General features: G+C 64.5%; 50 protein-coding genes, 1 pseudogene and 1 riboswitch (1 of these 52 cut by a window edge). Of the genes and pseudogenes, 24 read left to right on the top strand and 27 right to left on the bottom strand.

Annotated features, from left to right (window positions below; genetic code table 11):
* The 9 genes from hslU to gshB form a co-directional block, all read right to left on the bottom strand.
* Positions 1-366 carry the start of an ATP-dependent protease ATPase subunit HslU gene (gene hslU / locus M2D63_RS19405; protein WP_285864613.1) on the bottom strand. The gene continues 972 nt to the left of window position 1, outside the view, so only the first 366 of its 1,338 coding nucleotides appear in the window; the start codon lies at positions 364-366; the stop codon falls past the left edge of the window.
* A gap of 77 nt (positions 367-443) precedes the next feature.
* Positions 444-974: an ATP-dependent protease subunit HslV gene (gene hslV / locus M2D63_RS19400; protein ID WP_038615396.1), complete on the bottom strand. Its 531-nt coding sequence runs from the start codon at positions 972-974 to the stop codon at positions 444-446.
* Between the two features lie 166 nt (positions 975-1,140).
* Positions 1,141-2,412, bottom strand: coding sequence for a dihydroorotase (locus tag M2D63_RS19395; RefSeq protein WP_285864612.1), 1,272 nt, complete (start codon positions 2,410-2,412; stop codon positions 1,141-1,143).
* Entirely contained in the window at positions 2,409-3,413 is a 1,005-nt protein-coding gene (locus M2D63_RS19390; protein WP_285864611.1) for an aspartate carbamoyltransferase catalytic subunit, read from the bottom strand. Before M2D63_RS19390 ends, M2D63_RS19395 begins: the two co-directional genes overlap by 4 nt.
* A gap of 12 nt (positions 3,414-3,425) precedes the next feature.
* On the bottom strand, positions 3,426-3,938 hold the full coding sequence (gene pyrR / locus M2D63_RS19385) for a bifunctional pyr operon transcriptional regulator/uracil phosphoribosyltransferase PyrR (protein ID WP_285864610.1): 513 nt from the start codon (positions 3,936-3,938) through the stop codon (positions 3,426-3,428).
* 60 nt (positions 3,939-3,998) lie between these two features.
* Positions 3,999-4,433 (bottom strand): Holliday junction resolvase RuvX, encoded by a 435-nt coding sequence (ruvX, locus tag M2D63_RS19380; RefSeq protein WP_285864609.1) that lies wholly within the window; start codon positions 4,431-4,433, stop codon positions 3,999-4,001.
* Positions 4,433-5,002 carry a YqgE/AlgH family protein gene (locus tag M2D63_RS19375; protein WP_285864608.1) on the bottom strand — a complete coding sequence of 190 codons (570 nt, stop codon included), beginning with the start codon at positions 5,000-5,002 and terminating at the stop codon, positions 4,433-4,435. The genes ruvX and M2D63_RS19375 overlap by 1 nt, the downstream gene beginning before the upstream one ends.
* 129 nt (positions 5,003-5,131) lie before the next feature.
* The gene (locus tag M2D63_RS19370) at positions 5,132-6,037 is read right to left on the bottom strand and encodes an energy transducer TonB (protein WP_285864607.1); all 906 of its coding nucleotides are present in this window, start codon (positions 6,035-6,037) and stop codon (positions 5,132-5,134) included.
* Between the two features lie 108 nt (positions 6,038-6,145).
* A complete protein-coding gene (gene gshB, locus M2D63_RS19365) occupies positions 6,146-7,099 on the bottom strand; it encodes a glutathione synthase (protein WP_285864606.1) in 954 nt (317 codons plus the stop codon).
* Between the two features lie 226 nt (positions 7,100-7,325).
* On the opposite strand from gshB, the gene pilG reads away from it, so the two are divergent.
* Genes pilG through M2D63_RS19330 form a run of 7 tightly spaced genes read left to right on the top strand, consistent with a single transcriptional unit; the run spans position 7,326 to position 17,265 of the window.
* Positions 7,326-7,736: a twitching motility response regulator PilG gene (pilG, locus tag M2D63_RS19360; protein WP_285864605.1), complete on the top strand. Its 411-nt coding sequence runs from the start codon at positions 7,326-7,328 to the stop codon at positions 7,734-7,736.
* A 44-nt stretch (positions 7,737-7,780) separates the two neighbouring features.
* On the top strand, positions 7,781-8,146 hold the full coding sequence (pilH, locus tag M2D63_RS19355) for a twitching motility response regulator PilH (protein ID WP_285864604.1): 366 nt from the start codon (positions 7,781-7,783) through the stop codon (positions 8,144-8,146).
* The gene (locus M2D63_RS19350; protein ID WP_285864603.1) at positions 8,143-8,697 is read left to right on the top strand and encodes a chemotaxis protein CheW; all 555 of its coding nucleotides are present in this window, start codon (positions 8,143-8,145) and stop codon (positions 8,695-8,697) included. Before pilH ends, M2D63_RS19350 begins: the two co-directional genes overlap by 4 nt.
* Positions 8,698-8,712: 15 nt before the next feature.
* The gene (locus tag M2D63_RS19345) at positions 8,713-10,758 is read left to right on the top strand and encodes a methyl-accepting chemotaxis protein (protein ID WP_285864602.1); all 2,046 of its coding nucleotides are present in this window, start codon (positions 8,713-8,715) and stop codon (positions 10,756-10,758) included.
* Positions 10,759-10,792: 34 nt separating this feature from the next.
* The gene (locus M2D63_RS19340) at positions 10,793-16,132 is read left to right on the top strand and encodes an Hpt domain-containing protein (RefSeq protein WP_285864601.1); all 5,340 of its coding nucleotides are present in this window, start codon (positions 10,793-10,795) and stop codon (positions 16,130-16,132) included.
* Complete coding sequence (locus tag M2D63_RS19335) at positions 16,125-16,592, top strand: chemotaxis protein CheW (RefSeq protein ID WP_285864600.1); 468 nt, start codon at positions 16,125-16,127, stop codon at positions 16,590-16,592. The genes M2D63_RS19340 and M2D63_RS19335 overlap by 8 nt, the downstream gene beginning before the upstream one ends.
* Positions 16,593-16,647: 55 nt before the next feature.
* Positions 16,648-17,265: a hemolysin III family protein gene (locus tag M2D63_RS19330; RefSeq protein ID WP_285864599.1), complete on the top strand. Its 618-nt coding sequence runs from the start codon at positions 16,648-16,650 to the stop codon at positions 17,263-17,265.
* Here M2D63_RS19330 and M2D63_RS19325 read toward each other — a convergent pair.
* On the bottom strand, positions 17,262-17,981 hold the full coding sequence (locus M2D63_RS19325; protein ID WP_285864598.1) for a 16S rRNA (uracil(1498)-N(3))-methyltransferase: 720 nt from the start codon (positions 17,979-17,981) through the stop codon (positions 17,262-17,264). The genes M2D63_RS19330 and M2D63_RS19325 overlap by 4 nt on opposite strands.
* A gap of 99 nt (positions 17,982-18,080) precedes the next feature.
* Positions 18,081-19,487, bottom strand: a complete 1,407-nt coding sequence (locus tag M2D63_RS19320) for an adenosylmethionine--8-amino-7-oxononanoate transaminase (RefSeq protein ID WP_285864597.1) — start codon at positions 19,485-19,487, stop codon at positions 18,081-18,083.
* 189 nt (positions 19,488-19,676) lie between these two features.
* Here M2D63_RS19320 and M2D63_RS19315 point away from each other — a divergent pair, with 189 nt between their 5' ends.
* From M2D63_RS19315 to M2D63_RS19305, 3 genes are all read left to right on the top strand, one after another.
* The gene (locus M2D63_RS19315) at positions 19,677-21,506 is read left to right on the top strand and encodes a flavin monoamine oxidase family protein (protein ID WP_285864596.1); all 1,830 of its coding nucleotides are present in this window, start codon (positions 19,677-19,679) and stop codon (positions 21,504-21,506) included.
* A 211-nt stretch (positions 21,507-21,717) separates the two neighbouring features.
* Entirely contained in the window at positions 21,718-22,269 is a 552-nt protein-coding gene (locus tag M2D63_RS19310) for a cytochrome b (RefSeq protein ID WP_285864595.1), read from the top strand.
* 33 nt (positions 22,270-22,302) lie between these two features.
* Positions 22,303-22,881, top strand: coding sequence for a YceI family protein (locus M2D63_RS19305; RefSeq protein WP_285864594.1), 579 nt, complete (start codon positions 22,303-22,305; stop codon positions 22,879-22,881).
* A 62-nt stretch (positions 22,882-22,943) separates the two neighbouring features.
* Here M2D63_RS19305 and M2D63_RS19300 read toward each other — a convergent pair whose 3' ends face one another.
* The 5 genes from M2D63_RS19300 to ahcY all read right to left on the bottom strand — a co-directional run bounded on the left by M2D63_RS19300 (position 22,944) and on the right by ahcY (position 29,438).
* Positions 22,944-24,824, bottom strand: coding sequence for a DEAD/DEAH box helicase (locus tag M2D63_RS19300; protein ID WP_285864593.1), 1,881 nt, complete (start codon positions 24,822-24,824; stop codon positions 22,944-22,946).
* A 223-nt stretch (positions 24,825-25,047) separates the two neighbouring features.
* A complete protein-coding gene (locus M2D63_RS19295) occupies positions 25,048-25,833 on the bottom strand; it encodes an ABC transporter substrate-binding protein (protein ID WP_285864592.1) in 786 nt (261 codons plus the stop codon).
* Between the two features lie 65 nt (positions 25,834-25,898).
* Positions 25,899-26,981 (bottom strand): hypothetical protein, encoded by a 1,083-nt coding sequence (locus tag M2D63_RS19290; protein ID WP_285864591.1) that lies wholly within the window; start codon positions 26,979-26,981, stop codon positions 25,899-25,901.
* A gap of 105 nt (positions 26,982-27,086) precedes the next feature.
* Positions 27,087-27,932: a methylenetetrahydrofolate reductase [NAD(P)H] gene (gene metF, locus M2D63_RS19285; protein ID WP_285864590.1), complete on the bottom strand. Its 846-nt coding sequence runs from the start codon at positions 27,930-27,932 to the stop codon at positions 27,087-27,089.
* A gap of 96 nt (positions 27,933-28,028) precedes the next feature.
* On the bottom strand, positions 28,029-29,438 hold the full coding sequence (gene ahcY, locus M2D63_RS19280) for an adenosylhomocysteinase (protein ID WP_285864589.1): 1,410 nt from the start codon (positions 29,436-29,438) through the stop codon (positions 28,029-28,031).
* Positions 29,439-29,459: 21 nt separating this feature from the next.
* Positions 29,460-29,564: riboswitch (S-adenosyl-L-homocysteine riboswitch) on the bottom strand.
* A 183-nt stretch (positions 29,565-29,747) separates the two neighbouring features.
* Between ahcY and M2D63_RS19275 the strand changes: the two genes are divergently transcribed.
* Entirely contained in the window at positions 29,748-30,146 is a 399-nt protein-coding gene (locus tag M2D63_RS19275) for an acyl-CoA thioesterase (protein ID WP_285864588.1), read from the top strand.
* Between the two features lie 65 nt (positions 30,147-30,211).
* Here M2D63_RS19275 and M2D63_RS19270 read toward each other — a convergent pair whose 3' ends face one another.
* Positions 30,212-31,447 carry a sodium:proton antiporter gene (locus M2D63_RS19270; RefSeq protein WP_285864587.1) on the bottom strand — a complete coding sequence of 412 codons (1,236 nt, stop codon included), beginning with the start codon at positions 31,445-31,447 and terminating at the stop codon, positions 30,212-30,214.
* A 202-nt stretch (positions 31,448-31,649) separates the two neighbouring features.
* Between M2D63_RS19270 and M2D63_RS19265 the strand changes: the two genes are divergently transcribed.
* Together M2D63_RS19265 and M2D63_RS19260 are read left to right on the top strand one after the other, a co-directional pair.
* On the top strand, positions 31,650-32,483 hold the full coding sequence (locus tag M2D63_RS19265; protein WP_285864586.1) for an EamA family transporter: 834 nt from the start codon (positions 31,650-31,652) through the stop codon (positions 32,481-32,483).
* Positions 32,484-32,508: 25 nt separating this feature from the next.
* Complete coding sequence (locus M2D63_RS19260; protein WP_285864585.1) at positions 32,509-32,895, top strand: MAPEG family protein; 387 nt, start codon at positions 32,509-32,511, stop codon at positions 32,893-32,895.
* Positions 32,896-32,902: 7 nt separating this feature from the next.
* On the opposite strand, the gene M2D63_RS19255 is transcribed toward M2D63_RS19260, so the two are convergent.
* Positions 32,903-34,054, bottom strand: a complete 1,152-nt coding sequence (locus tag M2D63_RS19255; protein WP_285864584.1) for a murein transglycosylase A — start codon at positions 34,052-34,054, stop codon at positions 32,903-32,905.
* 115 nt (positions 34,055-34,169) lie between these two features.
* On the opposite strand from M2D63_RS19255, the gene M2D63_RS19250 reads away from it, so the two are divergent.
* A complete protein-coding gene (locus tag M2D63_RS19250; RefSeq protein WP_285864633.1) occupies positions 34,170-34,619 on the top strand; it encodes a cytochrome c in 450 nt (149 codons plus the stop codon).
* 98 nt (positions 34,620-34,717) lie between these two features.
* On the opposite strand, the gene M2D63_RS19245 is transcribed toward M2D63_RS19250, so the two are convergent.
* From M2D63_RS19245 to M2D63_RS19230, 4 genes are all read right to left on the bottom strand, one after another.
* Entirely contained in the window at positions 34,718-35,113 is a 396-nt protein-coding gene (locus tag M2D63_RS19245; protein WP_285864583.1) for a DUF1090 domain-containing protein, read from the bottom strand.
* Positions 35,114-35,171: 58 nt separating this feature from the next.
* The gene (gene ligB / locus M2D63_RS19240; RefSeq protein WP_285864582.1) at positions 35,172-36,851 is read right to left on the bottom strand and encodes an NAD-dependent DNA ligase LigB; all 1,680 of its coding nucleotides are present in this window, start codon (positions 36,849-36,851) and stop codon (positions 35,172-35,174) included.
* 161 nt (positions 36,852-37,012) lie between these two features.
* Positions 37,013-38,203 (bottom strand): methionine adenosyltransferase, encoded by a 1,191-nt coding sequence (gene metK, locus M2D63_RS19235; protein ID WP_285864581.1) that lies wholly within the window; start codon positions 38,201-38,203, stop codon positions 37,013-37,015.
* 19 nt (positions 38,204-38,222) lie between these two features.
* The gene (locus tag M2D63_RS19230; protein WP_285864580.1) at positions 38,223-39,218 is read right to left on the bottom strand and encodes a metalloregulator ArsR/SmtB family transcription factor; all 996 of its coding nucleotides are present in this window, start codon (positions 39,216-39,218) and stop codon (positions 38,223-38,225) included.
* 261 nt (positions 39,219-39,479) lie between these two features.
* Here M2D63_RS19230 and tkt point away from each other — a divergent pair, with 261 nt between their 5' ends.
* From tkt to M2D63_RS19185, 9 genes are all read left to right on the top strand, one after another.
* Positions 39,480-41,477 carry a transketolase gene (gene tkt, locus M2D63_RS19225; RefSeq protein ID WP_285864579.1) on the top strand — a complete coding sequence of 666 codons (1,998 nt, stop codon included), beginning with the start codon at positions 39,480-39,482 and terminating at the stop codon, positions 41,475-41,477.
* Positions 41,478-41,612: 135 nt separating this feature from the next.
* Positions 41,613-42,680 carry an erythrose-4-phosphate dehydrogenase gene (gene epd, locus M2D63_RS19220; protein WP_285864578.1) on the top strand — a complete coding sequence of 356 codons (1,068 nt, stop codon included), beginning with the start codon at positions 41,613-41,615 and terminating at the stop codon, positions 42,678-42,680.
* A gap of 12 nt (positions 42,681-42,692) precedes the next feature.
* Entirely contained in the window at positions 42,693-43,856 is a 1,164-nt protein-coding gene (locus M2D63_RS19215; protein WP_285864577.1) for a phosphoglycerate kinase, read from the top strand.
* Positions 43,857-43,886: 30 nt separating this feature from the next.
* Positions 43,887-44,105: a hypothetical protein gene (locus M2D63_RS19210; protein WP_285864576.1), complete on the top strand. Its 219-nt coding sequence runs from the start codon at positions 43,887-43,889 to the stop codon at positions 44,103-44,105.
* 51 nt (positions 44,106-44,156) lie between these two features.
* The gene (locus tag M2D63_RS19205; protein ID WP_285864575.1) at positions 44,157-44,489 is read left to right on the top strand and encodes an MliC family protein; all 333 of its coding nucleotides are present in this window, start codon (positions 44,157-44,159) and stop codon (positions 44,487-44,489) included.
* 100 nt (positions 44,490-44,589) lie between these two features.
* Complete coding sequence (gene fba / locus M2D63_RS19200; RefSeq protein ID WP_285864574.1) at positions 44,590-45,654, top strand: class II fructose-bisphosphate aldolase; 1,065 nt, start codon at positions 44,590-44,592, stop codon at positions 45,652-45,654.
* Between the two features lie 216 nt (positions 45,655-45,870).
* A complete protein-coding gene (locus M2D63_RS19195; RefSeq protein WP_285864573.1) occupies positions 45,871-47,991 on the top strand; it encodes a bifunctional diguanylate cyclase/phosphodiesterase in 2,121 nt (706 codons plus the stop codon).
* 38 nt (positions 47,992-48,029) lie between these two features.
* Positions 48,030-48,530, top strand: coding sequence for a YgjP-like metallopeptidase domain-containing protein (locus tag M2D63_RS19190; RefSeq protein WP_285864572.1), 501 nt, complete (start codon positions 48,030-48,032; stop codon positions 48,528-48,530).
* Positions 48,531-48,547: 17 nt separating this feature from the next.
* Positions 48,548-48,844 carry a winged helix-turn-helix domain-containing protein gene (locus M2D63_RS19185; RefSeq protein WP_285864571.1) on the top strand — a complete coding sequence of 99 codons (297 nt, stop codon included), beginning with the start codon at positions 48,548-48,550 and terminating at the stop codon, positions 48,842-48,844.
* Between the two features lie 49 nt (positions 48,845-48,893).
* On the opposite strand, the gene M2D63_RS19180 is transcribed toward M2D63_RS19185, so the two are convergent.
* The gene (locus M2D63_RS19180) at positions 48,894-49,346 is read right to left on the bottom strand and encodes a GNAT family N-acetyltransferase (protein WP_285864570.1); all 453 of its coding nucleotides are present in this window, start codon (positions 49,344-49,346) and stop codon (positions 48,894-48,896) included.
* 241 nt (positions 49,347-49,587) lie between these two features.
* On the opposite strand from M2D63_RS19180, the gene M2D63_RS19175 reads away from it, so the two are divergent.
* Positions 49,588-50,325 carry an ABC transporter substrate-binding protein gene (locus tag M2D63_RS19175; protein WP_285864569.1) on the top strand — a complete coding sequence of 246 codons (738 nt, stop codon included), beginning with the start codon at positions 49,588-49,590 and terminating at the stop codon, positions 50,323-50,325.
* Here M2D63_RS19175 and yccS read toward each other — a convergent pair whose 3' ends face one another.
* The 4 genes and pseudogenes from yccS to mdtD all read right to left on the bottom strand — a co-directional run bounded on the left by yccS (position 50,326) and on the right by mdtD (position 56,921).
* Positions 50,326-52,506 (bottom strand): YccS family putative transporter, encoded by a 2,181-nt coding sequence (yccS, locus tag M2D63_RS19170; protein ID WP_285864568.1) that lies wholly within the window; start codon positions 52,504-52,506, stop codon positions 50,326-50,328. It abuts the gene before it with no gap.
* A gap of 117 nt (positions 52,507-52,623) precedes the next feature.
* Positions 52,624-53,805, bottom strand: coding sequence for an NAD(P)/FAD-dependent oxidoreductase (locus M2D63_RS19165; protein WP_285864567.1), 1,182 nt, complete (start codon positions 53,803-53,805; stop codon positions 52,624-52,626).
* Positions 53,806-53,915: 110 nt separating this feature from the next.
* Positions 53,916-55,250: pseudogene (gene dbpA / locus M2D63_RS19160) on the bottom strand (ATP-dependent RNA helicase DbpA); the annotation flags it as partial.
* A gap of 105 nt (positions 55,251-55,355) precedes the next feature.
* A complete protein-coding gene (mdtD, locus tag M2D63_RS19155) occupies positions 55,356-56,921 on the bottom strand; it encodes a multidrug transporter subunit MdtD (RefSeq protein WP_405310642.1) in 1,566 nt (521 codons plus the stop codon).
* Positions 56,922-56,929 lie beyond the last annotated feature (8 nt).

The following is a 56,929-nucleotide window of genomic DNA, read 5'->3' as shown; positions in this document are numbered from 1 at the left end:
GGCGCGGTGGCGAACGCGGATGATCTCCTGCTCGCGCAGCATCTTGATCGCGGCATCGGCGAGGTCGCGGATGATCGACTCGACGTCACGGCCGACATAGCCGACTTCGGTGAACTTGGTCGCTTCGACCTTGATGAACGGGGCATTGGCCAGCTTGGCCAGGCGCCGGGCGATTTCGGTCTTGCCCACGCCAGTGGGGCCGATCATCAGGATGTTCTTGGGCGTGACTTCAACGCGCAGCTCGGCAGGCAGCTGCATGCGCCGCCAGCGGTTGCGCAGGGCAATGGCGACGGCGCGCTTGGCGTCGTCCTGGCCAATGATGTGGCGGTTGAGTTCGTGGACGATCTCGCGGGGGGTCATGGACATGGTAATGATGGTCCTTGGGCTCGATAAGTCAGCGTGGAAAAGCCCGGCCGCCGGGGCCGGGCGCCAGAACAGCTGAATTACTCGGCCAGGTCCTGCTCCTCGATGGTCAGGTGGTGGTTGGTGAACACGCAGATGTCACCGGCGATATTCAGGGCGGTTTCGGCGATTTCACGGGCCGAGAGATCGGTCTTCTGCAGCAGGGCGCGCGCAGCGGCCTGGGCGTAGGCGCCACCGGAACCCATGGCGATCAGGCCGTCTTCGGGTTCGACCACGTCACCGTTGCCGGTGATGATCAGCGAAGCGTCCTTGTTGGCCACGGCCAGCATGGCTTCCAGGCGGCTCAGGGAACGGTCGGTACGCCATTCCTTGGCCAGCTCGACGGCGGCGCGGATCAGGTGGCCCTGGTGCTTTTCCAGCTGGCCTTCAAAGCGTTCGAACAGGGTGAATGCGTCGGCGGTGGCACCGGCGAAGCCGGCGATGACCTGGCCGTGGTACAGGCGGCGGACCTTCTTGGCGTTGCCTTTCATCACGGTGTTGCCCAGGGAAACCTGGCCGTCGCCGCCCATGACGACTTTGCCGTGGCGGCGAACTGAAACGATGGTGGTCAAGGGGAGAGTCTCCACGCAGCGGGGCGAAAGTGCCTGATGCAGACTCATATGGGGGTGCAGGGAAGGATTTCAACCTTGCAGGATGAGTGGTAAGTGTTCAGGGCGTCATCGCGGGGCAAGCCCGCTCCTACAGCCTGTAGGAGCGGGCTTGCCCCGCGATTGACCGTCAGCCTTCGTGGCTGATATGCCCGTCCACCAGGGTGTAGCGCACCGCGCCCGGCAGGCAATGGCCGATGAACGGGCAGTTGTCGCCCTTGGAACGCCAGGTTTCGCCCGCCACGGTCGAAGCCTTGGCATCGAACAGCACCAGGTCTGCCGCGCCGCCCACCTGCAGCGTACCCGCCGGCAAGCGCATGGCTGCCGCCGGGCCTGCAGACAAACGTTGCAACAAAGTCGGCAGGTCGAGCAGGCCGTCCTCGACCAGGGTCATGGCCAGCGGCAGCAGCAGTTCGACGCTGCTGATACCCGGTTCGGTGGCGCCGAACGGTGCCAGCTTGGCATCCCGCTCGTGAGGCTGGTGGTGGCTGGAGATCGCCTGGATCACCCCGGACTTCACTGCCTCGCGCAGGCCGTCACGGTCGGCGCGGGTGCGCAGTGGCGGCTGGACGTGGTAGAGGCTTGAGAAGTCGCGCAGGGCCTCGTCGGTGAGGATCAACTGGTACAGGGCGACGTCGGCGGTGACCGGCAGGCCCAGTTGCTGGGCCTGGGCGATCAGGCGGGCGCCGCGGGCGCTGGTCAGCTGGCTGAAGTGCGCACGCACGCCGGTCTGTTCCACCAGCAGCAGGTTGCGCGCCAGGGCCACGGTCTCGGCGGTTTCCGGAATGCCCGGCAGGCCAAGGAAGCTGGCCATGGCGCCTTCGTGGGCCAGGCCGCCCTGGGCCAGGTCGCGGTCCTGGGAGTGGAACACCACGGTCAGGTCGAAGGTGGCCGCATACTCCAGGGCGCGGGCCAGGGTGCGGTTGTTGCTGAAGCTGTTCAAACCGTTGCCGAACGCCACGCAGCCGGCATCGCGCAGGGCAATGAGTTCTGCAAGCTGCTCGCCTTCCAGGCCCTTGCTCAGGGCGCCGATCGGGAACACCTTGCTGTGACCGGCTTCGCGGGCGCGGTCGAGGATCAGTTCGGCCACCGCCGAGGTGTCCAGCACCGGCTTGGTCTGCGGTGGGCAGCACAGGCTGGTGACGCCACCGGCTGCGGCAGCGCGGGTTTCGCTGGCGATGCTGCCCTTGCGGCTGTAGCCAGGTTCGCGCAGGGCGACGTTGAGGTCGACCAGGCCGGGGGCGGCGATCAGGCCCTGGGCGTCGATGCTGCGCGCCGCTGTGAAGCCGGCAGGCGCAGCGCCGATGGCAACGATCTTGCCGGCATCGATGTGCAGGTCGGCGGTCTGGTCCAGGCCGCTCTGGGGATCAATGACCCGGGCGCCAAGAATACTGAGGGTCACTGGGCGTTCTCCTGCTCGAATTGACGTTGGGCGGTCTGGCCGCTCATGGCCATGGACAGCACCGCCATGCGCACGGCGATGCCGTAGGTGACTTGGTTGAGGATCACCGATTGGGCGCCGTCGGCCACCGCCGATTCGATCTCCACGCCGCGGTTGATCGGCCCCGGGTGCATGACGATGGCATCGGGCTTGGCCCCGGCCAGGCGTGCGGTGGTCAGGCCGAACAGGCGGTAGAACTCACCTTCGCTGGGCAGCAGGCCACCGGCCATGCGCTCACGCTGCAGGCGCAGCATGATCACCACGTCAACGTCTTTCAGGCCCTGTTCCAGGTCGGTGTAGACCTTGACGCCATATTGCTCGATACCGATCGGCAGCAGGGTTTTCGGGGCGATCACACGGATGTCCGGGCAGCCCAGGGTTTTCAGAGCGAGCATGTTCGAGCGCGCTACCCGCGAGTGCAGGATGTCGCCGACGATGGCCACCGAGAGGTTCTCGAAACCGCCTTTGTGCCGACGGATGGTGAGCATGTCGAGCATGCCCTGGGTCGGGTGGGCGTGGCGGCCGTCGCCGCCGTTGATGATCGCCACCTCCGGGCTGACGTGCTCGGCGATGAAGTGCGCGGCACCGGAGTCGGCATGGCGCACGACGAACATGTCGGCGGCCATGGCCTCGAGGTTGCGCAGGGTGTCGAACAGGGTTTCGCCCTTGCTGGTCGAGGAGGTCGACACGTTCAGGGTGATCACGTCGGCCGACAGCCGCTGGGCGGCCAGTTCGAAGGTGGTGCGGGTACGGGTGGAGTTCTCGAAGAACACGTTGCACACGGTCTTGCCGCGCAGCAACGGGACTTTCTTCACGGCCCGGGCGCCGACTTCAAGGAAGGAGTCAGCGGTGTCGAGGATTTCGGTCAGCAGTTCGCGGGGCAAACCGTCGAGCGAGAGAAAATGGCGCAGCTGGCCCTGATCATTGAGCTGCAGCGGGCGCTTGGCGTCGATTGGCGTCATCGCGAGGGACTCTTAAAGGGCGGAAGCGAGGTCCTGGCGCTCGAGGGCGAGCGGGGCGGGTCCGGTCAATTTTACCCGTTCATGGGCGGCCAGCGACAGGGTTGCACCGACCACATTCGGGCGGATCGGCAATTCGCCGGCATCCAGGTCCAGCAGGCAGACCAGGGTGACACTGGCCGGGCGGCCATAATCGAACAGTTCGTTGAGGGCGGCGCGGATGGTCCGACCGCTCATCAGCACGTCGTCGACCAGTACCAGATGCTGGCCTTCGATCTCGAACGGCAAGGCCGAGGGGCGCACTTGCGGGTGCAGGCCGTTCTGGCTGAAGTCGTCACGGTAGAACGACACATCGAGGGTGCCCAGGGCGCTGTCGTTGCCCAGTTCCTCGAGCAGGGCCTGGGCGACCCAGACGCCTCCGGTGCGGATGCCGATGAAGCGTGGCTCGCTGATGTTGCGCCGGGCCAGATGGGCACGAAGGTCGACGGCCATCTGCCGGATCAGTTCGGCGGGATTGGGTAGGCTCATGCTTGCTCCTCAAGAGGCCGGGGGCGTGGCGCTGGCCCGGCTTGAATCCGATGATCGGGATCAGGACTGCCCGGTATTGGCCTCCAGCCAGCCCTGCAGCAGCAGGGCGGCGGCAATGGCATCCACCGGGTTGTCGCGGTAACTGCCGCGCTGGCCGCCACGGGCCATGCGTTCGCCCTTGGCTTCGAAGGTGGTCAGGCGTTCGTCGTGGGTATGCACGGGCAGGTTGAAGCGGCCGTTCAGGCGCCGGGCGAATTTCTCGGCGCGGGCACTCATTTCGCTGGGCGTGCCGTCCATGTTCAACGGCAGGCCGACGACAATGGCATCGGGTTGCCATTCCTTGATCAGTTTTTCCACCTGGGTCCAGTCCGGTACGCCGTTCTGGGCCTTGAGGGTGCACAGTTCGCGGGCCTGGCCGGTGATCACCTGGCCGACGGCAACGCCGATCTGCTTGCTGCCGTAGTCAAAGCCCAGCAGTAGTCGCAACTCGGCCATCAGGCGTGCCCCGCCTGGCTGGTGAGCAGGCTCAGGTTGATGCCCAGGCTCTTGGCGGCGGCGCCAAGGCGCTGCTCGCAGGCCATGCCGAAGATGATCTCGGAGTCGAACGGGCAGTTCAGCCAGGCGTTGTCGGCCAGCTCCGCCTCCAGTTGCCCGGCCTCCCAGCCGGCGTAGCCGAGGGTGATCAGGCTGTGCTCGGGTCCGTTGCCGTCGGCGATAGCAAATAGCACGTCCTGCGAGGTGGACAGCGACAGGCCCTCGAGCTCGACAGTGGCCTGAAAGCTCTTTTCGCTGCTGTGCAGGACGAAGCCGCGGTCGGTCTGCACCGGGCCGCCCATGTAGATCGGCACCTGGATGCTACTGGCCGACGGTTCGACGTTGGGCCGCAACTGTTCGAGGATATCGGCCAGGTTCAGGTCCTGGGGTCGATTGACCACCAGCCCCATCGCCCCATTGGCGTTATGCTCGACGATGTAGGTCAAGGAGTGCGCGAAGTTCGGGTCGGCCATGTGCGGCATGGCGATCAGGAACTGATGCTTGAGGTAACTCGGGCTGAGGTTTTTCATGCTTGTTAGTGTGGCGTTGGGGCGCCGTACTGACAAGCCTGATGCACGCTTACTTTGTAGGAGCGGGCTTGTCCCGCGATTGCGTGCCGGATGACACACCGCATCGCGGGGCAAGCCCGCTCCCACGGGTCAGTTGCTCGACAGGCGGTCGCCGCGGGCGAAGCGCCAGGTGCGGATGATTTCCAGCCGGTCGATGTCTGCCAGGTCGCCGGTGAACGGCGCAAAGGGCGCAGCCAGGCGCACGATGCGCTGGGCCGCCTGGTCCAGCAGCGGCTGGCCGGAGGACTCCAATACCAGCACTTCGTACAGCGAGCCGTCGCTGTTGATCGACACCATCAGTCGCAGGCTGCCGTAGATCTGCTGGCGCCGGGCTTCATCGGGGTAGTTGAGGTTACCGATGCGCTCGACCTTCTTGCGCCACTCATCCTTGTACCAGGCACCCTTGTCGCGCATGGTCGAGGCGGCGTTGAGGCGGTGGATGCGCGGGCGCTTGGCGTACAGTTGCTGCTCGTGGGACAGTTCAGCCTCGAGGCTGGCGATCTGGCTGGACAGCTGCGAGCTGTCGAAATCCGGGGTGGCCGCCTTGGGTTTGGGCTGCGGCTTGACTTCCTTGGGCCGGGTTTCGACTTTTTGCGCCTTGGGCGCCTGGGTGGTGACCACGGCCTTGGGCTGGACCGGTGGTGGCGGAACATCCGGCCTGGCCGCCGGTGGCGGGGTCACCTTGTTGATCTTGCTGTCCTGGAAGGGCGCCACTTCGGTGGTTTTCGGCACCGCCTTCTTCTCCAGGGTGCCGCTGCCCTGCTGGTTGTCCTGGGCCAGGAAGTCAGCCTTCTGCGGCGCCTTCTCGCTCTTGAATGTGGCCAGGGTGATTTCCATGGTGCGGCGGATTTCTTCCGGCTTGGCCATGGTGAAACCCACGCCGAGGATCAGCGCCAGGTGCACCAGGGCAGCCAGGAACAGGGTAAAGCCGAGGCGGTCCGCCGGGCGAACGCGCGGTGGGGCAAAGTCGGCGGGAATGTCAGCAGGCAGCGTCATCGGGTATCCAGCAGCCGCAGGACCGGAACAAACCGGCAGGGCAGGGCGCTTGTGGTCGAAATCGACCGGCATGATACCCCACTCTGCACGGTTGCTTCGCGTCGGCTGTCAGCGGGCCTTGAGCTTGCGATCAATGGCATCCATCAACTGCACGCCGATGCGGGTGCCGAAGGCGTTGTCGATTTCGCGGATACAGGTCGGGCTGGTGACGTTGATTTCGGTCAGGTGCTCGCCGATCACGTCCAGGCCGACGAACAGCAGGCCTTTTTCGCGCAGGGTCGGGCCGACCTGCTCGGCGATCCAGCGGTCACGGTCGGTCAGCGGCCGCGCTTCGCCACGACCGCCGGCGGCCAGGTTGCCACGGGTCTCGCCGCTGGCCGGGATGCGTGCCAGGCAATAGGGCACCGGCTCGCCGTCGATCATCAGGATGCGCTTGTCGCCGTCCTTGATCGCCGGCAGGTAGGCCTGCGCCATGATCTGCTGGGTGCCGTGGCCGGTCAGGGTCTCGAGGATCACCGAGAGGTTCGGGTCGCCCGGACGGTGACGGAAGATCGACGCGCCGCCCATGCCGTCCAGCGGCTTGAGGATCACATCGCCATGCTGGGCAGCGAAGTCGCGCAGGATATCGGCGCGGCGGCTGACCAGGGTGGCTGGCGTGCACTGCGGGAACAGGGTGGCGAACAGCTTTTCGTTGCAGTCGCGCAGGCTCTGCGGGCGGTTGACCACCAGCACGCCGGCTGCTTCGGCCTGCTCCAGCAGGTAGGTGCTGTAGACGAACTCCATGTCGAAGGGCGGATCCTTGCGCATCAGGATCACGTCCAGGTCGCTCAGGGCGTTGTCCTGCTCGGCTTCCAGCTCGAACCAGTGCTCGGGGTCGGCGAACACCTTCAGCGGGCGCATCCGCGCCCGGGCAACACCGGCGCCCTGGTACAGGTCTTGCTGCTCCATGTAGAACAGCGACCAGCCGCGCTCCTGGGCGGCGAGCAGCATGGCCAGCGAGCTGTCCTTCTTGTAGGAGATGCGCGCAATGGGGTCCATGACAATCCCGAGGCGAACGCTCATGGGCTATATCCTCTGAAGCGGCACTGTGCCGCGTTGGCTCAAAAAAAGTGGCGTCAGGGTGGCGCTCGCGGCGCTGGCGGTCAAGGGGCAAACGCATGTGCGGCGGCATCGCGCCGGGCCGTGGCGCGGGCCGATGGAATGCACCCCCAGAGTGTGCTAAAAAGGCCTGGCACGTGGCCTGCACGGCCTTTCCAGGCGACGCTAGAGCAGCAAGGGTAGAGCAATTATGGAACAGCCCGGCGCGGCACTGAAGGTGATGGTGATCGATGACTCCAAGACGATTCGCCGTACTGCCCAGATGTTGCTCAGCGAAGCAGGTTGCGACGTCATCACGGCCACCGACGGCTTCGATGCCCTGGCCAAGATCGTCGACCTCAAGCCGCAGATCATCTTCGTCGACGTGTTGATGCCGCGTCTGGACGGCTACCAGACCTGCGCCCTGATCAAACACAACAGCGCCTTCAAGGATACGCCGGTGATTCTCCTGTCGTCCCGTGACGGCCTGTTCGACAAGGCCAGGGGCCGGGTCGTCGGCTCCGACCAATTTTTGACCAAGCCTTTCAGCAAGGAAGAACTGCTGGACGCGATCAGGGCCCATGTGCCCGGGTTCGCCGCAGAAGAACAACCCGCACCCTGACGCCGCCCGGTGGCGCTGCGTCCATTGCCTTGATGGGGAACAGCATGGCCCGAGTTCTGATCGTCGATGATTCGCCGACCGAAATGTACAAACTGACCGGAATGCTCGAAAAGCACGGGCACCAGGTGCTCAAGGCTGAGAACGGCGCCGATGGCGTGGCCCTGGCGCGCCAGGAGTTGCCCGACGCGGTGCTGATGGACATCGTCATGCCCGGCATGAACGGCTTCCAGGCCACCCGGCAACTGAGCAAGGACGCGCAGACGGCGCATATTCCGGTGATCATCGTCACCACCAAGGACCAGGAAACCGACAAGGTCTGGGGCACCCGCCAGGGCGCCAGGGACTACCTGACCAAGCCGGTGGACGAGGACACCCTGATCCACAAGCTCAACGACGTGCTCAAGGCTTGACGACCCGACCCATGGGCGAGTCGCTGACGGCCTTCGAACTGCTGCTGGACATCGACCAGCGCTGCCGCCTGCTGGCGGCCGACCTGCCGCTGCAGGAGAGCCGCCTGCAGAGCTGGAGCGGTATCGGCTTTCGCATCGCCGAGCAGTGGTTCGTCGCGCCCATGGGCGAGATCGCCGAGGTCCTGCATGAGCCCCGCTTGAGCCGGATCCCCGGGGTCAAGCCCTGGGTCAGTGGGGTGGCCAACCTGCGGGGGCGACTGCTGCCGGTGATGGACCTGCGCGGCTTCCTCGGCCTGGGCCTGTCGGCGCCGCACAAGCAGCGCCGGGTGCTGGTGCTGGACCATGAGGAGCTGTTTGCCGGGCTGCTGGTGGACGAAGTGCTGGGTTTGCAGCATTTCCCGCTGCACAGCCTCGACCTGTCGCCGCCGACGCCCTTGCTCAGCGGTGCGGCGCCCTTTGTCCAGGGGCACTTCCAGCGGCAACGCTGCTGGGCCATCTTCAGCCCGCTGGCCCTGGCCCAGGCGCCGGGTTTTCTCGACGTGGCGCTGTAAAGGAATGCCGGATTCGTGACCAAGACCAAGACGACTACTTCGCCCCAAGGCTCGCGCAGCAGCGCCCGGATCGCGGCGCTGTTCGTCGTGCTGATCCTGTCGATCATCCTGCTGTTCGCCAACTTCGCCTACCTCAACACCCAGGCCAACTACGACAAGCAGTACATCGGCCATGCCGGTGAACTGCGGGTGCTGTCCCAGCGCATCGCCAAGAACGCCACCGAGGCGGCGGCGGGCAAGGCGCGGGCATTCCGCCTGCTCAGCGAGGCGCGCAACGACTTCGAGCAGCGCTGGGGCTACCTGAAGAAGGGTGATGCGGCCACCGGGCTGCCGGCCGCGCCCGTGGCGGTACGCAATGAAATGGATGCGGTGCTGCGCGACTGGGAAGGCCTGCGCAAGAACACCGATACCATCCTGGCCAGCGAGCAGACCGTGCTGTCGCTGCACCAGGTCGCGGCCACCCTGGCCGAGACTGTGCCGCAATTGCAGGTCGAGTATGAAAAAGTCGTCGAGATCCTCCTGCAGAGCGGTGCGCCCGCCAACCAGGTGGCGGTTGCCCAGCGCCAGTCCTTGCTGGCCGAACGCATCCTCGGTTCGGTCAACACGGTGCTGGCCGGTGACGACACCTCGGTGCAGGCGGCCGACGCCTTCGGTCGCGACGCCAGTCGTTTCGGCCAGGTGCTCGACGCCATGCTGGGGGGCAACCCGACCATCCAGGTCACCCGGGTCCAGGACCCCGACGCCCGGGCGCGGCTGGCGGAAATCTCCGAGCTATTCCAGTTCGTCGCCGGCTCCGTGGATGAAATCCTCGAGACCTCGCCGGAGCTGTTCCGGGTGCGCGAAGCGGCCGGGAGCATTTTCAACCAGTCGCAAACCCTGCTCGACGAGGCCTCGCGCCTGGCCAACGGTTTCGAGAACCTCGCCACCGGGCGCACCCTGGATACCGTCGGCGGCTACGTGCTGGGCCTGCTGGCGCTGGCTTCGATCATCCTGATCGGCATGGTGATGGTCCGTGAGACCCACCGGCAACTGCGCGAAACCGCCGAGAAGAACGAACGCAACCAGCAGGCGATCATGCGCCTGCTCGACGAGATCGAAGACCTGGCCGACGGCGACCTGACCGTGACGGTGTCGGTCACCGAAGATTTCACCGGCGCCATCGCAGACTCGATCAACTACTCCATCGACCAGTTGCGCGACCTGGTGGCCACCATCAACCTCAGCGCCGAGGCGGTGGCCAGTGCCGTGCAGGACACCCAGAACACCGCGCACCAGCTGGCCAAGGCCTCGGAGCACCAGGCCGAGCAGATCAGCGAGGCCTCGGTGGCGGTGGGCGACATGGCCGAGTCCATCGACCGGGTGTCCACCCACGCCTACGAGTCGGCCAAGGTGGCCGAGCGCTCTGTTCTGATTGCCAACAAGGGCAACGAGGTGGTGCACAACACCATCCATGGCATGGACAACATTCGCGAGCAGATCCAGGACACGGCCAAGCGGATCAAGCGCCTTGGCGAGTCCTCCCAGGAAATCGGCGATATCGTCAGCCTGATCGACGACATTGCCGACCAGACCAACATCCTCGCCCTCAACGCGGCGATCCAGGCGTCGCTGGCCGGTGAGGCCGGGCGCGGTTTTGCCGTGGTCGCCGACGAAGTGCAGCGCCTGGCCGAGCGTTCGTCCTCGGCCACCCGCCAGATCGAAGCGCTGGTACGCACCATCCAGGCCGACACCAACGAAGCGGTGATCTCCATGGAGCAGACCACCGCCGAGGTGGTACGCGGCGCGCGCCTGGCCCAGGATGCCGGGGTGGCCCTGGCGGAAATCGAGGGAGTATCGCAAACCCTCGCCGAGCTGATCCACAGCATCTCCGACGCCGCCCAGCTGCAGACCTCTTCGGCCGGGCAGATCTCGCATACCATGGCGGTGATCCAGCAGATCACCTCGCAGACCTCCGCCGGCTCCAGCGCGACGGCCGAAAGCATCGGCAACCTGGCGCAGATGGCCAGCGAAATGCGTCGCTCGGTGTCCGGATTCACCTTGCCACCGACGCCACCGCGATGAGTGCGGGCAGGTGAGCATGGCAATGGGAGCAGATATGGCTGAGCGGCATGACACGGTGGCCCTGACCTGGGTCAAGGCCGCCATCGGCGACTGCCTGGCCCAGGCACGCCTGGCGCTGGAGCAGTTCAGCGGCGAACCGGCCGATGAAACGGTCCTGGCCGGTTTCGTCGACAACCTGCATCAGGTCCGCGGCTGCCTGGTGATGCTGGAGCTCAGTGGCGCGGCGTTGCTGGCCGAAGAGCTGGAGCTGCTGGGCCAGGCCCTGTGTGAACGGCGCGTCGGCCAGCGTGGCGAGGCCCTGGGGGCCTTGTTCCGTGGCCTCGAACAATTGCCCTTGTACCTGGAGCGGCTGCGCAGTGCGCGGCGCGACCTGCCGCTGGTGGTGCTGCCGGTGCTCAACCAGTTGCGTGCCGAGCGCGGTGCCGAGCCCTTAGGGCAAGGCAGCCTGCTGAGTACGACGCCGGCGGCGGCCGAAGAACTGGCCAATCTCGACCTCTCCCTGGGCTCGTTGCGTGAGCGCCTGCAGGCGGGTTCGGACCGGGACGCCCTGCGTTCGGTAGTGGCGGCGCTGTGCGAAGACCTGATGCGGGTCAAGGAGCGCCTGGACCTGTTCGTGCGCAGCGACCGCCAGCGCCTGGACGACCTGCAGCCCTTGCTGTCGCCGCTGCGCCAGATCGCCGATACCCTGGCGGTACTGGGCTTTGGCCAGCCACGGCGGGTGATCATCGACCAGGTACTGGTGTTGCAGAGCCTGGCCCAGGGCCAGCGGGCGCCGGATGATGCGGTGTTGATGGATATCGCCGGGGCGCTGTTGTATGTCGAGGCGACCCTGGCCGGCATGGTCGGTCCGCTGGAGCACCTGCCCAGCCAGAGTGCACTGCCGGGGACCGATCTGGCCGAGATTCGCCAGTTGGTCCTGGACGAGGCGCATTCGGTGTTGCAGCAGGTCAAGGACCTGATCGGCGACTGCCTCGATGCCGGCTGGCAACCCCAGCGCCTGCAACCGGTGCCCGGCTTGCTGCAACAGATTCGCGGGGCCCTGGCGATGCTCATGCTGCCGCGGGCATCGGCACTGGTCGGTCGCTGCGGTGACTATGCTCAGGCCCATTTGCTGGTCGATGCGCAACCGCAGGCGCAGCCCCTGGCAGACCTGGCGGATGCCCTGAGCGCGTGTGAATGTTACCTGCAGTGGCTGATCGCCGATCCCCAGGCCAGCCCTTGGCACTTTCTCGATGCCGCCCAGCGCAGCCTGGCCGCCTTGGGCTACGCGCCCGAGCCCGAGCCTGAGCCCGAGCCGGCAGTGGTCGAGGTGCCGGCAGCGGTGGAGGCGCCGGCAGCGATGGAAGAGGAGCCGCCAGTCGATGACGAACTGCGTGAGGTGTTTCTGGAAGAGGCCGATGAGCTGCTGCCCCAGTTGAACGAGCACTGGGCGCGCTGGCAGGCCGATGCGGACGACCGCGACGCGCTGGTGGAGCTGCGCCGCGGCCTGCACACCCTCAAGGGCAGCGGGCGGATGGTCCGCGCCCAGGGGCTGGCGGAGCTGGCCTGGGCGGTCGAGCACCTGCTCAACCGGATTCTTGAAGGCCGCGTGACGCTTGGCGCCGAGCCCCTGCACAGCCTGCAGCAGGCTCTGGGGCTGATCCCCGGGTTGCTGGTGTCCTTTGCCGACGGCCAGGCGCAGGGCGGCAAGGAGGTCGAGCAACTGGCGCTGCACCTGCATGCGCTGGCGATGAACGAACCCGGTTCCGCGGCGGCGGCCGGCGAGGCTATCGATCCACAGTTGCTGGAGATCTTCCGCAACGAGGCCGAGGGCCACCTGGCCAGCCTCGACAGCTTCCTGCAGGCCAGCGACCAGCAATTGCCGCTGCCGGTCAGCGACAGCCTGCAGCGCGCCCTGCATACCCTCAAGGGCAGTGCCGCCATGGCCGGAGTCGCCCCGATTGCCGAGCTGGCTGGCGCGCTCGACCTGCTGGCACGGGAATACAAGGCCCATCAGCTGACCTTCGACCTCGACGAAATCTACCTGCTGGAAAGTGCTGAACCGCTGCTGCGGCGCGGGCTTGATCAACTGAGCAGCACACCACTGGCTCCCATCGGCGGCGCCACGGTTTTGATCGAAGACATTCTCCAAGTGGTCGACGCGCGCTTGCAGGCCCTGTTGCAGGCGCCCAGCGAGGCCGGACGGATCAAGCGTGATCCGCAACTGATTGCCAGCTTCCTGGCCCAGGGCATGGACATCCTGCTCGATGCCGAGTCGTTGTTGCTGCGCTGGCAGGAGCATCCGGGCGCGCGCCAGGAGCTCACCGCGCTGCTCGACGAACTGACCACCCTGGGCCAGAGCGCTCACCTGGCCGACCTCTGGCAGGTGGACGAACTCTGCGAGGCGCTGCTGGACCTGTATGGCGCCGTGGAGGAGAGCAGCCTGGCGGTGAGTGCGCGTTTCTTCGAAGAGGCCCAACACGCCCATGAAGCCTTGATCGACATGCTCGACCAGATCGCCGCCGGGCAGGAAGTAGACCCGCGTCCCGAGCGCCTGGAGGCCTTGCGAGACCTGCTCGATCAGGCCCTGGCCCCGGAGGCCACGGGCCTTGTCAGTGTGCGTGATGGCCGCGCGCAGGTGGCCGAGCTGGGCGAGGCGACGGCAGCCCTGGCGGCTGAGCCGATGCTGGTCGAGCTGTTCCTGGAAGAAGCCAGCGATGTGCTGGAAAGCGCCGACCAGTCCCTGGCCCGCTGGCTGGCCGATGCGGACAACGCCTCGGCGCTGTCGTCGCTGCAAGGTGACCTGCAGACCCTCAAGGGCGGGGCGCAAATGGCAGCCATCGGTGCGGTCGAGGTGCTGTCCCGGGAACTGGAGCTGGTGTACGAGGGGCTGGTCGATCGCCGCTTCAGCCCAAGCGCCGAGCTGGCCACGTTGCTGAAACGCGGCCACGTCGGGCTGGCCCAGGCGTTCGACCAGCTTCGCCAGGGGCAGGCGCCCGCGTCCGCGGTCGACTTGCTGGCCGCGCTGCGCGAGTTCCGCCATGGCGCACCGCCGGCCGTGGCGACGGACAAGCCCGCCGACCCGGTGCAGGAGGCCGGCGACAAGGAGTTGCTGGAGATCTTCCTCGAAGAAAGCTCCGATATCGTCGAAAGCTCCGGCGCCGCCCTGTTGCGCTGGCAGGCCGAGCCGCGCAATAGCGTCGAGGTGGAGAACCTGCTGCGCGACCTGCACACCCTCAAGGGTGGCGCGCGCATGGTCGAGATCGCGCCGATCGGCGACCTGGCCCACGAACTGGAATTCCTTTACGAGCTGCTGGCCGCCGGGCAGTTGCAGCCCAGCACGGCGCTGTTCAGCCTGTTGCAGAACTGCCATGACCGCCTGGCCCACATGCTCGATGCCGTGCGCCTGCAGCAGCCGCTACACGCGGCCACGGCGCTGATCGACTACATCCGCAATTTCAGCAGTGCTGCCCTGGCCGATACCGCCGCCCACCAGTCCCACCCCGACACCGCGCCGCTGGAAGCCCCGGCGGCCACTCCCGAGCGCGGGCCGGCGGACATGGTCAAGGTGACCTCGGAGCTGCTCGACGACCTGGGCAACCTGGCGGGCGAGCATTCGATCATTCGCGGGCGAATCGAGCAGCAAGTCAACGATGCCCAGGTGGCCCTGAACGAGATGGAAACCACCCTGGAGCGCATGCGCGATCAATTGCGCCGCCTCGACACCGAGACCCAGGGGCGCATCCTCAGTCGCCAGCAGGCCGATGGCGACAACCACGCCTACGACGACTTCGACCCGCTGGAAATGGACCGCCATTCACAGTTGCAACAGCTGTCGCGGGCGCTGTTCGAGTCGGCCTCCGACCTGCTCGACCTCAAGGAAACCCTGGCCGTTCGCGCCCAGGATGCACAGAGCCTGTTGCAGCAGCAGGCACGGGTCAACAGCGAGCTGCAGGAAGGCCTGATGCGGACCCGCATGGTGCCGTTCGAGCGCCTGGTGCCGCGACTGCAACGGGTCGTCCGGCAAGTGGCCAGCGAGCTGGGCAAGCAGGTCGAACTGGTAGTCGGCAATGCCGAGGGCGAGATGGACCGCAGCGTGCTGGAGCGCATGGTGGCGCCGCTGGAGCACATGTTGCGCAACGCCGTCGACCATGGCCTGGAGCCCCGCGAGGTACGCCTGGCAGCGGGCAAACCGGAACAGGGGCTGATCTGCCTGAACCTGTTGCACGAAGGCGCCGATATCGTCATCGAAATGTCCGACGATGGTGCCGGCGTGCCTCTCGATGCCGTGCGCCGCAAGGCGATCAAGCGCGGCCTGCTCGATCCCGCCGCCGAGCTCAGCGATCACGAGATCATGCAGTTCATTCTCCAGCCGGGTTTCTCCACGGCCGAGAAGATCACCCAGATTTCCGGGCGCGGCCTGGGCATGGACGTGGTCCATGAAGAGGTCAAGCAGCTGGGCGGCTCGATGATCATCGAGTCCAATCCGGGCAAGGGCGCGCGCTTTCTGATTCGCCTGCCGTTCACCGTGTCGGTCAACCGGGCGCTGATGGTGCACTACGCTGAAGAACAATACGCCGTGCCGCTCAACACCATCGAAGGCATCGTCCGGGTGCCGCCGGCGGAACTTGAGGCCTGTTACCAGCTCGATCCGCCCCGCTACGAATACGCCGGGCATCGCTATGCGCTGCACTTTCTCGGCGAGTTGCTGCAGGGCGCCGTGCAGCCGCGCCTGCTAGGGCAGAGCTTGCCGCTGCCGGTGCTGCTGGTGCACTCCCACGAGCAACAGTTCGCGATCCAGGTCGACAGCCTGGCGGCCAGCCGCGAAATCGTGGTCAAAAGCCTCGGGCCGCAGTTCGCCGGGGTCCAGGGCCTGTCCGGGGCGACCTTGCTGGGCGATGGTCGGGTGGTGCTGATTCTGGATCTGCTGGGGCAATTGCGCGGCTTGCAGCAGCGCCATGCCCAGCAGGCCGGCAGCAATGCCCGCCTGCGTCGCCAGCAGGCCGAGCGGGCGCCGCAGCAGCCCTTGCTGGTGATGGTGGTCGATGACTCGGTGACCGTGCGCAAGGTCACCGGGCGGCTGCTGGAGCGCCATGGCATGAACGTGCTGACCGCCAAGGACGGTGTCGACGCCATGGCGCTGCTGCAGGAGCATCGGCCCGACATTCTCCTGCTCGATATCGAGATGCCGCGCATGGACGGCTTCGAGGTGGCCACCCAGGTCCGCCACGACCCGCAACTCAAGGATTTGCCGATCATCATGATCACCTCGCGAACCGGGCAGAAGCACCGCGACCGGGCCATGTCCATCGGCGTCAATGATTACCTGGGCAAGCCCTATCAGGAGTCGGTGCTGTTGCAGAGTATCGCCCGCTGGAGTGCTCGCGATGTTTGAACAATCCGTACGTAACGGCCGGCGCACCAGCCTGACCGGCCTGCTGCTGGCCCTGGGTGACCGCTGCCTGGTGTTGCCCAATGTCGCCGTGGCCGAGTTGATCGGTTATCAGGCGGGCACGCCGGCCGAGCAAGCGCCGCCGTGGCTGCTCGGCTGGATCGACTGGCGCAACCAGCGGGTGCCGCTGCTCAGTTTCGAAGCGGCGTGCGGCGCCCCGGTGAAGGTCGGTGAGCGGGCGCGGATCGTCGTGCTCAATGCCCTGGGCGGCAGCCGCCTGCGCTTTGTGGCCTTGCTGGTGCAGGGCATTCCACGCTCGTGCAAGCTCGACAGCCAGCTCAACTACGTGGATGTGCCCCTGGCGCCACTGGAGCTGGCGGCGGTGCAGGTCGGCGAGCAGGTGGCCCGGGTGCCGGACCTGCCGGCGCTGGAGCGTTTGCTGGAGGAAGCAGGGCTGGTTTGAAACATTTGCCTGTGTAGGATGGGAAGCCAGTCCGTTTTCAGGAGGACCCTGCTGCATGTACCACGGTGAACGTTTCAACGCCTGGACGCATCTGGTCGGCGCGGTGCTGGCCTGTGTCGGCGCCATCTGGATGCTGGTGGTGGCCAGCCTGCAGGGCGATCCCTGGAAGATCGTCAGCCTGGCCATCTACGGCTTCACCCTGCTGTTGCTCTACAGCATCTCCACCATCTATCACAGCGTGCGCGGCAAGGCCAAGGTGGTGATGCGCAAGCTCGACCACCTGTCGATCTACCTGCTGATCGCCGGCAGCTACACGCCGTTTTGCCTGGTCAGCCTGCGCGGCCCCTGGGGCTGGAGCCTGTTCGGGGTGGTCTGGGGGCTGGCGCTGGTCGGCATGCTCCAGGAGATCAAGCCACGCTCCGAAGCCCGGGTGCTGTCGATCATCATCTATGCCGTAATGGGCTGGATCGTGCTGGTGGCGGTCAAGCCGCTGCTGGCCAGCCTGGGCGCGGCGGGTTTTGCCTGGCTGGCGGCCGGTGGTGCGTTCTACACCATCGGCATCATTTTCTTCGCCTTCGACAGCCGCTTTCGCCACTGGCATGGCATCTGGCATCTGTTCGTCATCGCCGGCAGCCTGCTGCACTTCATCGCCGTGTTCTTCTACGTGCTCTAGAAGTCGCCCCACAGCTGCTGGGCAACGGCCAGGGCCACCACGGGGGCGGTTTCGGTGCGCAATACCCGTGGACCGAGACGGGCGGCATGGAAACCGGCAGCCATGGCCTGCTCGACCTCAGCAAAGCTCAAGCCGCCTTCCGGGCCGATCAGAAAGGCCAGGCTGTCGGGCTTCTGGTGGCTGACCAGGGGTTCGGCCACCGGGTGCAGCACCAGCTTGAGCGCCTCGTCACAGGCTTTGAGCCAGTCGGCCAGGAGCATCGGCGGGTTGATCTGCGGTACGCTGGAGCGGCCGCATTGCTCGCAGGCGCTGATCGCCACCTGGCGCCAGTGGGCCAGGCGCTTGTCGGCGCGCTCGTCCTTGAGGCGTACTTCGCAGCGCTCGCTGACGATCGGGGTGATGACATTGGCACCCAGCTCTGTGGCCTTCTGGATCGCCCAGTCCATCCGCTCGCCGCGTGACAGGCCCTGGCCCAGGTGAACCTTGAGGCTGGAGTCGGGCTGGCCGGCGAAGGCCTCGTGCAGGCTGACGCGCACGGTTTTCTTGCCGACTTCGAGCAACTGGCCGAGGTATTCCTGGCCGCTGCCGTCGAACAACTGCACGGCGTCGCCGACGGCCATGCGCAGCACCCGGCCGATGTAGTGGGCCTGGGCTTCGGGCAGGTCGTGCTCGCCGAGGCTCAGGGGGGCGTCAATGAAGAAGCGGGACAGTCTCATTTTCAAACTCTGAACAGGTGTTGGCTGTGCGGGTGCTATCGCGGGGCAAGCCCGCTCCCACAGAAATCCCTGTAGGAGCGGGCTTGTCCCGCGATGCTGTTAGCCCGGATCGCGGAAGTCGGGGTGGAAGTCAGCCGGTACCGCCACGCTGACGCTGCTGCGGGTGGCGATGTCGATGCCTTCGCTGGCCACCTCGGCGAGGAAGTCGATCTGCTCCGGGGTAATCACATACGGCGGCAGGAAGTACACCACACTGCCCAGCGGTCGCAGCAGGGCACCACGGGTCAGGGCGTGCTCGAACACCTTCAGGCCGCGACGTTCCTGCCAGGGGTAGGCGGTCTTGCTGGCCTTGTCCTGGACCATCTCGATGGCCAGGGCCATGCCGGTCTGGCGGACCTCGGCGACATGAGGGTGATCGACCAGGTGCGCCGTGGCACTGGCCATGCGTGCCGACAAGGCTTTGTTCTGCTCGATGACGTTGTCCTGCGCGAAGATGTCCAGGGTCGCCAGGGCGGCGGCACAGGCCAGCGGGTTGCCGGTATAGCTGTGCGAGTGGAGGAAGGCGCGCAGGGTCGGGTAGTCGTCGTAGAAGGCGCTGTACACCTCGTTGGTGGTCAGGCAGGCGGCCAGGGGCAGGTAGCCGCCGGTCAGAGCCTTGGACAGGCAGAGGAAGTCCGGGCGGATGCCGGCCTGTTCGCAGGCGAACATCGTCCCGGTACGGCCGAAGCCCACGGCGATCTCATCATGGATCAGGTGCACGCCGTAGCGGTCGCAGGCCTCGCGCAGCAGCTTGAGGTACACCGGGTGGTACATGCGCATGCCGCCGGCGCCCTGGATCAGCGGCTCGACGATCACCGCGGCGACGCTGGCATGGTGTTCGGCCAGGGTCTGCTCCATGGCGGCGAACATCGTGCGCGAGTGTTCTTCCCAGCTCACGCCCTCGGGCCGCAGGTAGCAGTCCGGGCTCGGCACCTTGAGGGTATCGAGCAACAGCGCCTTGTAGGTTTCGGTGAACAGCGGCACGTCGCCCACCGACATCGCGGCGATGGTTTCGCCGTGGTAGCTGTTGCTCAGGGTGATGAAGCGCTTCTTCTCCGGCTGGCCTTTGTTGAGCCAGTAGTGAAAGCTCATTTTCAGCGCCACTTCAATGCAGGACGAACCGTTATCGGCGTAGAAGACCCGGTCCAGGCCCTCCGGGGTCAGCTGCACCAGGCGCTCGGACAGCTCGATCACCGGCTGGTGGCTGAAACCGGCGAGGATCACATGTTCGAGTTGATCGACCTGGTCCTTGATGCGCTGGTTGATACGCGGGTTGGCGTGACCGAAGACATTCACCCACCAGGAGCTGACGGCATCGAGGTAGCGCTTGCCTTCGAAGTCTTCCAGCCATACACCCTCGCCGCGCTTGATCGGGATCAGGGGCAGGTGTTCGTGGTCTTTCATCTGGGTGCAGGGGTGCCACAGGACCTTCAGGTCACGTTGCATCCACTGTTGGTTGAGGCCCATTTCGATTCTCCTGGCGACGACAGCGCGGACATGCGGCGCAAGCCTATGCAATGCGCGGGACAAGGACAACCCGTGACTTGCATTCAGACCGCTGGCGTCGCTGGCGGGGGCGCTTGGCGTGGCGTATCCTTCGGCTACTCTTTCCGGGGGATCCCCCCAAAAATCTGCTTTGATCCGGAGTTCGCCAAAATGTCTGCTGGGTGGCTACGCGCGTGTGCGCTGGTAATGATAGGACTGTTCAGCGCTACTGCGCTGGCCAAGGACAAGACGGCAATCGTCGTCGGTGGCGGTCTGGCCGGCCTGACAGCCGCTTATGAATTGCAGGGCAAAGGCTGGCAGGTCACCCTGCTCGAGGCCAAGTCGGGCATGGGCGGGCGCTCGGGCCTGGCCACCAGCGAGTGGATCGGCAACAGCAAGGCCCAGCCGGTGCTCAACCAGTACCTGGATACCTTCAAGATCAGCACCCAGCCGGCGCCGGAATACGTCCGCATCCCGGGCTACCTGATCGATGGCGAGTATTACAGCGCCGCCGACCTGGCCACCAAGCAGCCGACCACCGCCGAGGCGCTCAAGCGCTACGAGAAGACCCTCGACGACCTGGCGCGTTCGATCGAAGATCCGCTGAACCCGCACGCCAACAGCACCCTGTTTGCCCTCGACCAGATGAACGTGTCCACCTGGCTGGACAAGCTGCAGTTGCCGACCACCGCGCGCCAGCTGATCAATCAGCAGATCCGTACCCGCTACGACGAGCCTTCGCGCCTGTCGCTGCTCTATTTCGCCCAGCAGACCCGCGTCTACCGGGGCGTCAGCGACCGTGACCTGCGTGCCGCGCGCTTGCCAGGCGGCAGCCCGGTGCTGGCCCAGGCCTTCGTCAAGCAACTGAAAACCATCAAGACCAGCTCGCCGGTCAGCGCCATCACCCAGGACAAGGACGGCGTCACCGTCAAGGTCGGCAGCGTCGGCTACCAGGCCGACTACGTGGTCCTGGCCGTACCGCTGCGCGCCCTGGCGAAGATCCAGATGACCCCGGGCCTGGACAACCAGCACCTGGCGGCGCTCAAGGGCACCAACTACGGCTGGCGCGACCAGCTGATGCTGAAGTTCAAGAACCCGGTCTGGGAGCCGCGTGCGCGCATGTCCGGCGAAATCTTCAGCAACACTGGCTTGGGCATGCTGTGGATCGAGCCTGCACTCAAGGGCGGGGCCAACGTGGTAATCAACCTGTCGGGTGACAACGCTCGCCTGCTGCAGGCCTTCGGCGACAAGCAGATGGTCGATCAGGTGCTGATCCGCCTGCATGCGTTCTATCCACAGGCCCGTGGCGCATTCACCGGTTATGAAGTACGTCGCTACAGCACCGACGCCGGTACCGGCGGTGCCTACCTGGCCTATGGCCCGGGGCAGATCAGCAAGTACTGGCGCCTGTGGGAGCGTCCGGTGCAGCGTATCGCCTTTGCCGGCGAGCACACCGACGCCCTCTACCCAGGTACCCTGGAAGGTGCCCTGCGCAGCGGTCAGCGCGCGGCCAGCCAGGTCCAGGACCTGGCGGCGGGCAAGTCGTTCGATGTGGTCAAGGCGGCGCCGGTTGCCGCAGCGGCCGCAACTGCGGCGGTGGCGAGCAAGGGCAACTTCTTCAGCAACCTGTTCGGCGGCTCGTCCGACAAGCCTGCCAAGGCGGCGGAGCCGCTGAAGCAGGAAGAAAACAAGCCGGGCTTCTTCAAGCGCCTGTTCGGCAGTGACGATAAGCCGGCTGCACCTGCGACCAAGCCGGTCGAGTCCGCTGCTGCGCCAGCGCCCGTAGCTGCGCCAGCCCCAGCGCCCGCCGCGCCTGTAGCACCGGTGGCCAAGCAGGAGCCGGTCAAGGCCGCTCCGGTCAAGACGGCGCCTGCCAAGGCCGCCGCCAAGCCAGCACCGGCGAAAAAGCCGGTCGCCAAGGCTGAACAGGCCAAGAAAACGGCTGCCAAGTCTGCACCGGTCAAGAAGCCGGTCGCCAACGTACAAGCCAAGGCGCAGTGATGCGTTGACCCCATCGCGGGGCAAGCCCGCTCCCACGGGAGCGGGCTTGCCCCGCGATTGCTCTATACCTTCCCCCGCAGTTAATGTTTCCTTAATAACGCCGTTTCACACTAACAATCGTTTTTCTCGATATTTCAAAGCAAAATTTTCCGCTTTAATTCGATAGTTAAGTCGTTAGTCTTGAGCACAGTTCTTACAGGGAAACACGGCAATGCAACTGCGCAATTCAACTTCTCGCTATGGCCTGGTCAGTATCGTCATGCACTGGGGCGTGGCCCTGGCCGTCTTCGGACTGTTCGGGCTGGGCCTGTGGATGATGGGACTGGACTACTACAGCCCGTGGCGCAAGGAAGCACCTGAACTGCACAAGAGCATTGGCCTGGTGTTGCTGGCCGTGATGCTGGTGCGGGTGCTCTGGCGGTTCATCAGTCCGCCACCGCCAGCGTTGCCCAACCACGGCAAGCTGACCCGCATGGCCTCCAAGGCCGGCCATGGTGCCCTGTACCTCGGTCTGTTCGCGGTGATGATCGCCGGTTATCTGATCTCCACGGCAGATGGCGTGGGCATCCCGGTGTTCGGTCTTTTCGAAGTGCCGGCGCTGGTGAGCAACCTGCCCGATCAGGCGGATGTTGCCGGTGAAATCCATTTCTACCTGGCCTGGGGCCTGGTGATCTTTGCCGGTCTTCACGCCCTGGCAGCCCTGAAGCACCACTTTATCGACCGTGACGCGACCCTCAAGCGCATGCTGGGCCGCAATGCTTGATGTTCAACCTCAAACCCGAAGGGATATAGACGCATGTTGAAAAAGACTATTGCCGCTCTGGCGCTCGGTACTGCAATGCTCTCGGCTGGCCAGGCCATGGCGGCAGACTACAAGATCGACAAGGAAGGCCAGCATGCCTTCGTTGACTGGAAAATCAGCCACCTGGGCTACAGCTTCATCCACGGTACCTTCAAGGATTTCGATGGTTCCTTCAGCTGGGATGCGGCCAAGCCTGAAGCCAGCAAGATCGCTGTCGACCTGAAGACCGCCAGCCTGTGGTCCAACCACGCCGAGCGCGACAAGCACATCGCCAGCAAAGACTTCCTCGACGTGAAGAAGTACCCAATGGCCAAGTTCGTCTCCACCAGCGTCAAGTCGACCGGCGAGAAAACCGCAGACGTGACCGGCGACCTGACCATGCACGGCGTGACCAAGCCGGTCACCTTCAAGGCCGTCTTCAACGGTGAAGGCAAGGACCCGTGGGGCGGCGAGCGCGCTGGTTTCAACGCGACCACCACCCTGAACCTGAACGATTTCGGCATCAAGGGCCCGGGCGCTTCTTCGCAGACCCTGGACCTGGATATTTCGGTCGAAGGTATCAAGCAGAAGTAATCGCTGCTGCACCAACAAAAACGCCGCCCCTTGGGGCGGCGTTTTTGTTGGTGCATTGCGGATCAGCGATTGCGGGTCAGCAGTGCAGGTTTTTCGCCACGTGGGCGGCTTGGCAGTTGCTCAAGCTGTTCTGCAGTCGGGAAACGATCGATCTTCGATTCCTTGTGCATGATTCGCGGTTGTGGCTGACCTTCACGCGGGTTGCGTACGGCCGGCTCGCTGGAGCGCTCATCGCGGGACGAACGGCCGTTGCGGGCGCCGCCATCACGACGCTGCTGGCCACCACCACCGCTGCGCGAACCGCCACGTTTTTCGCCATTGGCCGAACCGCCGGCGTTGCTGCGCTGACCGTTGTTGCGGCCCTGGCCACCGCCACTGCGCTGGCCACCGGTACCGGAACCTGCTTGCGCAGGGGCACCTGGACGGCGATTGCGGCCCTGGTTGCCTTTGTTCTGGTACGGGCTGACGTAGTCGGCACGGTTGCCGAAGTTATCCACGTCGTCATCCAGGAACTCTTCCGGGTCACGATCTGCTGGAGCCTGCGGGATGCCGGACTGGGCCGACTGGGGCTGGCGTGGCTTCTTGTCGCGGGGCTTGCGCTCCTGGCGGCCACCGGCGGATTTCTCCGCGGTTTTTTCCTTGTCCTTGTCGCGACCTTTTTCCTTGCCCTGGTCCTTGCCCTTGTCCTTGCGCCCGCCGTTGTTGGCATTGCTGCCATCGGCACGCTGGCCACGGCCACCGCGCGGATTGTTCTGCGGACGTTCGCGGGTTTCAGGCTTCTCGGCTTCCACCTTGGAGGCATCGAAGCCCATCAGGTCGCCGTCCGGGATCTTCTGGCGGGTGACGCGCTCGATACTCTTGAGCAGCTTCTCTTCGTCCGGGGCAACCAGGGAGATGGCCTCGCCCGAGCGACCGGCGCGGCCGGTACGGCCGATACGGTGAACGTAGTCTTCTTCGACGTTGGGCAGTTCGAAGTTGACCACGTGCGGCAGCTGGTCGATGTCCAGGCCACGGGCGGCGATGTCGGTGGCGACGAGGATGCGCACGGAGCCGGACTTGAAGTCGGCCAGGGCCTTGGTGCGGGCATTCTGGCTCTTGTTGCCGTGGATCGCGGCAGCGGTCAGGCCGTGCTTTTCCAGGTACTCGGCCAGGCGGTTGGCACCGTGCTTGGTACGGGTGAACACCAGTACCTGTTCCCAGGCACCCATGGTGATCAGGTGGGCCAGCAGGGCGCGCTTGTGGCTGGCAGGCAGGCGATAGACGCGCTGCTCGATGCGTTCGACCGTGGTGTTGGGCGGCGTGACCTCGATGCGCTCGGGGTTGTGCAGCAACTTGTCGGCAAGGTCGGTGATGTCCTTGGAGAAGGTCGCCGAGAACAGCAGGTTCTGGCGCTTGGCCGGCAGGCGGGCGAGGACCTTCTTCACATCGTGGATGAAGCCCATGTCGAGCATGCGGTCGGCTTCGTCCAGTACCAGGGTCTCGACGTGGGACAGATCGACGCTGCCCTGGCCGGCCAGGTCGAGCAGGCGGCCAGGGCAGGCCACCAGTACATCGACGCCACGGGCCATGGCCTGGACCTGCGGGTTCATGCCGACACCGCCGAAGATGCAGGCGCTGACGAATTTCAGGTCGCGGGCATAGACCTTGAAGCTGTCATGCACCTGGGCAGCCAGTTCGCGCGTCGGGGTCAGCACCAGCACCCGCGGCTGGCGAGGGCCATGACGCTGGGATTTGTCCGGGTGACCACCGGGGAACAGGCGTTCGAGGATCGGCAAGGCGAAACCGCCGGTTTTACCAGTACCTGTCTGGGCGGCGACCATCAGGTCGCGACCTTGCAACACGGCGGGAATGGCCCGCTGTTGCACCGGAGTGGGCTGGGTATAGCCGGCTGCCTCGATGGCGCCGACTAGAGCCTCGGAGAGACCGAGGGAAGCAAAGGACATGAGCAATCCTGTTCTTAGTGGGGGCTAAGCCCGATGGGATGATCTTGCCTGGCGCGACGGGCATCGAGTGATGCTATCGCGTCCGGTCCAGCAGGGTCTTCAATGCACATCCGAGTGTGGCGGGCGGGCGCTTGGCCGCGCTGTCCTGCCGGTCGGGATGCCTTTTGCAAGGCCGAGCGTCCGGGCGTAAGCCTGGCGGGAAGGCCCGAGTATAACAGAGCAATCAGGGCGTGCTGTGTTCCTGCTGCTCAACGGCGGTCCGAAAGTGCTCGCCGCTGCCCATATAGCGGGCATTGAGGGCGGCATAGGCGGGTTCACGCTTGAAACGGCGCAGCTCCGCGGCAAAGCGTTGCGACAGCAGGTCCATGCCGACATTGCGGCGAACCGCCAGGTACTGGCTCTGGCGGCTGACCACCAACGGCAACTCGCTGATCTGCTGCTCCAGGCCCAGGCTCTTGATCATGTAGCGGCCGACGCGGCGATCGGTGATCAGCAGGTCGATGCGCCCGCGCTGCAGCTTGCCGAAGTTGGCTTCGTGCGTAGGGGCGGGCTCGCGGGTGAACAGTGGCGACTCGCTGAAGGCCGCGCCATAGGTGTAGCCGGGGGAGGTGCCGACCGTCAGGCCGCGCAGGTCTTCCAGGTTGTTTGCCGCATGGGGCCTGGCATTTGCGTAGAACAGCACGAACTCGACGACCGACAGCGGTTCGCTGGGATAGTAGAGCTGGCTGTCGCGCTGTTCGGTCTGGAAGATATCCAGGACACCATCTGCCAGGCCCTGTTCGACCATGGCCAGGCAACGCTTCCAGGGCAGGAACTGCCATTCGACCTCGACACCCAGGCGTTTGAAGACTTCGGCGGTGACCTCGTAGTCGATGCCCTTGGCCTGACCGTCTTCCAGGTACACGTAGGGGGCCCAGGGTTCGGTGACGATACGCAGCTTCTCGCCATGGGCCAGGGCGCTCAGGCAAGTGAGGAACAGCGCGGTGATCAGGCGGGTGAAGTCGGGCATGGCTGGAGATTACGTCGTGCGCACGGCTATGGCTAGTAGACGTGCGCATTGCTCTGGCCAGGTATTCAGCGTTGTGATCGCTTTAACAGCGAATCGCGTACCAGGCGGTGCTTGCGGCCCAGGCTCAGGCGCATGCCGGGTCGCTCGAACCATTGCTTGAGCTTGTCGTTGCACAACGGGCGCGAATGCCGGGCGTTGGCGTTGTCCAGTGCCTTGTCCCACCAGGCCGAGGCGCAGGCGCGGTCGAACTCGTTGGGGTAGTTGTAGCAGCCGTACATCAGCTCGCGCAGGAATTGGCGCTGCTCGGCAGGCAGGGTCAGGCTCAGTGCCTTGTAGCCCAGGCGCTGCAGGGCGGGTGGCTTGGGCAACTGGGCGTTGACCCGGACCACGTCTTCCAGTGCCTGGCCGCTCAACGGTGCGTGCTGGTGCTTGGCCAGCCAGGCCTGGACCTTGGCCCGGAACAGCTGCTTGCGGCTCCAGTAGTGGTGGATCAGGTCGGTGCACTGGTTGACGTGCATGCGCCGGTAGGCGGCCACGCCCAGGCAGAACTCCTCCAGGGTGTAGGCGCCCCTGGCATGAGGGTAGTACTCGTCCATCAGGGCAATGGACTGATCGAGCAGCGCCGCATCTTCCTGCATCAGGCCGATCACCCCGGAATTGAGCAGGGGCATCTGCCGGTCGGCCAGGCCGCGGGCTTCAAGCAGGGGGGCGAGGGACTGGAACAGCGGGCACTGCTTGTCGGCGCCAAATGTGGCGCCGATGGCATTGCATAGCAGCGTGCCCGGCGCGACCCGGCGGAACAGTTCCAGGGGGGACTGGTGGAAGAAGGTGTCGGTGTCGATGAGTACCGCCATCGGTGCCTTGGCCAGTACCTGGCGCAGGACCACATGCTTGCTGCGGAAATGGTAGCCGTGGGGCTGGTTCCAGGCTTCGCGGGTGGCGGCATCGAGCGGGTGGACGGTGACCGGAAGGTGCCGGTAGGGCTCGGGGTTATCGCTGTAGACCTGGATGTCCAGGGATTCGCCTGGCGTCTTGCGCAGCTGGGCAAGGGCGCTGACGATGCTGAACTGTGCTTCCTGGTGATAGGTGTCGGGCCCGAAGACCAGGTAAACGAGTTGCGGGCGGGCGGAGCTATGGCCTTGAGGCATGGAAGCAGGAAAATCCGTCAGTTCAAGAGTGCAGAAAGGCCTTAGCCTAAGCCAAGACCTTTACAACATTCTGCAGCAATTGTTACTAGCGGTGTAATAAAACGATCAGCGGGGCAACTTGAGGTTGTTCCAGATCGCCAGGCTCGGGTCAGCCTGGTTCAGGGTGTAGAAGTGCAACCCTGGCGCGCCGCCTTGCAGCAGCTGTTCGCACATGCGGGTGATGACCTCTTCGCCGAAGGCCTGGATGCTCTGGGTATCGTCGCCGTAGGCTTCCAACTGCTTGCGGATCCAGCGAGGGATCTCGGCGCCGCAGGCGTCGGAGAAGCGCGCCAGCTTGCTGTAGTTGGTGATCGGCATGATCCCCGGCACCACCGGCATGTCCACGCCCAGCTGCTGCACGCGCTCGACGAAGTAGAAGTAGCTGTCGGCGTTGAAGAAGTACTGGGTGATGGCGCTGTTGGCACCGGCATTGGCCTTGCGCACGAAGTTCTTCAGGTCATCTTCGAAATTGCGCGCCTGGGGGTGCATCTCCGGGTAGGCAGCGATTTCGATGTGGAAGTGATCACCGCTTTCCTGGCGGATGAACTCGACCAGTTCGTTGGCGTAGCGCAGCTCGCCGCTGGCCATGCCCATGCCCGACGGCAGGTCGCCGCGCAGGGCGACGATGCGCTGGATGCCGGCTGCCTTGTACTGGGTCAGCAGGGTGCGCAGGTCGTCCTTGCTGTCACCGACACACGACAGGTGCGGAGCGGCAGGGATCTTCACTTCACTCTCCAGCTGCAGCACGGTGTTCAGCGTGCGGTCGCGGGTCGAGCCACCGGCACCGTAGGTGCAGGAGAAGAAATCCGGGTTGTAGGTAGCCAGCTGGCGGGCAGTGGCAATCAGTTTTTCATGTCCAGCATCGGTCTTGGTCGGGAAGAACTCGAAGCTGTAACGGCGTTCCTGAGACATGGCGAAATCCTGGTAAACCGATCGAGCAGGCCAGCGGCAAGGCTGGCTTACAGAAAAAAGCCGGTGACGCTTTGCAGCGACACCGGCTTTGGCCCATCAGTAGCGGTAGGCGTGTGGCTTGAATGGCCCTTCGACGGTCACGCCGATGTACTCGGCCTGTTGAGGCGTCAGTTGGGTCACCACGCCGCCGAAGCCGCGGACCATTTCCAGGGCCACTTCTTCGTCGAGTTTCTTCGGCAGTACTTCAACGGTCAGGCGCTCGGCTTTCTGAGCGGCTGGCAGGTCGGCGTACTTCTGGCCGAACAGGAAGATCTGCGCCAGCACCTGGTTGGCGAACGAACCGTCCATGATGCGGCTTGGGTGGCCGGTGGCGTTGCCCAGGTTCACCAGGCGGCCTTCGGCCAGCAGGATCAGGTAGTCGTCGTTCTGTGGGTCGAACGCGCCGGCACCGGTACGGTGGATCTTGTGTACCTGTGGCTTCACTTCTTCCCATGCCCAGTTCTTGCGCATGAAAGCAGTGTCGATTTCGTTGTCGAAGTGGCCGATGTTGCAGACCACGGCGCGCTTCTTCAGGGCCTTGAGCATGTTGGCATCGCAGACGTTGACGTTACCGGTGGTGGTCACGATCAGGTCGATCTTGCCCAGCAGGGCCTTGTCGATGCTCGCTTCGGTACCGTTGTTGATACCGTCGATGAACGGCGAAACCAGCTCGAAGCCGTCCATGCAGGCCTGCATGGCGCAGATCGGGTCGACTTCGGAAACCTTGACGATCATGCCTTCCTGACGCAGCGACTGGGCCGAACCCTTGCCCACGTCACCGTAGCCGATTACCAGCGCCTGCTTGCCGGACAGCAGGTGGTCGGTACCGCGCTTGATGGCATCGTTCAGGCTGTGACGGCAGCCGTACTTGTTGTCGTTCTTGCTCTTGGTGACCGAGTCGTTGACGTTGATCGCCGGGATCTTCAGCTCGCCCTTGGCCAGCATGTCCAACAGGCGGTGAACGCCGGTGGTGGTTTCTTCGGTAACGCCGTGGACGCGGTCGAGGACGGCCGGGTACTTCTTGTGCAGCAGCTCGGTCAGGTCGCCGCCGTCGTCGAGGATCATGTTGGCGTCCCATGGCTGGCCATCCTTGAGGATGGTCTGCTCCAGGCACCACTCGTACTCTTCTTCAGTCTCGCCTTTCCAGGCGAAGACCGGGATGCCGGCAGCGGCGATGGAGGCGGCGGCCTGGTCCTGGGTCGAGAAAATGTTGCAGGACGACCAGCGTACTTCGGCACCCAGGGCAACCAGGGTTTCGATCAGCACGGCAGTCTGAATGGTCATGTGGATGCAGCCGAGGATCTTGGCACCCTTGAGCGGTTGCTCTTGCAGGTACTTGCGGCGCAGGCCCATCAGTGCAGGCATTTCCGATTCGGCGATGATGGTTTCGCGACGGCCCCAGGCGGCCAGGGAAATGTCGGCGACTTTGTAATCGGTAAAACCAGCAGGCGTGTTTGCAGCGCTCATGAAGAGCCTCCATTCGTAGTGTGCGAATGGGCGCCGTTGTGCGTTTAGTGTCGGCAGGCAGGCCTGGCCAGACAACGCCCCATCCGAGCCTGACAGGTTGAACCTGCTGCAGCGCCCCTCGGACAGGTGGCGGGAACGGTATCAAGTGCAGATGACCGTTTTTGAAGCGAGGGCGATTATAGCCGCGTGCGCGCCACTGCCCAAGGTTTTCTGTCGATTAATCGAGACCATAGTCGATGTTCAATGGAGGGGCGGGGCGGGCTCTGCCATCATTACTGGCATCGATTGGCAAGATGGTCAGGAGTAGACATGAATTTCCACACCCGCAAATGGGTCAAGCCCGAAGACCTCAACCCCAACGGCACCCTGTTCGGCGGCAGCCTGCTGCGCTGGATCGACGAGGAGGCGGCGATCTACGCGATCGTCCAGCTGGGCAACCAGCGTGTGGTCACCAAGTACATCTCGGAGATCAACTTCGTCAGCGCCTCGCGCCAGGGCGACATCATCGAGCTGGGCATCACCGCCACCGAGTTCGGCCGCACCTCCATCACCCTCAAGTGCGAAGTGCGCAACAAGATCACCCGCAAGAGCATCCTGACCGTCGACCGCATGGTCTTCGTCAACCTGGGTGAGGATGGCTTGCCGGCAGCGCACGGGCGCACCGAGATCAAGTACATCAAGGATCAGTTCGATACGCCGGTGGAGTAACAGCATCGCGGGGCAAGCCCGCTCCCACCGTGTTGTGGGAGCGGGCTTGCCCCGCGACAGGGCCCTCAAGGTTGTTCGGTTACTCCGCGAACCACCCGCCCGATCGTCAACCCCTGCAACAGGATCGACGACAGCACCACGATGTAGGTGATGCTCAGCAGCAGGTCGCGTTCGGTGCCGGTCGGCAGCGACAGCGCCAGTGCCACCGACACCCCGCCACGCAAGCCACCCCAGGTCAGGACCCGCACGGTCCCGCGCGGCACCGTGCGCCAGCGGCGCAGCAGGACGATGGCCGGGGCCACGGTCAGCAGCCGCGACAGCAGGATCGCCACGGCCAGCAGGCCGGCCGCCGCCAGGTGCATCCAGGAGAATGGCAGCAGCAACAGCTCAAGACCGATCAGGGCGAACAGCAGGGCGTTGAGCATGTCGTCGATCAGTTCCCAGAAGCCGTCCAGGTAGCGCCGGGTCATTTCGTTCATCGCCAGGTTACGGCCCATATTGCCGATGATCAGGCCCGCCACCACCATGGCGATCGGTGCCGACACATGCAGCTCGTAGGCCATGGCCGAACCGCCGATGACCAGGGCCAGGGTCAGCATGACCTCGACCTGGTACTGCTCGATGCTTTTGATCATGCGGTAGGTGATGTAGCCGATCAGGCCACCGAACAGCGCGCCGCCAATGGCTTCGCGGGCGAACAGGATCGCGGTTTCGCCCAGGCTCGGCGTCTCGCCCAGCTGGGCGATGCCCAGCAGCACGGTGAACACCACTACCGCCGTGCCGTCATTGAACAGCGACTCGCCGACGATGGTGGTTTTCAGTGGCTTGGAGGCATTGGCGGTGCGCAGGGCGCCGAGAACTGCAATCGGGTCGGTCGGCGAGATCAGGGCGCCGAACAGCAGGCAGTAGAGCAGGCTGACGTGCCAGCCGAACAGGGCGAAGATCCAGTGCGCGAGAAAACCGATCACCACGGTGGCGATCAGTACGCCGACGGTAGCCAGCAGGCCGATCGGCCAGCGGTAGCTGCGCAGGTCGGCGAGGTTGACGTGCAGGGCGCCGGCGAACAGCAGGAACGACAGCATCCAGTGCATCAGCAGGTCATTGAAGTCGATCTGGCCCATCAGGCCTTGCACGCGCTCTTCCAGTCCCGGATAGCCGATGACGCTCAGGCCTTGCAGCAACAGGGAGAACAGCAGTGCGGTGACCATGACGCCGATGGTGGGCGGCAGGCCGATGAAGCGGTAGTTCAGGTAAGTAAGGAGTGTCGTCAGACAGATAAACGCAGCAACAAGCTCAAGCATTCCAGGTCCTGTAGGGGGGGGGGGGCGATTGGGCGCCCGATTCCATCGGGCAGGGCTTTGATGACCTGCCGATGGCCTGGGGGCACAGTTTTTGGCTGCATGCGTTGACCACGTTGTGTGGATTTCGTTTCCAGGGCACTCGAATGTGCTTAGATAGCGGCCAGTCACAGATGACTTGAACTGCACTGCCAAGGACCTTCGCGTGTTAGCCACTTCTCTCGTTCTGGTTGCCGCCCTGCTGCACGCGACCTGGAATACCATGATCAAATTCAGCGGCGAGCGCCTGCTGGTGATTGCCAGCATGGACCTGGTGGCGCTGGTGTTCGCGGTGGCGATGGTCGGTTTCGTGCAGTTCCCGCCTGCGCAGGTGTGGCCCTGGCTGCTGGCCTCGGCGCTGTTCGAGCAGTTGTACCGGTTCTTGTTGATCCAGGCCTATCGGGTGGGTGACCTGGGTCTGGTCTACCCCTTGATGCGCGGCCTTTCACCGCTGGTGGTGCTGGCCTTGACCCTGACCTTCGCCGGCGAAACGTTGAGCAGCCAGCAGATCATCGGCATTCTGCTGATTCCCTGTGGCATGGCCTGTCTGCTCTGGCAGGGCGGAGGTGGCGACCGGCTGCCCTGGTCGATGCTGCCGGTGGTGGCCCTGATCGGCCTGTGCATCGGCTGTTACACCTGGTTCGACGGCCAGGCCATTCGGCTCTGGTCGCAACCCCTGGACTATCTTGTCTGGTTGACGCTGCTCAGCGCCTGGCCCTTTCCGCTGCTGGCCGGCGTCGCCCGGCGTGCGCCCTTCGTGTTGTTCTGGCGCTTGCAGTGGCGCCTGGGGCTGGCGGTAGGTTTCTGCGTGCTGTTCAGTTATGCACTGGTGCTCTGGGCCATGCAGCTGGGCTCGGTGGCCGAGGCGGCGGCGCTGCGGGAAGTCAGCGTGATACTGGTGGTGCTGTTCGGCATGCGCTACCTCAAAGAACCTTTTGGCGGGCCCAGGCTCTTAGCTTGTGCCCTGGTGCTGATCGGCATGCTGATCATGAAACTCTGAGCTTCCAAACGACAAGGACCTAGCCATGACCGTCGCCTTCTGGTGTGTATTGATCGCGTTGCTTCTGCCATTCCTGTGTACCCTGACCGCCAAGCTGGGCAGCGGGCGCTTCAGGCTGCGCGACAATCACGACCCACGAGCCTTCCTCGACACCCTCGAAGGCTTCCCGCGTCGTGCCCATGCGGCCCAGTTGAACAGCTTCGAAGCGTTCCCGGCGTTCGCCGCAGCGGTAATCATCGCCGACATCGTCGGCAATGCCGAGCAGGTGACCCAGGACGTACTGGCGGTGCTTTTCATCACCAGCCGCCTGCTCTACATCATCTGCTACCTGGCCGACTGGGCAGCCCTGCGTTCGCTGGTCTGGTTCGTCGGCCTGGGCCTGATCGCCTCGTTCTTCTTCGTTTCGCTCTGAGCGATGCTCAAGGCACCTGGGGCACGGCCGGCAAGGCTGCGCCCTTGGGCCACAGCAACCAGATCTGGCCCTGTTGCTTCATGTCGCCCGCCAGTTTGCCGGCTTCACTGCCAGTACCCCAGAACAGGTCGGCGCGTACTTCGCCGGTGATGGCGCCGCCGGTGTCCTGGGCGGCAACCGGGCGAACCACCGGCGCGCCGTCGGGGCGGGTGGTGGAGAGCCAGAGCAGGCTGCCCAGCGGTATCACCTTGCGGTCGATGGCCACGCTGTAGCCGGCGGTCAGCGGCACGTTGAGCGAACCGCGCGGGCCTTCGTTGCTGTCCGGGCGGGTACTGAAGAACACGTAGCTGGGGTTACTTGCCAGCAGTTCCGGGACCCGTGCCGGGTTGGCCTGGGCCCAGCTGTGAATGCTGCCCATGGTCACCTCTTCTTTCTTCAACTGGCCCTGCTCGACCAGCCAGCGCCCGATGGGGCGGTAAGGGTGGCCGTTCTGGTCGGCATAGCCGATGCGCAGCTGACGGCCGCCGTCGAGCTGGATGCGTCCGGAGCCCTGGATCTGCAGGAACTGCAGGTCCATCGGGTCGGTGAGCCAGGCCAGCACCGGTGCCGGAACGCCTTTCTGGTTGATGACTTCGGCGGTGTCGTAGGGCTTGAGGGTCCGGCCTTCAAGGCGACCGCGCAGGCGCTTGCCCTTGAGCTCGGGGTAAACGCTGTCCAGGGCCACCACGATCATGTCGTCGGGTACACCATAGACAGGCACATGGGCCGACTCGGTCTGGCTCAGGCTGCCCGGGTAGACCGGTTCGTAATAGCCGGTGATCAGGCCGTTGGCGCTGTTGTTGCCCGAGCGCATGCTGTAGACCTCCAGTTGAGCCTGGAGGAAGCTGCGCACTTGTGCAGCGTCGGCAGGGACAGCGGTAGCGGCGGCGCAGGTCGTGGCCCAGATGGCATCGCGCTTGAGGCGCTCGCAGGCACTTCGCCAGGCCTCGAAGCCGGCCAGCAGGTCGCTGTCGCTGACGTCTGGCAGGTCTTTCCAGGTGCTGCTGACATAGGTGGCGACGGCGTGCGGCTTGGGCTTTTCCGGAGCGCCGCCGTTGCAACCGGCGAGCAGCGCCAGTACCGGGAGGGTCCATGCCAGGTGGCGCAGGGGATGTTTCATAAACAGGTTTTCCTTGCCGGTTTGTTCCGGGGAACAAGCCGTAGTTTTAATAAGGGTATTGGTCTTTGCTGGCAGGGCGAGGATACTGGCCGCCTTTTTTCCGTGAGCCGAGATCATCATGCTCAAGCGATTTACTGTTGCACTGCTGGCCTGCCTGACGCTCACCGCCTGTGGCGGCGTCGATCCCAACTCGCCATTGGGCCAGCGCAAGACGATCTTCAAGCAGATGCTCAAGACCAGCGAAGACCTGGGTGGCATGCTGCGTGGACGCCTGGCCTTCGACGGGCAGAAGTTCGCCGATGGCGCAGTCAAGCTCGACGCCCTGTCCCATGAGCCGTGGAAGCATTTTCCACAGGTTCGCGAAGACGACCAAACCAGCGCCCGTGCCGAGGTCTGGGAAAAGCAGGCGCGCTTCCAGGACCTGGCCCGCCAGCTTGAAGTGGCGACGGGCGAACTGGTCGCCGTCACCCGTACCCAGCCGTTGAAGGCAGTAGCGCTGCAGGCCCCGACCGACAAGGTCGAGGCGGCGTGCAAGGCCTGCCATACCGAGTTCCGTAATCACTGAATCGACAACCTGCCCCCTGTAGGAGCGGCGGTGCGACTTGTCCCGCGATACGATATTACTGGCAAGCCGCAATCGCGGGACAAGCCCGCTCCTACAGGTTACTTTTCCAGCTCATCGAGTGCCTGTTGCAGTTCCTTCTTGGACTCGGCCAGCTTGTCCTTGCGCTTGTTGATCTTCTCGGCGTCACCTTTTTTCATGGCCTTGTCCAGGTCCTTGGTGCGCTGGGTCACTTCGTGGCGGGCGTCGAGCACTTTCTGCTCGCGCTCCTTGCGCAGGCCGGCATCGGTGCAATGCTCGGTCACTTCGCTCAGGGCTTTTTCCAGGCCGGCTTGCTGGTCACTGTTGCCCTGGGCGCGCGCTTGTTCGATCTGTTCGCTGATGGCCTGTCGCTTGGCTGCGCAACCGGTCAACCCTGGCTGTTCTTCAGCGGCCAGCAGCGGCGATGCGAGCAGCGCGCAGGCGGTGAACAGGGCGAGAGGTGACAGTAGTTTCATAGGGGCTCCGTTTGGGGCTGGACAGCAGAACCCATGATGCTGCCTTGAACCGGAAGATTTAGAAACCCTCGATTGCATGTTCGCGCAATTGCCCGGCAAGCATCAGGACATCCGGTGAGCGAAAAAAAGCCTGTAACTGTGCCGCACGGCCGCGCCCGACACCGGGCTCTGCCAGCCACCCCTGGTCGTCGCGCCGGGCCAGCTCTGCCCAGTTGCCCTTGAGTTCCAGGGCGCCCGGGGCCGGAACACCCAGCCCCCGCAGCCAGCGGGAAAAGGGTTGGGCCCGGGCCTGTTCGAAGGCCTGCAGCAGTTGCTGGCGGCGGCTTTCGGCGAATCCGGGAAGGGTTTGCAGGTCCTGGTCCTGCAAGTACAACCAGTCGGTCAGGCGGGTGACCAGGCCGTTGTCGACCAGCCTGGCCCAGATGCCGGGGCCGACTCCGGGCAGCGCCAGGCCCTGCTTGCCACCCAGCCAGTCAAGGCGTGCGAGGAACTGATCACGGCATCCGTCGCTGGCTTGCCAGCAACTGAGCGGGTGATGGCGGGCAGGGTCCGGGACGTCCAGGTCCGGGCGTTGTATGCGCCGGTGCACGACGTCGTCCAGGCGCGGAATAGTCAGGCCGGCCAGGCTCAGGGCGATCTGGTCGCCGGGGCGGATATCCAGTTGCTGCCAGCGCTGGAACGAGCCGACGCTGACCTGGCGGATCAGGCGGTCATCGAGTTGCACCGGCTCGATCCGTAGCACAGGTGTGATGCGCCCGGTCCGGCCGATGTTGAACTGCACGTCACGGACCTCGGCCAGGGCCTGGGCAAAGGGGTACTTCCAGGCCGCGATCCAGTAGGGCGCGCGGGCCTGCCAGCGGCTGCCGTCCGGACGCAGGCCCTGGCGCAGCACCACGCCGTCGCTGGCGAAGGGCAGGGGCGTGCGATACCAGTGCTGTCGCCACCGGCTCACCTCGGCGAAGCTGGTGACTGCTTCGCTGTAGCGTTCGGTCTCGGGAAAACCCAGCGCGCTCAGACCGGCCAGGCGCTCCTGCTGACTTGCCGGCCCCTGCGGCCAGGCCCAGACGAACAAGCCGATCGAGGCCCCTTGCCGGGCGTCGAGCTGCTTGCGTGCAAGCAAGCCGGCGACGTTGCCACGGGCATTGCGGCTGCCGGCATCAGCCTGCACATGGGCCTCAAGTCGCCAGTACAGCTCGCCCTGGAGCACCAGGTCCACAGGGCGGGGCAACTGCCGCCTGATGGCGACCAGGGCGGGAATATGACGGCTCCAGTCATGCCCGCTGCGACCATCCCCGCGGCTGGTCAGGGCGACCAGTTCACCCGCCTTGTACACCAGGGTGACCGCGACGCCATCGATCTTGGGTTGAATCCACAGATCGTCCTTGCCGTGCATCCAGGCTTGCACCGCCTGCTCGTCCGCCAGCTTGACCAGGCCGGTATGGGCGATTGGATGAGCAACGGGGCCGCCAGCGGTTTTCAGTGGGTTGTCGGCGCCGGTCGGGATATCTGCAAAGCAGGCGCGCCAATATGCAAGGCGGCTGCGGCTCTGGTCATAGAGCTCGTCAGCCACAGCGGACACGCCCTGGCGGTGGTAACGATCATCCCAGTCGGCGAGGGTGTCCTGCAGGTGCTGGATCTCCTGCCGGGCAACCGTTGGCGACCACGGCGGGCAGGTGTTGGCCAGCGCCTGGCCGGTGCTGAAGATGAACAGCAGGAAGGTGAACAGTCGGTATGGCATGGCCAGCATCCTTGCTCGGCAATGAAGAATCCCCAGCCTAGAAAAAGCCGGGAAAAACTGCCGGGCAAAGTTGTCAGTCCATATGTCGCCAGCCACAAAAAAGCCCCTGCCGATCACTCGACAGGGGCTTGTGCTTGCAGCTTCAGGCTTGTCGCTTCAGCTTACAGTCCGGCAGCAGCGCGCAGGGCGTCAACGCGGTCGGTACGTTCCCAGGTGAAGGTGGTGAAGGTGTCATCACCGACGGTCTTCTGTGCAGGGATACGGCCGAAGTGACCGTAGGCAGCGGTTTCCTGGTACATCGGGTGCAGCAGGTCGAGCATGGTGGTGATCGCGTACGGACGCAGGTCGAAGCACTCACGCACCAGCTTGACGATCTTGGCGTCGGAGATCTTGCCGGTGCCGAAGGTGTTCAGCGAGATGGAGGTAGGCTGTGCCACGCCGATGGCGTAGGAAACCTGGATCTCGCAGCGCTCGGCCAAGCCCGCGGCAACGATGTTCTTGGCCACGTAGCGACCGGCGTAGGCCGCGGAACGGTCGACCTTGGACGGGTCCTTGCCGGAGAACGCGCCACCGCCGTGACGGGCCATGCCGCCATAGCTGTCGACGATGATCTTGCGGCCGGTCAGGCCGCAGTCGCCCACCGGGCCACCAATGATGAACTGGCCGGTCGGGTTGATGTGGAACTGGGTGTCCTTGTGCAGCAGTTCGGCAGGCAGGGTGTGCTTGACGATCAGCTCCATGACCGCTTCCTGAAGGTCCTTTTGCGAGACTTCAGGGTTGTGCTGGGTCGACAGGACCACGGCGTCGATACCGACAACCTTGCCATTTTCATAACGGCAGGTGACCTGGGACTTGGCGTCCGGACGCAGCCACGGCAGCAGGCCGGACTTGCGCGCTTCGGCCTGGCGCTCGACCAGACGGTGCGAGAAGCAGATCGGGGCAGGCATCAGAACGTCGGTTTCATTGCTGGCGTAGCCGAACATCAGGCCCTGGTCGCCGGCACCCTGGTCTTCAGGCTTGCTGCGGTCAACGCCCTGGGCGATGTCCACCGACTGCTTGCCGATGATGTTCATCACCGCGCAAGTGGCGCCGTCGAAGCCTACGTCGGAGCTGTTGTAGCCGATGTCGACGATGACTTTACGAACGATTTCTTCCAGGTCGACCCAGGCCGAGGTGGTGACTTCGCCAGCAATGATCGCCACGCCGGTTTTCACCAGGGTTTCGCAGGCAACGCGTGCATACTTGTCCTCGGCGATGATTGCGTCCAGCACCGCATCCGAAATCTGGTCGGCGATTTTGTCCGGATGCCCTTCAGATACGGACTCGGAAGTGAAAAGGGAGTATTCGCTCATCTCGACGGGTTCCTAAAATTTACCGATGGTGAGTGTCGCCAGCCGGCCGCTGAAAGTGGCGGACCTGGATCTGGAAACCATTACGTAAGCCCACATAAAGGCTGTCCCCGGGCGCCAGTCCCGCAGCGCTGGCCCAACGGGACAGATCATCCTGTTCAAAGCCCAGCCAGATATCGCCGCAAGCCTCCCTGGCCCAGCTCTGGTCGTGGCTGCACAACTCTGTTACCAACAGGCTGCCGCCTGGTTTCACGTGGTCGGCCAGTTGCCGCAAGGCGTCGGCCGGAGCACTGAAGTGGTGCAGGACCATGTTCAGCACAACGCAGTCGGCGCTCACATCCGTTACCCGGAGTGCGTCGGCCAACTGCAGGTTGACGTTGGCCAGGCCTTCTCGTTCACAGACCTGGCGGGCCAGCTCGAGCATGGTCGGGCTGTTGTCCAGGGCAGTGACCCGGGAGAATCGCCGGGCCAGTTCCGGAAGGAATTCGCCATCGCCCGGCCCCACTTCAAGGGCGCCGGCGCCAGGCTCGAAGTTGAGCTTGTCGAGCAGTGCCAGCAAGCTTTCGCGGTACTGGGGCAGGCCGGCAATCAGGTCCTGCTGGGCGCGAAACTTCTCTTCCACGCGCTGGAAAAAATCCTGGCTGGTGGCGGCGCGTCGTTGCTGGACCTGGCCGATCCTCGCCTGGACGTCGTCGGGCAGGGTCAGCTCATCGACCTCTTCAAGCAACGCCGCGTGCAACTTTCCGCCCAGGCGCAGGGCATCGGGCAGGGCGCGGCGATAAAAAATCGCGTTTCCTTCCCGGCGGGTGGCCACCAGGTCGGCCTGGGCCAGCACCTTGAGGTGGTGGCTCATGCCCGACTGGCCGGTGGCGAATATCTGCGCCAGCTCCAGCACGCCGAACGAATCGCTGGCCAGCGCCCGCAATACCTTCAGGCGCAGCGGATCGCCACTGGCCTTGCACAGGGCAGCCAGGTCGTCGCTTTGCTCGGGGCGGATCGAGGGCGTGCGTTGATTCATGGGTCGGCAGTCTAGTCAGGGTGGTCCTGTGTCGCAAGACCAATATCAAAAAGTTTTGATATTGGTCGATGAGCGGAGTGGAGCATCGCTGAAGAGTCGACCGATTCTGCTGTTTGGCCGGGCTATCGTCTGATTCTGGCCCCATTCGCGGGAAAATCATGTCGCGTCGACCATCCGTCATTGCCCCCGGGCATGTGCCTGGGCGAAAATAGCCGCCTTTTTTCGTTTCGTAATTTATTCAACCCCCCCAGGAGATAAGCGATGCCGAGCCGTCGTGAACGTGCCAACGCCATTCGAGCACTCAGCATGGATGCCGTGCAGAAGGCCAACAGTGGGCATCCAGGTGCCCCGATGGGCATGGCGGATATAGCCGAAGTTCTGTGGCGCGACTATTTGAAACATAGTCCGAGCAACCCGAATTTCGCTGACCGCGACCGCTTCGTGCTGTCCAACGGTCATGGCTCGATGCTGATCTACTCGCTGCTGCACCTGACCGGCTACGATGTGACCATCGATGACCTGAAGGCCTTCCGCCAGCTGCACAGCCGCACCCCGGGTCACCCCGAGTTCGGCTACACCCCGGGCGTCGAGACCACCACCGGTCCCCTGGGCCAGGGCCTGGCCAACGCCGTGGGCTTTGCCCTGGCGGAGAAAGTGCTGGCCGCCCAGTTCAACCGTGAAGGCCACAACATCGTCGACCACAACACCTATGTGTTCCTGGGCGATGGTTGCATGATGGAAGGCATTTCCCACGAAGTCGCCTCCCTGGCCGGCACCCTGGGCCTGAACAAGCTGGTCGCCTTCTACGACGACAACGGCATCTCCATCGACGGTGAGGTCGAAGGCTGGTTCACCGACGATACGCCGAAGCGTTTCGAGTCCTACAACTGGCTGGTGATCCGCAACGTCAACGGCCATGACGCCGACGAGATCCGCACCGCCATCGAGACTGCACGCAAGAGCGACCGTCCGACCCTGATCTGCTGCAAGACCATCATCGGTTTCGGTTCGCCGAACAAGCAGGGCAAGGAAGATTGCCACGGTGCTCCACTGGGCAACGACGAAATCGCCCTGGCGCGCAAGGAACTGAACTGGAACCACGGTCCGTTCGAAGTCCCGGCCGACATCTATGCCGAGTGGGACGCCAAGGAAGCCGGCAAGGCCGTCGAAGCCGAGTGGGACCAGCGTTTCGCTGCCTACGCCGCCGCCTTCCCGGAACTGGCCAGCGAGCTCAAGCGTCGCCTGAGCGGCGAGCTGCCAGCTGACTTCTCCGCCAAGGCCGATGCCTACATCGCGGAAGTCGCGGCCAAGGGCGAAACCATCGCCAGCCGTAAAGCCAGCCAGAACACCCTCAACGCCTTCGGCCCGCTGCTGCCGGAATTCCTCGGCGGTTCGGCCGACCTCGCCGGCTCCAACCTGACCCTGTGGAAAGGTTGCAAAGGTGTCAGCGCTGAAGACGCCAGCGGCAACTACATGTACTACGGCGTGCGCGAGTTCGGCATGACCGCGATCATGAACGGCGTGGCCCTGCACGGTGGTCTGGTGCCTTACGGCGCGACCTTCCTGATGTTCATGGAATACGCTCGCAACGCCGTGCGCATGTCGGCACTGATGAAGCAGCGCGTCATCCACGTCTACACCCACGACTCCATCGGTCTGGGCGAAGACGGCCCGACCCACCAGCCGATCGAGCAGCTGACTGCCCTGCGCAGCACGCCGAACCTGGACACCTGGCGTCCGGCCGATGCCGTCGAGTCGGCGGTATCGTGGAAGTGCGCACTGGAGCGCAAGGACGGCCCGTCGGCGCTGATCTTCTCGCGCCAGAACCTGCAGCACCAGGATCGCGATGCCGGCCAGATCGCCAACATCAGCCGCGGCGGCTATGTGCTCAAGGATTGCGCAGGCGAGCCTGAGCTGATCCTGATCGCCACCGGTTCGGAAGTGGGCCTGGCTGTCCAGGCGTTCGACAAGCTGACCGAGCAGGGCCGCAAGGTGCGCGTGGTGTCCATGCCGTCGACCAGCGTGTTCGATGCCCAGGACGCTGGCTACAAGCAGTCGGTACTGCCACTGGAAGTCGGCGCGCGTATCGCCATCGAAGCGGCCCATGCCGACTTCTGGTACAAGTACGTCGGCCTCGAAGGTCGTGTCATCGGCATGACCACCTACGGCGAGTCGGCCCCGGCGGCTGCCTTGTTCGAGGCATTCGGCTTCACCCTGGACAACATCCTGGGTACTGCTGAAGAGCTGCTGGAAGACTGATCCTGCTGTCCTGTGGGGGCTGTGCCAGCTCCCACAGGGTCTGGTGGTGATCCCTGTGGGAGCTGGCGTAGCCTGCGATGGCGGCGACCCGGTTCCCACAGGTCGCAGATAACGATTCTGTTCCGTGAGCATCCCATGCCCCAACCGCGTCCTTACAAAGTTGCACTCAACGGCTACGGCCGTATCGGTCGTTGCGTCTTGCGCGCACTCTTTGAACGGGGGGCGAAAGCGGGTTTCGAGATCGTCGCACTGAACGACCTGGCCGATCAGGCCAGTATCGAATACCTGACACGCTTCGACTCCACCCACGGGCGTTTTCCCGGTGAGGTGAAGGTCGATGGCGACTGTCTGCATATCAACGGCGACTGCGTGAAGGTACTGCGCAGTGCCACCCCGGAAGGGATCGACTGGGCGGCACTCGATGTCGACCTGGTACTCGAATGCTCCGGCGCCTACCACACCCGTGCCGATGGCCAGCGCTTTCTCGAAGCCGGCGCACCCCGTGTGCTGTTTTCCCAGCCCATGGCCAGTGAGGCGGACGTCGATGCGACGGTGGTCTACGGCATCAACCAGGACTGCCTGGACGGTAGCGAGCACCTGGTTTCCAACGCTTCTTGCACCACCAACTGCGGCGTGCCGTTGCTGCGGGTGCTGGACCAGGCGTTCGGCCTGGAGTACGTGTCGATCACCACGATCCACTCGGCGATGAACGATCAACCGGTCATCGACGCCTATCACCACGAAGACCTGCGCCGTACCCGTTCGGCGTTCCAGTCGGTGATTCCGGTGTCCACCGGGCTTGCCCGTGGTATCGAACGCCTGTTGCCGGAACTTGCCGGGCGAATCCAGGCCAAAGCGGTACGCGTGCCGACGGTGAACGTATCGTGCCTGGACATCACCCTGCAGACCGCCCGTGACACCACGGCGGCCGAGGTCAACCAGGTGTTGCGTGACGCGGCCCTGAGCGGACCGCTCAAGGGGCTGCTGGCCTATACCGAGCTGCCGCACGCCAGCTGTGATTTCAACCATGACCCGCATTCGGCCATCGTCGATGCCAGCCAGACCCGCGTTTCCGGCCCCCGGCTGGTCAACCTTTTGGCCTGGTTCGACAACGAATGGGGTTTTGCCAACCGTATGCTCGACGTTGCCGATCACTATCTGCACGTCGTCAATCAAACCCGCTCCACTTGTAAACAGCCCTGAAGGACTGCATTCATGACCGTGTTGAAGATGACCGACCTCGATCTGCAAGGTAAGCGCGTACTGATCCGCGAAGACCTCAACGTCCCTGTGAAGGACGGTGTGGTTGCCAGCGATGCGCGTATCCTCGCTTCGCTGCCGACCATCAAGCTGGCCCTGGAAAAGGGCGCGGCCGTGATGGTCTGCTCGCACCTGGGACGCCCGACCGAAGGTGAGTTCTCCGCCGAGAACAGCCTCAAGCCGGTTGCCGACTACCTGAGCAAGGCCCTGGGCCGTGACGTACCGCTGGTTGCCGACTACCTGGATGGTGTCGACGTCAAGGCCGGCGACATTGTGTTGTTCGAGAACGTGCGCTTCAACAAGGGCGAGAAGAAAAACGCCGACGAGCTGGCGCAGAAATACGCTGCCCTGTGCGACGTCTTCGTCATGGACGCGTTCGGTACTGCCCACCGCGCCGAAGGCTCCACCCATGGCGTGGCCAAGTTCGCCAAGGTTGCTGCTGCGGGTCCACTGCTGGCTGCCGAACTGGACGCCCTGGGCAAGGCCCTGAAAGCCCCGGCCAAGCCGATGGCGGCCATCGTTGCCGGCTCCAAGGTGTCGACCAAGCTGGACGTGCTCAACAGCCTCAGCCAGATCTGCGACCTGCTGATCGTCGGCGGCGGTATCGCCAACACCTTCCTGGCTGCAGCCGGCCACAAGGTTGGCAAGTCGCTGTACGAAGCCGACCTGATCGACACCGCCAAGGCCATCGCTGCCAAGGTCAACGTGCCGCTGCCGGTGGACGTCGTGGTCGCCAAGGAATTCGCTGAAAGCGCCGCCGCCACCGTCAAGCTGGTCGCCGATGTCGCCGACGACGATATGATCCTGGATATCGGCCCGCAAACCGCGGCCAACTTCGCCGAGCTGCTGAAGTCGTCGAAGACCATCCTGTGGAACGGTCCGGTCGGTGTGTTCGAGTTCGACCAGTTCGGCAACGGCACCAAGGTGCTGGCCCAGGCCATCGCCGACAGCGCCGCGTTCTCCATCGCCGGTGGTGGCGACACCCTGGCGGCCATCGACAAATATGGCGTTGCCGAGCAGATCTCCTACATTTCTACCGGCGGTGGTGCGTTCCTCGAATTCGTCGAGGGCAAGGTCCTGCCGGCGGTCGAAGTCCTGGAACAACGGGCCAAGGCCTGATTTTCAGCGCCTGGCAAAGGGAGTGACCTGATGGTCAAGCGATTGCCTGTGTTTGTCCTGGTCGGGATGCTGGGCGCCTGCTCCAGCACCCCGGAGCCTGAGGCCGATCAGCCGGGCGCGCCGAAAGGCGGCTGCTATCAGTCCGAATGGCAGGCCGAAACGGTACCGGTGATCAACAAAAGGCTCGGCCCGGTCGGGCTGGAAAAATACGACGACGAACACCAGCGCCGGGCCCAGGGTTGCCCTTGATCGGCTGTTGGCAACCTACCGGTGTGTTTGTGGTCTGCTAGAGGATATTGGATGAAAGCTGTTGTGGCCCTGATGGCCCTGGCCGTACTCGGTGGATGCGCAAGTGTGATGCCTGCGTCGGCACCGGCGCCATCGGACAACTGGACCCGCTGGGTCTGTGACAGCCAGGTCGAAGTGCTCTGGCGTTTTGTCGACAACAATCAGGACCGTGTGGATGTGCGGCTGGGGGGTGGTGACCAGGTCTACCGCCTCAAGGCCGAGCCGGGTGCGTCAGGTGCGCTGTACAGCGATGGCGTGCTGGCCTTCCACAGCAAGGGTGACGAAGGCCTGGTGTACTGGGCCGCCACCAACGATTTGATAGGGCGGAGCTGCAAGGCGCCGTGACTGAGCGGGCCGCGTGTTGGCGGCCCACACTACTTGAACAGCAGCCGCCACTGCGGCAGGCTTGCACGAAAAACGACGCTTGTCGGGAGAGAGATACACAATGGCACTCATTAGCATGCGCCAGATGCTGGACCACGCCGCCGAATTCGGCTACGGCGTTCCGGCTTTCAACGTCAACAACCTCGAGCAGATGCGCGCCATCATGGAAGCTGCCGACAAGACCGACTCTCCGGTGATTGTCCAGGCCTCGGCCGGTGCCCGCAAATACGCCGGTGCCCCGTTCCTGCGCCACCTGATCCTGGCGGCCATCGAAGAGTTCCCGCACATCCCGGTGTGCATGCACCAGGACCACGGCACCAGCCCTGACGTCTGCCAGCGCTCGATCCAGCTGGGCTTCAGCTCGGTGATGATGGACGGCTCGCTGGGCGAAGACGGCAAGACCCCGACCGACTACGAGTACAACGTTCGCGTTACCCAGCAGACCGTGGCCATGGCTCACGCCTGCGGCGTTTCGGTTGAAGGTGAGCTGGGTTGCCTGGGCTCGCTGGAAACCGGCATGGCGGGTGAAGAAGATGGCATCGGCGCCGAAGGCGTGCTGGATCACAGCCAGATGCTGACCGACCCGGAAGAGGCCGCCGACTTCGTCAAGAAGACCCAGGTCGACGCCCTGGCCATCGCCATCGGTACCAGCCACGGTGCCTACAAGTTCACCAAGCCGCCTACCGGCGACGTGCTGGCGATCGACCGCATCAAGGAAATCCACAAGCGCATCCCCAACACCCACCTGGTGATGCACGGCTCCTCCTCGGTGCCGCAAGAGTGGCTGGCGATCATCAACCAGTACGGTGGCGACATCAAGGAAACCTACGGCGTTCCGGTTGAAGAAATCGTCGAAGGCATCAAGCACGGCGTACGCAAGGTCAACATCGACACCGACCTGCGCCTGGCGTCCACCGGTGCCATGCGTCGCATGATGGCGACCAACCCGAGCGAGTTCGACCCGCGCAAGTTCTTCGCTGAAACCGTCAAGGCCATGCGTGACGTGTGCATCGCCCGTTACGAAGCCTTCGGCACTGCCGGCAACGCCTCGAAGATCAAGCCGATCTCCCTGGAAGGCATGTTCCAGCGTTACGCCAAGGGCGAGCTGGCAGCCAAGGTCAACTAAGACCTTGTCTGGAAAAAACCCGCACGGATGCGGGTTTTTTTATGTCCGCGCGCCACACTGAAGGCGTGCCTGGCCTGATGGGACAGACCGTTAGTCGGCTAGCGACGGTTTCCACCAGTGATGGCAATGTGATGACTTCAGATTTGTGGCAGCCGGGTCTAGAGTTAGGCTCGGATTTCCCCAGAAATTCGATGTCGGTGCCACAAGAGAAGCAGCATGGATTGCGCGCAACCTACGTCCCACGACAGCGGCTCGGTACTCCTGGTCGTTGATGATTACCCGGAAAACCTGATCAGCATGCGTGCCCTGCTGGCCCGTCAGGACTGGCAAGTGATTACCGCAAGCTCCGGGGTGGAAGCCCTGAGCGCGTTGCTCGAACACGACGTGGACCTGGTGCTGCTGGATGTGCAGATGCCGGGCATGGATGGTTTCGAAGTCGCCCGCCTGATGCGCGGCAGCCAGCGCACACGGCTGACGCCGATCATTTTCCTCACCGCCAACGAACAGTCCCCGGCTGCCGTGCTCAAGGGCTACGCCAGTGGGGCGGTGGATTACCTGTTCAAGCCGTTCGACCCGCAGATCCTCAAGCCCAAGGTCCAGGCCTTGCTTGAACAACAACGCAACCGCCGCGCGTTGCAGCGCCTGAGCCGCGACCTTGAAGGCGCACGGGCCTTCAATGCCTCGGTGCTCGACAATGCCGCCGAAGGCATTCTGGTGGTGGCTGAAGACGGCACGATCCGCTTCGCCAACCCGGCCATCTGCAGATTGCTCGATGCGCCGGTTGAACGTTTGCATGGCGCCGGACTGTTGGACTTCGTGCAATCGCCTGGCGCGCAAACCTGGCCCGAGTCGGCGTTCTACCAGGCTTACCTGGACCGGGAGATCTTCCGTGTGCATGACGCCGTCCTGCGTACGGCAGGCGGGCATCCGGTACCGGTGGCGTTGTCCTGTGCGCCGTTGCCGGGGGAGCAACCGGCGATGGTGGTCACGCTGCTGGACATGTCGGTGGTGCGTAGCCTGCACCAGCAGCTTGAATTCCAGGCTGTCACCGACCCGTTGACCGGCCTGCTCAACCGCCGCGGTTTCTACCAGGCGGCGGAAAGTGCACTGGTACGCCACGAGCGCTCGGACAAGCCCCAGGCCTTGCTGTTCCTGGACCTGGACGGGTTCAAGCGCATCAACGACTCCCACGGCCATGAGGCCGGTGACCGCGTGCTGTTCTGGGTGGCCGAGCAGCTCAAGGACTGCATGGGCAGTTGCGCCATACTCGCGCGCATGGGCGGCGACGAGTTCACCGCATTGCTCGACTCCCTCGAATACCCTGAACAGGCCGCGCGTTTTGCCGAGCGGCTGATCGAGCGGATGTCGATCTACCAGGAAATCGATGGCCTGGAAGTGACCCTGGGGGTCAGCATCGGCATTGCCACCTACCCCGAATGCGGCACCAGCCTCGATGCGCTGCTGCGCGCCGCCGATGCCGCGATGTATGCGGCCAAGCAGTCCGGACGCCAGCAGTATCGCTACTACGACCAGGACCTGAACGGCCGGGCGCGCTCGCGGTTGATGCTGGAGGACAGCGTGCGCGGGGCGATCGAGCACAACGAGTTCAGCCTGGTCTACCAGCCTCAGGTGGCGTTTGCCGATGGGCGCCTGCGTGGCTTCGAAGCGCTGCTGCGCTGGTGTCATCCCAGTGTCGGGGATGTACCGCCCGGCTTGTTCCTGCCCTTGCTCGAAGAAGCCCGGCTGATTACCCGCCTGGCCAGCTGGATCTACCAGAAAGGTGCAGCACAGCGCCGTGCCTGGAGCGAGCGCTACGACGCCGGGCTGGTGCTGAGCATCAGCCTGAGCCGGGTGCAGTTCGCCATGCCCAACCTGGTCGAGGAGCTGGAGCGGGTGATTGCCGGGCAAGGGCTGCTACCGGCGCAGCTTGAAGTCGAAATCACCGAGGCATCGCTGATGTACAACAGCGACGATGCCTTGAAACAGCTGCACCGCTTGCGCGACCTGGGTGTGCGCATCGCCCTGGATGATTTTGGCGCGGGTGACTGCTCGTTGCGCATGCTGCGCGACCTGCCCATCGATACCCTCAAGCTCGACCGGCAACTGGTGGCGAAACTGCCTGGCTCGGCAGCTGATGCGGCCATGGTTCGCTGTGTGATCGAACTGTGCCGGCAATACGCAATCTGCGTCATCGCCGAGGGTGTGGAAAACCATGAGCAGGCGCGCTGGTTGCAGGCCAATGGCTGCGACTACCTGCAAGGCTTTCTGGTGGCGTATCCGATGACGGCGGAAGATGCCGGCGAGTTTCCAGGCTTTTTTGCCTGGCAACAGCCGTAGTTGGGTACACTTGGGCTTTACTCGCCTCCGTTTGGCCCATGAACACGCTCAAATACCTGCAAGCCTATACGCCTGCCCTGCAAGACCAGGTCCGCCAGTTGATTGCCAGCAATCGCCTGGGCGACTACCTGCACCAGCGCTACCCGGATCGGCATGCGGTGCAGAGCGACAAGGCACTGTATAGCTATGCCCAGGGCCTGAAGCAGGAGTACCTGCGCAACGCCCCGAACCTGGACAAGGTGCTGTTCGACAATCGCCTGGACCTGACCCATCGGGCGTTGGGCCTGCATACCGCGGTGTCGCGGGTACAAGGTGGCAAGCTCAAGGCCAAGAAGGAAATCCGCATCGCTTCGCTGTTCAAGGAGGCGGCGCCACAGTTCTTGAAAATGATTGTGGTGCATGAGCTGGCGCACCTGAAGGAAGCCGAGCATAACAAGGCCTTCTACCAGCTCTGCGAATACATGCAGCCGGGCTACCATCAACTGGAGTTCGACCTGCGCGTCTACCTGACCTATCGCGAGCTGCCCGGCAACGGGTGAGCCACAAGGACCTGCCAATGGATGTGAGCAAGACCAAGACCAGTTTCTACCGCCGCCTGTACGTGGCCTGGCTGATCGACAGCCAGACCGCCAGCAGCGTGCCGGCCCTGATGGAAGCCACCGGCATGCCCCGGCGCACGGCTCAGGACACTATCGCCGCGCTGGCTGACCTGGATATCGTCTGTGAGTTCGAGCAGCAGGAGGGGGCGCGCAATCACGCCGGCCATTACCGGATTCGTGACTGGGGGGCGATCGACAAGGAGTGGATCATCCAGCACCTGCGGCGGATTCGTGAGGTGCTGGGGTATCCTTGAGGTTCGAGGGTAATCGCGGGGCAAGCCCGCTCCAACAGGTGCGTTGCCTTCAGCCGCGACGCATGCCGATGTGCGGAATATCGTCCTCCAGGTATTCCTCACCTACCACCTCAAAGCCATAGCGCCCGTAGTAACCCTGCAAGTGTGCCTGTGCCGACAGGTAGACCGGCACGCCCGGCCAGCGTTTTTCCGCCTGTTCAAGGGCCTTTTCGATCAATTCATGCCCAAACCCCCGACCCCGGGCTGCCGGCGCGGTGACCACGCGACCGATCACCACATCGCCGCCCTGGGACTCCGGATCGAGCAGGCGCAGGTAGGCCAGCAGCGCGTCGTCCTGCCAGGCCATCAGGTGGCAGGTGTCGCCGTCCAGGTCCTGGCCATCGACATCCTGGTAGGCGCACTTTTGTTCGACCACGAAGACTTCGGTGCGCAGCCGCAGAATGGCATAGAGTTGTTCCTTGCCAAGGTCACTGTGATGTTTGCAGATCCAGTCGATGGGCATTAGCAGGCTCTCAGGCAATGAATGACCTTGATCATGGCAGAAGCCGCCAGTGAGAACGAGGGCGAATATGCCGCACGTCGACACAGGATGTAACAGCGTCCAAGGTGAAGGCTATTTGATATCATTGTCTCTGCCATGGCGATTCACCCTGTTGTAACCTGGGCGAATCGACGGCAACCGGCACGACTCGAACCATTGAGGTCAATGACCCGCAACGGCGCATCTACTGAAGGATCTGAGCATGTCTGCACTGCTTCGAGTCTTGGGTTTGCTTGGATTGTTGCTGGCGCTCAATACCGCCCAGGCTGAAAAGCTGCGCCTGGTGGCCGACAGCTGGCCGCCGTTCACCGATGCCAACACGCCCGGCGGCGGCCTGTCCACCATCCTCGTCACCACGGCGCTGCACCGCGCCGGCTTCGACAGCGAGTTCGAGCAGGTGCCCTGGGCGCGGGCGCTGCTGGGGGTGGGGGAAGGGCGCTACGACGTGCTGATCAATGCCTGGTACACCGACAGTCGCGCCCAGATCGGCCAGTTCTCCACCAGCTACATGACCAACCGGATCCGCCTGCTCAAGCGCAAGGGCGATGTGCTCCGGTTCAAGGGCTTGAGCGACCTGTATCCATATCCCATCGCCATTGTTCGTGACTATGCCTACTCACCTGCGTTCGATGCCGACCCGCAGTTGCAGAAAATTCCGGTGCGCAGCTTTGCGGTGGCGGTACGCATGCTCGCCGCCGGCCGGGTGGGCCTGACCCTGGAAGACGAGTACGTCGCGCGTTTTTTCCTGCAACGTGAGTCGCGCTCGGTGCGCGAACAGGTCGAGTTCATCGACCAGCCGCTCAGCGAGAATCCCCTGCACATCCTGGTGAGCCTGAAAAACCCGCGACACCAGCAGATCGTCGCCGGCTTCGACCGCGCCATCGCCGAAATGAAGGCCGATGGCAGCTACGCCCGCCTGCTGCGCCACCACGGACTGTGATCAGGCCGGGGCGTCCTTGATCAGGTGGGCGGCCAGGGTCCGCAAGGGGCCGAGCTGGCGGCAGATCAGGGCCAGCTGGGTCTGCACCAGACGCTGGTTTTCCTCAAGCTCTTCGGGCATCTGTTCCAGGGCATTGGCCAGGGCTTCCTCGGCATCGCTATGGATGGCCACCGGCTGCTTGTTGGCCAGGCCCTCGGCAATCTCGTCCAGGCTGTTGGCCAGGCTGGCCCCGGCACCGTCGATCAATTGCTCGTGGACATCGGCAGGCAGGGTGGTTTCACGGTGCGCACCCAGGCCTGACAGGTAGCTGAGCAGGGTGTGGGAGAGCACCAGGAAGCGAAAGCCGACATCCGCCTCCTTACGAAAATGCCCGGGTTCCATGAGCATGTTGGCCAGGGTCGTCGACAGTGCCGCGTCGGCGTTGTGGGCGTTGCGCCGGGCCAGGCGGTAGGCCAGGTCGTCGCGCTTGCCCTGGGCATACTGCTGCATGATCTGGCGAAGGTAGGTGCTGTTGCAGCTCAGGGTATTGGCCAGCACTTTGTTCAGCCGGCGGCCCTGCCAGTCCGGGAGGAACAGGAAAACCGCGAGAATGGCGATCAGGCTGCCCACCAGGGTATCGAACAGGCGTGGCAGGAACAGGCCGTAGCCGTCGCCGATCTGGTTGAAGCAGAACAGCACCATCAGGGTAATGGCCGCAGTGGCCAGGGTGTAGCGGGTGGTGCGGTTGACGAAGAACACCACCCCGGCGGCCACGGCGAACAGCGACTGGATGATCGGGCTGGGGAACAGGTCGAACAGCGCCCAGCCCACGGTCAGGCCAATGCCGGTACCAATGATCCGTTGCACCAGTTTGCGCCGGGTCGCCCCGTAGTTGGGCTGGCAGACGAACAGGGTGGTGAGGATGATCCAGTAGCCCTGGGTCGGGTGGATCAGGTGCACCATGCCGTAGCCGATCGACAACGCCAGGGGCAGGCGCAGGGCGTGGCGAAATAGCAGCGAGGTGGGCGTCAGTTGCTGGCGCAGGCGGTTCCAGACATCGGCCAGGTTGCGCGGCGAGCGGTCGAGCAGGCTGCTGTCGCTGGCATCGGCCAGGTTGTCCGGGTTGCTCGCGTCGCTGAGCAGGCGGTCGAGGGTCGCCAGGTTGGCTGCCAGGGCGCGCAGCGAGCGCAGCAGGCCGCGCCAGGCCGGGTTGCTCTGCAGGCGCAGGTGTTCCAAGGAGGCGTTGAGGTCTTCCTCGGCCTGGGCAAAGCCTGTGTCGTAGATGAACGGCTGGCGTAGCTGGATCGACTCGGACAGTTGCTGGCAGGCCACGCCCTGCTGGCGCAGCAGGCGCTGGCAGCGGAACAGCACGTCGCTGTGGAAGAAGGCCTCGGTCAGGGCGTTGTAGGGGTAGTGCGAGGAGCTGGCGCGCTCGTGGATGTCCTGGGCCAGGAAGTACAGCTTGAGGTAGCGGCTGACCTTCGAGCCCGGCCGGCCGTTACCGACCCGGTGCAGGATGATTTCCTTGGCGGCATTCAGGGCCGCCACCACCCGGCCATTCTGCTGGGCCAGTTCCAGGCGCCGGGCCTCGACGTCCAACTGGCGCACCGGTTCGAACAGGGTGGCCTTGAGTTTCAGGTAGCGCCCGAGTTCGCGGAACAGCCGCGCCAGGCTCTGTTGCACCGGCTGGTTGGAAAACAGCGCCTGCCACAGTACCGAGAGCAGCCCGTACCAGGCGGCGCCGGCCACCAGCAGCAGGGGCTCGTGCCAGAAGTCGGTGACCTCGCCGCCACGCTGGTCGACGCCGATCATGGTGTAGACCGAGAGAATCAGCGTCGCCGAGGCAATGGCGCCATAGCGCTCGCCCAGGGCGCCGAGCATGGTCAGGGCGAAGCTGGCCAGGGCCAGGGCGATGACGAAGATGATCGGGTAGGGGAACAGCAGCTCCACCGACAGCGCGGCGACGGTAAAGCACACCAGGGTCACGGCCAGGGCATTGAGCCGTCCTTGCCAGCTGTCGTCGGTCTCGGCCAGGGCGCTGGCGATGATGCCGAGGAACAGCGGGATCAGCAGGCTCATCTCGTCCTTGTACCAGCACAGCAGCATGCTCCCGGTCAGGGCGATGAGGACGCGGATGGCATAGCTGAACTTGTCCAGGGCCCAGAGACGACGGAGCGATTGGCTGAACGAGGAAGAAGACATGGGGGTTCGGCAGACCTTGGGCGATGATCGAAATTGAGCCAGTCAGGTGACAGCAGTGTTACTGCCGCCTCTGACCAGCAAAATTTGTTCCTTGATGCGCTGATTCTACCGCGAAGGTTAGACGAACTGCGCGGCCGCGTATGCCGAAGCCCAGGCCCACTGGAAATTGAAGCCGCCCAGGTGGCCGCTGACGTCGAGCACTTCACCGACGAAGTACAGGCCAGGGCTTTTCAGCGACTCCATGGTCTTGGACGAGACTTCGCGGGTATCGACGCCGCCCAGGGTCACTTCGGCGGTGCGATAGCCTTCGGTGCCGGCCGGTACCACCTGCCAGGCGCCGAGCTTGTCGCTGACCTGGAGCAGTTCGGCCGGGGTGTACTGCTTCATCGGCTTGGAGACGAACCAGTGTTCGGCCAGCAGGTTGGCCATTTTCTTGGTGAACAGCTCACCGAGCAGGGTTTTCAGTTCGCTGTTGGGGCGCTCGGCCTGCTGCTGTTGCAGCCAGCCCAGGGCATCGTGCTCGGGCAGCAGGTTGATCTCGACCGTGTCGCCGGCTTCCCAGAACGAAGAAATCTGCAGGATCGCCGGGCCGCTCAGACCGCGGTGGGTGAACAGCAGGTTCTCGCGAAAGCTGGTGCCGTTGCAGCTGGCGACGCAATCGACCGAGGTGCCGGACAGCTCGGTGCAGATGGCCTTGAGCTGCGGCTCGGTGATGGTGAAGGGCACCAGCCCCGCACGGGTCGGCAACAGGCTGTGACCGAACTGGCGGGCGACCTGGTAGCCGAAGCCGGTGGCCCCCAGGGTCGGGATCGACAGGCCGCCGGTGGCGATTACCAGCGACTGGCACTGGAACTGGCCGGCGCTGGTTTCCAGCAGGTAGCCGCCTTCGACCTTCTCGATCTGCTCAATGCGGGTGTCCATGCGCAGTTCGGCGCCGGCGCTGTCGCATTCGTCCAGCAGCATGCCGAGGATGTCGCTGGACTTGTTGTCGCAGAACAGCTGGCCGAGCTTCTTCTCGTGATAGGGCACGGCATGCTTGCCGACCATCTCGATGAAGTCCCACTGGGTATAGCGGGCCAGGGCCGACTTGCAGAAGTGCGGGTTCTGCGAGAGGAAGTTGCCGGGCTCGGTGTACATATTGGTGAAGTTGCAGCGGCCACCGCCGGACATCAGGATCTTCTTGCCCGGCTTGTTGGCGTGGTCGAGCAGCAGCACCTGGCGGCCGCGGCCGGCGGCGGTCAGGGCACACATCAGGCCGGCGGCGCCGGCGCCAATGATGATCACTTCGGTGGAACGCACTGCAAAATCCTCGGAATCGGTGGTGATAACTATCGCGGGGCAAGCCCCCACCGACAACCCGGTTGGAGCGGGCGTGCCCCCCCATAAGGCCCGCCCGAACAACAAACACAGACGAATCGCCCGCGCCACCAGCGGCCCATGATCTTGCCGCTGTTGAGCCGCTGCAGCGCCTGCTTGGCCACTGCCCGCTCCACGGCGACAAACGCCTGGAAGTCGAAAATGGCGATCTTGCCGACCTGGGTGCCCGGCAGTCCGGCTTCACCGGTCAGGGCGCCGAGAATGTCGCCCGGGCGCAGTTTGTCCTTGCGTCCGGCGGCGATGCACAGGGTGCTCATGACCGGCAGTAGCGGCGCGCCGTTCTGGGCCTTGAGGCTGTCCAGCTGTTCCCAGCGCAGGGCGGCCTTCTGCAGGTCTTCGATGGCTTGGGCACGATGGCCTTCGGCCGGCGCGACCAGGCTGATCGCCAGGCCCTTCTCGCCGGCACGACCGGTGCGGCCGACGCGGTGCACGTGGATCTCGGCATCGCGGGCCAGTTCGACGTTGACGACCATGTCCAGGGCATCGATATCCAGGCCACGGGCCGCCACGTCGGTGGCGACCAGTACCGAGAGGCTGCGGTTGGCGAACAGGGTCAGGACCTGGTCACGGTCGCGCTGCTCCAGGTCGCCATGCAGGGCCTGGGCGGCGATGCCCTTGGCCTGCAGGTGCTCGACCAGTTCCTGGCACTGTTGCTTGGTGAAGCAGAACGCCACGCAGGACTGCGGGCGGAAGTGCCCGAGCACCTTGCTTACGGCCTCCATGCGCTGCTCGGGGGCGATTTCGAAGAAGCGCTGCTCGATCTGGCTGTCGGCGTGCAGGGCTTCGACCTTCACGGTCTGTGGGTCACGCATGAAAGCGGCGGCCAGTTGCTTGATGCCGGCCGGGTAGGTGGCCGAGAACAGCAGGGTCTGACGACGCTTCGGGGTTTGGCCGATGATGTCGGCGATAGCGTCGTAGAAGCCCATGTCGAGCATGCGGTCGGCTTCGTCGAGCACCAGGGTGTTGAGCCCGTCGAGCACCAGGGTGCCTTTGCTCAGGTGCTGCTGCACGCGGCCCGGAGTGCCGACGATGATGTGCGCACCGTGTTCCAGCGAGGCGATCTGCGGGCCGAGGGCGACGCCGCCGCACAGGGTCAGGATCTTGATGTTGTCTTCGGCGCGGGCCAGGCGGCGCAGTTCCTTGGCCACCTGGTCGGCCAGCTCGCGAGTCGGGCACAGCACCAGGGCCTGGCAGCCGAAGTAGCGCGGGTTGATCGGGTTGAGCAGGCCGATGCCGAAGGCAGCCGTCTTGCCGCTACCGGTCTTGGCCTGGGCGATCAGGTCCGCGCCCTTGAGGATTACCGGCAGGCTCTGGGCCTGGATCGGGGTCATCTGGGCGTAGCCGAGGGCGTCCAGGTTGGCCAGCATGGCGGTGGACAGCGGCAAGGTGGCGAAGGCGGTGGCAATGGTGGTCACGAGACGGGCCTGCAAAACAAAATGTCGCGCAGTGTACCAGTCTCGTGGCCATTAGCCCTAAGGCTCGATCTCCGGTTCCGGACGAGGGGCACGCCTTCCGTCCGTACTGGACAGCTGCATGAAGATCGCCGCCGCCAGCATCGCCATCAGACCGATGGTCAGGAAGGTCAGCTGGAAGGCGCCCAGGGTGCTTTCCACCCCCTCGGCACTGCCGGCGGCGCTGAAGCCGCCGAGCAGGGCGCCGGCGCAGGCCACCCCAAGGCTCAGCGACAGCTGCGCCACCACCGACAGCAGGCTGTTGCCGCTGCTGGCATTGGCATCGTCGAGGTCGATCAGGGTGACCGTGTTCATCGCCGTGAACTGCATGGAGTTCACGGCGCCCAGCAGGCCGAGCTGGAACAGCAGCAGGGCATAGGGCGTCTGTTCGTCCACCAGGCCGAGGCTGGCCAGCAGCAAGCCGAGCAGCAAGGTGTTGCCGGTGAGGATGGTGCGGTAGCCGAAGCGCTCGATCAGGGGCCGGGCGATCGACTTGGCCAGCATCGCCGCCGCCGCCAGGGGGATCATGCTCATGCCCGCCTCGGCGGGCGAATAGCCCAGGGCCACCTGCAGCAGCAAGGGCACCAGGAACGGCAGGGCGCCGCTGCCCAGGCGGGCGAACAGGTTGCCGAGGATGCCGACCGAAAAGGTCCGGGTGCGGAACAGCCGGGGCGAGAACAGCGGATCGTCGACGCTGCCCGCCCGCAGCCAGTAGGCCGCGAGGCAGGCCATGCCGGCGAACAGCAGCAACATCACCCGCAGGTGTGGCAGGTGCAGTTCGCCCAGCCCCTCCATGGCGATGGTGATCAGCACCATGGCCGCGCCGAACAGGACAAAGCCCACCCCGTCGAAGGGCGTGCGTTCACTGCCACGCAGGTCCGGAATGAAGCGCCACACCGCATAGCAGCCGACCACGCCGACCGGCAGGTTGAGCAGGAAGATCCAGTGCCAGCTGAGAATCTCCACCAGCCAGCCGCCCATGGTCGGGCCCAGCAGCGGGCCGAGCAGGCCGGGAATGGTGATGAAACTCATGATCCGCACCAGTTCCGAGCGCGGGTAGGCACGCAGCACCACCAGGCGTCCGACCGGCAGCATCAGTGCGCCCCCCAGGCCCTGGACCACCCGCGCCGCCACCAGCATGCCGAGGCTGCTGGCCAGGGCGCAGAGCAGCGAGCCGAGGCTGAACAGCAGGATCGCGCCGAAGAAGATCCGCTTGGTACCGAAGCGGTCGGCGATCCAGCCGGAGGCGGGGATCAGCAGGGCCACGGTGAGCATGTAGGCAATGATCACCGACTGCATGCGCAGCGGATCTTCGGCCAGGTCGCGGGCCATGGCGGGCAGGGCGGTGTTGAGGATGGTGCCGTCCAGGGACTGCATGAAGAAGGCGATGGCCACCACCCAGGGGATCCAGCGGGCGGTGACGGGGTCCAGCGGGGCGCGGATGGGCATGGCGTGTGGGCTGTCCTTAAGGGCCCTGTCGCGGGGGGCGCCCCCCCCCCCCCCGGGGGGTGGGGGGGGGGGGGGGGCCCCCCCCGCAAGCGGAAAACAAGACAAGCGGAGGCCCAGGGGCAAGCCACACCCCCACACACGACAAA

Source organism: Pseudomonas sp. BJa5 (assembly GCF_030272875.2).
GTDB lineage: Bacteria > Pseudomonadota > Gammaproteobacteria > Pseudomonadales > Pseudomonadaceae > Aquipseudomonas.
Note: the sequence above shows the minus strand (reverse complement) of the source record. Positions and strands in the feature narration are given on the sequence as shown.

Excerpts from the sequence above, each read along its gene's own strand:
- M2D63_RS19260 (WP_285864585.1), top strand. The coding sequence starts at position 32,509 with ATGACCGTCGCCTTCTGGTGTGTATTGATCGCGTTGCTTCTGCCATTC.
- M2D63_RS19390 (WP_285864611.1), bottom strand. The coding sequence starts at position 3,413 with ATGACGCCAATCGACGCCAAGCGCCCGCTGCAGCTCAATGATCAGGGC.
- pilG (WP_285864605.1), top strand. The coding sequence starts at position 7,326 with ATGGAACAGCCCGGCGCGGCACTGAAGGTGATGGTGATCGATGACTCC.
- gshB (WP_285864606.1), bottom strand. The coding sequence starts at position 7,099 with ATGAGCGTTCGCCTCGGGATTGTCATGGACCCCATTGCGCGCATCTCC.
- metF (WP_285864590.1), bottom strand. The coding sequence starts at position 27,932 with ATGTCTCAGGAACGCCGTTACAGCTTCGAGTTCTTCCCGACCAAGACC.
- yccS (WP_285864568.1), bottom strand. The coding sequence starts at position 52,506 with ATGTCTTCTTCCTCGTTCAGCCAATCGCTCCGTCGTCTCTGGGCCCTG.
- M2D63_RS19325 (WP_285864598.1), bottom strand. The coding sequence starts at position 17,981 with ATGAGACTGTCCCGCTTCTTCATTGACGCCCCCCTGAGCCTCGGCGAG.
- M2D63_RS19255 (WP_285864584.1), bottom strand. The coding sequence starts at position 34,054 with ATGAAACATCCCCTGCGCCACCTGGCATGGACCCTCCCGGTACTGGCG.
- M2D63_RS19295 (WP_285864592.1), bottom strand. The coding sequence starts at position 25,833 with ATGCCCGACTTCACCCGCCTGATCACCGCGCTGTTCCTCACTTGCCTG.
- ruvX (WP_285864609.1), bottom strand. The coding sequence starts at position 4,433 with ATGGCCGAGTTGCGACTACTGCTGGGCTTTGACTACGGCAGCAAGCAG.
- M2D63_RS19175 (WP_285864569.1), top strand. The coding sequence starts at position 49,588 with ATGTCTGCACTGCTTCGAGTCTTGGGTTTGCTTGGATTGTTGCTGGCG.
- M2D63_RS19305 (WP_285864594.1), top strand. The coding sequence starts at position 22,303 with ATGTTGAAAAAGACTATTGCCGCTCTGGCGCTCGGTACTGCAATGCTC.
- M2D63_RS19205 (WP_285864575.1), top strand. The coding sequence starts at position 44,157 with ATGAAAGCTGTTGTGGCCCTGATGGCCCTGGCCGTACTCGGTGGATGC.
- ahcY (WP_285864589.1), bottom strand. The coding sequence starts at position 29,438 with ATGAGCGCTGCAAACACGCCTGCTGGTTTTACCGATTACAAAGTCGCC.
- M2D63_RS19190 (WP_285864572.1), top strand. The coding sequence starts at position 48,030 with ATGAACACGCTCAAATACCTGCAAGCCTATACGCCTGCCCTGCAAGAC.
- M2D63_RS19215 (WP_285864577.1), top strand. The coding sequence starts at position 42,693 with ATGACCGTGTTGAAGATGACCGACCTCGATCTGCAAGGTAAGCGCGTA.
- M2D63_RS19375 (WP_285864608.1), bottom strand. The coding sequence starts at position 5,002 with ATGAAAAACCTCAGCCCGAGTTACCTCAAGCATCAGTTCCTGATCGCC.
- metK (WP_285864581.1), bottom strand. The coding sequence starts at position 38,203 with ATGAGCGAATACTCCCTTTTCACTTCCGAGTCCGTATCTGAAGGGCAT.
- M2D63_RS19320 (WP_285864597.1), bottom strand. The coding sequence starts at position 19,487 with ATGGGCCTCAACCAACAGTGGATGCAACGTGACCTGAAGGTCCTGTGG.
- M2D63_RS19210 (WP_285864576.1), top strand. The coding sequence starts at position 43,887 with ATGGTCAAGCGATTGCCTGTGTTTGTCCTGGTCGGGATGCTGGGCGCC.
- M2D63_RS19370 (WP_285864607.1), bottom strand. The coding sequence starts at position 6,037 with ATGACGCTGCCTGCTGACATTCCCGCCGACTTTGCCCCACCGCGCGTT.
- pyrR (WP_285864610.1), bottom strand. The coding sequence starts at position 3,938 with ATGAGCCTACCCAATCCCGCCGAACTGATCCGGCAGATGGCCGTCGAC.
- M2D63_RS19340 (WP_285864601.1), top strand. The coding sequence starts at position 10,793 with ATGGCTGAGCGGCATGACACGGTGGCCCTGACCTGGGTCAAGGCCGCC.
- M2D63_RS19335 (WP_285864600.1), top strand. The coding sequence starts at position 16,125 with ATGTTTGAACAATCCGTACGTAACGGCCGGCGCACCAGCCTGACCGGC.
- M2D63_RS19245 (WP_285864583.1), bottom strand. The coding sequence starts at position 35,113 with ATGAAACTACTGTCACCTCTCGCCCTGTTCACCGCCTGCGCGCTGCTC.
- ligB (WP_285864582.1), bottom strand. The coding sequence starts at position 36,851 with ATGCCATACCGACTGTTCACCTTCCTGCTGTTCATCTTCAGCACCGGC.
- M2D63_RS19185 (WP_285864571.1), top strand. The coding sequence starts at position 48,548 with ATGGATGTGAGCAAGACCAAGACCAGTTTCTACCGCCGCCTGTACGTG.
- M2D63_RS19290 (WP_285864591.1), bottom strand. The coding sequence starts at position 26,981 with ATGCCTCAAGGCCATAGCTCCGCCCGCCCGCAACTCGTTTACCTGGTC.
- M2D63_RS19195 (WP_285864573.1), top strand. The coding sequence starts at position 45,871 with ATGGATTGCGCGCAACCTACGTCCCACGACAGCGGCTCGGTACTCCTG.
- tkt (WP_285864579.1), top strand. The coding sequence starts at position 39,480 with ATGCCGAGCCGTCGTGAACGTGCCAACGCCATTCGAGCACTCAGCATG.
- M2D63_RS19230 (WP_285864580.1), bottom strand. The coding sequence starts at position 39,218 with ATGAATCAACGCACGCCCTCGATCCGCCCCGAGCAAAGCGACGACCTG.
- M2D63_RS19315 (WP_285864596.1), top strand. The coding sequence starts at position 19,677 with ATGTCTGCTGGGTGGCTACGCGCGTGTGCGCTGGTAATGATAGGACTG.
- M2D63_RS19270 (WP_285864587.1), bottom strand. The coding sequence starts at position 31,447 with ATGCTTGAGCTTGTTGCTGCGTTTATCTGTCTGACGACACTCCTTACT.
- M2D63_RS19180 (WP_285864570.1), bottom strand. The coding sequence starts at position 49,346 with ATGCCCATCGACTGGATCTGCAAACATCACAGTGACCTTGGCAAGGAA.
- M2D63_RS19310 (WP_285864595.1), top strand. The coding sequence starts at position 21,718 with ATGCAACTGCGCAATTCAACTTCTCGCTATGGCCTGGTCAGTATCGTC.
- M2D63_RS19300 (WP_285864593.1), bottom strand. The coding sequence starts at position 24,824 with ATGTCCTTTGCTTCCCTCGGTCTCTCCGAGGCTCTAGTCGGCGCCATC.
- pilH (WP_285864604.1), top strand. The coding sequence starts at position 7,781 with ATGGCCCGAGTTCTGATCGTCGATGATTCGCCGACCGAAATGTACAAA.
- M2D63_RS19275 (WP_285864588.1), top strand. The coding sequence starts at position 29,748 with ATGAATTTCCACACCCGCAAATGGGTCAAGCCCGAAGACCTCAACCCC.
- M2D63_RS19330 (WP_285864599.1), top strand. The coding sequence starts at position 16,648 with ATGTACCACGGTGAACGTTTCAACGCCTGGACGCATCTGGTCGGCGCG.
- epd (WP_285864578.1), top strand. The coding sequence starts at position 41,613 with ATGCCCCAACCGCGTCCTTACAAAGTTGCACTCAACGGCTACGGCCGT.
- fba (WP_285864574.1), top strand. The coding sequence starts at position 44,590 with ATGGCACTCATTAGCATGCGCCAGATGCTGGACCACGCCGCCGAATTC.